Annotated in this window: 52 protein-coding genes and 4 pseudogenes; 28 read left to right on the forward strand and 28 right to left on the reverse strand. The window is 62.2% G+C overall.

The features are described 5' to 3' along the window. Together AC6CIG_RS21270 and AC6CIG_RS21275 are read left to right on the forward strand one after the other, a co-directional pair. A pseudogene (locus tag AC6CIG_RS21270) lies at nucleotides 1–175 on the forward strand (ISNCY family transposase); the annotation flags it as partial. 19 nt (nucleotides 176–194) lie between these two features. Next, nucleotides 195–772, forward strand: a pseudogene (locus AC6CIG_RS21275) (ISNCY family transposase); the annotation flags it as partial. A 335-nt stretch (nucleotides 773–1,107) separates the two neighbouring features. Here the strand turns inward: AC6CIG_RS21275 and AC6CIG_RS21280 are convergent. The 9 genes and pseudogenes from AC6CIG_RS21280 to aztA form a co-directional block, all read right to left on the reverse strand. After that, entirely contained in the window at nucleotides 1,108–2,523 is a 1,416-nt protein-coding gene (locus AC6CIG_RS21280) for an ABC transporter ATP-binding protein (RefSeq protein WP_437411599.1), read from the reverse strand. Beyond that, nucleotides 2,520–3,341, reverse strand: coding sequence for an ABC transporter permease (locus tag AC6CIG_RS21285; protein WP_498323714.1), 822 nt, complete (start codon nucleotides 3,339–3,341; stop codon nucleotides 2,520–2,522). Before AC6CIG_RS21285 ends, AC6CIG_RS21280 begins: the two co-directional genes overlap by 4 nt. Next, complete coding sequence (locus AC6CIG_RS21290) at nucleotides 3,338–4,276, reverse strand: ABC transporter permease (RefSeq protein WP_437408708.1); 939 nt, start codon at nucleotides 4,274–4,276, stop codon at nucleotides 3,338–3,340. The genes AC6CIG_RS21285 and AC6CIG_RS21290 overlap by 4 nt, the downstream gene beginning before the upstream one ends. Before the next feature lie 11 nt (nucleotides 4,277–4,287). Beyond that, nucleotides 4,288–5,808 carry an ABC transporter substrate-binding protein gene (locus AC6CIG_RS21295; RefSeq protein WP_018099186.1) on the reverse strand — a complete coding sequence of 507 codons (1,521 nt, stop codon included), beginning with the start codon at nucleotides 5,806–5,808 and terminating at the stop codon, nucleotides 4,288–4,290. Nucleotides 5,809–5,845: 37 nt separating this feature from the next. Then, nucleotides 5,846–6,130, reverse strand: coding sequence for a hypothetical protein (locus AC6CIG_RS21300; protein WP_102764496.1), 285 nt, complete (start codon nucleotides 6,128–6,130; stop codon nucleotides 5,846–5,848). A gap of 50 nt (nucleotides 6,131–6,180) precedes the next feature. Further along, nucleotides 6,181–6,279, reverse strand: a pseudogene (locus tag AC6CIG_RS21305) (GTP-binding protein); the annotation flags it as partial. Nucleotides 6,280–6,410: 131 nt separating this feature from the next. Continuing rightward, nucleotides 6,411–7,406, reverse strand: coding sequence for a zinc ABC transporter substrate-binding protein AztC (gene aztC, locus AC6CIG_RS21310; RefSeq protein WP_498323716.1), 996 nt, complete (start codon nucleotides 7,404–7,406; stop codon nucleotides 6,411–6,413). A gap of 19 nt (nucleotides 7,407–7,425) precedes the next feature. Continuing rightward, on the reverse strand, nucleotides 7,426–8,292 hold the full coding sequence (gene aztB / locus AC6CIG_RS21315) for a zinc ABC transporter permease AztB (protein ID WP_498323718.1): 867 nt from the start codon (nucleotides 8,290–8,292) through the stop codon (nucleotides 7,426–7,428). After that, the gene (gene aztA / locus AC6CIG_RS21320; protein WP_018099182.1) at nucleotides 8,285–9,073 is read right to left on the reverse strand and encodes a zinc ABC transporter ATP-binding protein AztA; all 789 of its coding nucleotides are present in this window, start codon (nucleotides 9,071–9,073) and stop codon (nucleotides 8,285–8,287) included. Before aztA ends, aztB begins: the two co-directional genes overlap by 8 nt. Nucleotides 9,074–9,333: 260 nt before the next feature. Here aztA and AC6CIG_RS21325 point away from each other — a divergent pair, with 260 nt between their 5' ends. Together AC6CIG_RS21325 and AC6CIG_RS21330 are read left to right on the forward strand one after the other, a co-directional pair. Then, entirely contained in the window at nucleotides 9,334–9,561 is a 228-nt protein-coding gene (locus tag AC6CIG_RS21325) for a CopG family transcriptional regulator (RefSeq protein ID WP_080636789.1), read from the forward strand. Continuing rightward, on the forward strand, nucleotides 9,558–10,004 hold the full coding sequence (locus tag AC6CIG_RS21330) for a TA system VapC family ribonuclease toxin (protein WP_018099180.1): 447 nt from the start codon (nucleotides 9,558–9,560) through the stop codon (nucleotides 10,002–10,004). The genes AC6CIG_RS21325 and AC6CIG_RS21330 overlap by 4 nt, the downstream gene beginning before the upstream one ends. A gap of 20 nt (nucleotides 10,005–10,024) precedes the next feature. Here the strand turns inward: AC6CIG_RS21330 and AC6CIG_RS21335 are convergent, their stop codons facing one another. Then, a complete protein-coding gene (locus tag AC6CIG_RS21335; RefSeq protein ID WP_498323720.1) occupies nucleotides 10,025–10,906 on the reverse strand; it encodes a LysR family transcriptional regulator in 882 nt (293 codons plus the stop codon). Nucleotides 10,907–11,000: 94 nt separating this feature from the next. Here AC6CIG_RS21335 and AC6CIG_RS21340 point away from each other — a divergent pair, with 94 nt between their 5' ends. From AC6CIG_RS21340 to AC6CIG_RS21355, 4 genes are all read left to right on the forward strand, one after another. Further along, the gene (locus AC6CIG_RS21340) at nucleotides 11,001–11,330 is read left to right on the forward strand and encodes a nuclear transport factor 2 family protein (protein WP_498323722.1); all 330 of its coding nucleotides are present in this window, start codon (nucleotides 11,001–11,003) and stop codon (nucleotides 11,328–11,330) included. Further along, entirely contained in the window at nucleotides 11,327–12,115 is a 789-nt protein-coding gene (locus tag AC6CIG_RS21345; protein ID WP_018099177.1) for an SDR family oxidoreductase, read from the forward strand. The genes AC6CIG_RS21340 and AC6CIG_RS21345 overlap by 4 nt, the downstream gene beginning before the upstream one ends. A 309-nt stretch (nucleotides 12,116–12,424) precedes the next feature. Next, entirely contained in the window at nucleotides 12,425–12,553 is a 129-nt protein-coding gene (locus tag AC6CIG_RS21350) for a hypothetical protein (RefSeq protein WP_498323724.1), read from the forward strand. Between the two features lie 32 nt (nucleotides 12,554–12,585). Next, nucleotides 12,586–14,367 (forward strand): monovalent cation:proton antiporter-2 (CPA2) family protein, encoded by a 1,782-nt coding sequence (locus tag AC6CIG_RS21355; protein WP_102763414.1) that lies wholly within the window; start codon nucleotides 12,586–12,588, stop codon nucleotides 14,365–14,367. Nucleotides 14,368–14,448: 81 nt separating this feature from the next. Here AC6CIG_RS21355 and AC6CIG_RS21360 read toward each other — a convergent pair whose 3' ends face one another. The 8 genes and pseudogenes from AC6CIG_RS21360 to AC6CIG_RS21395 form a co-directional block, all read right to left on the reverse strand. Continuing rightward, the gene (locus AC6CIG_RS21360) at nucleotides 14,449–16,674 is read right to left on the reverse strand and encodes a xanthine dehydrogenase family protein molybdopterin-binding subunit (RefSeq protein ID WP_102763397.1); all 2,226 of its coding nucleotides are present in this window, start codon (nucleotides 16,672–16,674) and stop codon (nucleotides 14,449–14,451) included. After that, a pseudogene (locus AC6CIG_RS21365) lies at nucleotides 16,671–17,647 on the reverse strand (FAD binding domain-containing protein). The gene AC6CIG_RS21360 and the pseudogene AC6CIG_RS21365 overlap by 4 nt, the downstream one beginning before the upstream one ends. Beyond that, nucleotides 17,644–18,267 carry a (2Fe-2S)-binding protein gene (locus tag AC6CIG_RS21370; protein WP_018099172.1) on the reverse strand — a complete coding sequence of 208 codons (624 nt, stop codon included), beginning with the start codon at nucleotides 18,265–18,267 and terminating at the stop codon, nucleotides 17,644–17,646. The pseudogene AC6CIG_RS21365 and the gene AC6CIG_RS21370 overlap by 4 nt, the downstream one beginning before the upstream one ends. Nucleotides 18,268–18,461: 194 nt before the next feature. Then, nucleotides 18,462–19,352: a helix-turn-helix domain-containing protein gene (locus AC6CIG_RS21375; RefSeq protein WP_018099171.1), complete on the reverse strand. Its 891-nt coding sequence runs from the start codon at nucleotides 19,350–19,352 to the stop codon at nucleotides 18,462–18,464. Between the two features lie 216 nt (nucleotides 19,353–19,568). Then, nucleotides 19,569–20,828 carry a sensor histidine kinase gene (locus AC6CIG_RS21380; RefSeq protein WP_498323725.1) on the reverse strand — a complete coding sequence of 420 codons (1,260 nt, stop codon included), beginning with the start codon at nucleotides 20,826–20,828 and terminating at the stop codon, nucleotides 19,569–19,571. 4 nt (nucleotides 20,829–20,832) lie between these two features. Further along, a complete protein-coding gene (locus AC6CIG_RS21385) occupies nucleotides 20,833–21,531 on the reverse strand; it encodes a response regulator (RefSeq protein ID WP_018099169.1) in 699 nt (232 codons plus the stop codon). Nucleotides 21,532–21,567: 36 nt separating this feature from the next. Beyond that, entirely contained in the window at nucleotides 21,568–22,119 is a 552-nt protein-coding gene (locus AC6CIG_RS21390) for a Spy/CpxP family protein refolding chaperone (RefSeq protein WP_437408657.1), read from the reverse strand. A 134-nt stretch (nucleotides 22,120–22,253) separates the two neighbouring features. Next, nucleotides 22,254–22,790, reverse strand: a complete 537-nt coding sequence (locus AC6CIG_RS21395; protein WP_018099167.1) for a 3'-5' exonuclease — start codon at nucleotides 22,788–22,790, stop codon at nucleotides 22,254–22,256. 271 nt (nucleotides 22,791–23,061) lie between these two features. Here AC6CIG_RS21395 and AC6CIG_RS21400 point away from each other — a divergent pair, with 271 nt between their 5' ends. Next, nucleotides 23,062–23,808: a DUF899 domain-containing protein gene (locus AC6CIG_RS21400; RefSeq protein ID WP_498323727.1), complete on the forward strand. Its 747-nt coding sequence runs from the start codon at nucleotides 23,062–23,064 to the stop codon at nucleotides 23,806–23,808. A 198-nt stretch (nucleotides 23,809–24,006) separates the two neighbouring features. Here AC6CIG_RS21400 and groL read toward each other — a convergent pair whose 3' ends face one another. Both groL and groES read right to left on the reverse strand, forming a co-directional pair. Next, on the reverse strand, nucleotides 24,007–25,635 hold the full coding sequence (gene groL, locus AC6CIG_RS21405; RefSeq protein ID WP_102764476.1) for a chaperonin GroEL: 1,629 nt from the start codon (nucleotides 25,633–25,635) through the stop codon (nucleotides 24,007–24,009). Nucleotides 25,636–25,681: 46 nt separating this feature from the next. Beyond that, a complete protein-coding gene (gene groES, locus AC6CIG_RS21410; RefSeq protein ID WP_026169069.1) occupies nucleotides 25,682–25,996 on the reverse strand; it encodes a co-chaperone GroES in 315 nt (104 codons plus the stop codon). 278 nt (nucleotides 25,997–26,274) lie between these two features. Between groES and AC6CIG_RS21415 the strand changes: the two genes are divergently transcribed. Continuing rightward, complete coding sequence (locus AC6CIG_RS21415) at nucleotides 26,275–26,547, forward strand: usg protein (RefSeq protein ID WP_018099163.1); 273 nt, start codon at nucleotides 26,275–26,277, stop codon at nucleotides 26,545–26,547. A 240-nt stretch (nucleotides 26,548–26,787) separates the two neighbouring features. Here AC6CIG_RS21415 and AC6CIG_RS21420 read toward each other — a convergent pair whose 3' ends face one another. Further along, on the reverse strand, nucleotides 26,788–28,824 hold the full coding sequence (locus AC6CIG_RS21420; RefSeq protein WP_498323729.1) for an oxidoreductase: 2,037 nt from the start codon (nucleotides 28,822–28,824) through the stop codon (nucleotides 26,788–26,790). 143 nt (nucleotides 28,825–28,967) lie between these two features. On the opposite strand from AC6CIG_RS21420, the gene AC6CIG_RS21425 reads away from it, so the two are divergent. The 3 genes from AC6CIG_RS21425 (at nucleotide 28,968) to AC6CIG_RS21435 (ending at nucleotide 31,775) form a co-directional block, all read left to right on the forward strand. Beyond that, nucleotides 28,968–29,594, forward strand: a complete 627-nt coding sequence (locus tag AC6CIG_RS21425; protein ID WP_018099161.1) for a TetR/AcrR family transcriptional regulator — start codon at nucleotides 28,968–28,970, stop codon at nucleotides 29,592–29,594. 97 nt (nucleotides 29,595–29,691) lie between these two features. Beyond that, a complete protein-coding gene (locus tag AC6CIG_RS21430; RefSeq protein ID WP_411922454.1) occupies nucleotides 29,692–30,693 on the forward strand; it encodes an ABC transporter substrate-binding protein in 1,002 nt (333 codons plus the stop codon). 98 nt (nucleotides 30,694–30,791) lie between these two features. Then, the gene (locus tag AC6CIG_RS21435; RefSeq protein WP_498323731.1) at nucleotides 30,792–31,775 is read left to right on the forward strand and encodes a L,D-transpeptidase family protein; all 984 of its coding nucleotides are present in this window, start codon (nucleotides 30,792–30,794) and stop codon (nucleotides 31,773–31,775) included. A 39-nt stretch (nucleotides 31,776–31,814) separates the two neighbouring features. On the opposite strand, the gene arsK is transcribed toward AC6CIG_RS21435, so the two are convergent. Then, the gene (arsK, locus tag AC6CIG_RS21440) at nucleotides 31,815–33,020 is read right to left on the reverse strand and encodes an arsenite efflux MFS transporter ArsK (RefSeq protein ID WP_102764473.1); all 1,206 of its coding nucleotides are present in this window, start codon (nucleotides 33,018–33,020) and stop codon (nucleotides 31,815–31,817) included. Nucleotide 33,021: 1 nt separating this feature from the next. Further along, entirely contained in the window at nucleotides 33,022–33,387 is a 366-nt protein-coding gene (locus AC6CIG_RS21445; RefSeq protein WP_018099157.1) for an ArsR/SmtB family transcription factor, read from the reverse strand. A gap of 174 nt (nucleotides 33,388–33,561) precedes the next feature. On the opposite strand from AC6CIG_RS21445, the gene AC6CIG_RS21450 reads away from it, so the two are divergent. From AC6CIG_RS21450 to AC6CIG_RS21470, 5 genes are all read left to right on the forward strand, one after another. Continuing rightward, nucleotides 33,562–33,885, forward strand: coding sequence for a hypothetical protein (locus tag AC6CIG_RS21450; RefSeq protein WP_018099156.1), 324 nt, complete (start codon nucleotides 33,562–33,564; stop codon nucleotides 33,883–33,885). 263 nt (nucleotides 33,886–34,148) lie between these two features. Next, nucleotides 34,149–34,370: a heavy-metal-associated domain-containing protein gene (locus AC6CIG_RS21455; protein ID WP_018099155.1), complete on the forward strand. Its 222-nt coding sequence runs from the start codon at nucleotides 34,149–34,151 to the stop codon at nucleotides 34,368–34,370. A 200-nt stretch (nucleotides 34,371–34,570) separates the two neighbouring features. Further along, entirely contained in the window at nucleotides 34,571–37,054 is a 2,484-nt protein-coding gene (locus tag AC6CIG_RS21460) for a heavy metal translocating P-type ATPase (RefSeq protein WP_498323734.1), read from the forward strand. Nucleotides 37,055–37,116: 62 nt separating this feature from the next. Further along, a complete protein-coding gene (gene cueR / locus AC6CIG_RS21465; RefSeq protein WP_026169068.1) occupies nucleotides 37,117–37,560 on the forward strand; it encodes a Cu(I)-responsive transcriptional regulator in 444 nt (147 codons plus the stop codon). 25 nt (nucleotides 37,561–37,585) lie between these two features. Continuing rightward, nucleotides 37,586–39,805 (forward strand): copper-transporting P-type ATPase, encoded by a 2,220-nt coding sequence (locus tag AC6CIG_RS21470; protein ID WP_498323735.1) that lies wholly within the window; start codon nucleotides 37,586–37,588, stop codon nucleotides 39,803–39,805. A 13-nt stretch (nucleotides 39,806–39,818) separates the two neighbouring features. Here the strand turns inward: AC6CIG_RS21470 and AC6CIG_RS21475 are convergent, their stop codons facing one another. Beyond that, a complete protein-coding gene (locus tag AC6CIG_RS21475; protein WP_498323737.1) occupies nucleotides 39,819–40,265 on the reverse strand; it encodes a YqaA family protein in 447 nt (148 codons plus the stop codon). 272 nt (nucleotides 40,266–40,537) lie between these two features. Here AC6CIG_RS21475 and AC6CIG_RS21480 point away from each other — a divergent pair, with 272 nt between their 5' ends. From AC6CIG_RS21480 to AC6CIG_RS21525, 10 genes are all read left to right on the forward strand, one after another. Next, entirely contained in the window at nucleotides 40,538–41,629 is a 1,092-nt protein-coding gene (locus AC6CIG_RS21480) for a glycosyltransferase family 4 protein (RefSeq protein ID WP_498323739.1), read from the forward strand. 364 nt (nucleotides 41,630–41,993) lie between these two features. Continuing rightward, nucleotides 41,994–42,206, forward strand: coding sequence for a hypothetical protein (locus tag AC6CIG_RS21485; RefSeq protein ID WP_018099148.1), 213 nt, complete (start codon nucleotides 41,994–41,996; stop codon nucleotides 42,204–42,206). Nucleotides 42,207–42,245: 39 nt separating this feature from the next. Further along, on the forward strand, nucleotides 42,246–43,103 hold the full coding sequence (locus AC6CIG_RS21490; protein WP_498323741.1) for an N-formylglutamate amidohydrolase: 858 nt from the start codon (nucleotides 42,246–42,248) through the stop codon (nucleotides 43,101–43,103). Next, entirely contained in the window at nucleotides 43,100–44,989 is a 1,890-nt protein-coding gene (locus tag AC6CIG_RS21495) for a flavohemoglobin expression-modulating QEGLA motif protein (RefSeq protein ID WP_498323742.1), read from the forward strand. Before AC6CIG_RS21490 ends, AC6CIG_RS21495 begins: the two co-directional genes overlap by 4 nt. A gap of 11 nt (nucleotides 44,990–45,000) precedes the next feature. Then, nucleotides 45,001–46,047, forward strand: coding sequence for a glutathione synthase (locus tag AC6CIG_RS21500; RefSeq protein ID WP_018099145.1), 1,047 nt, complete (start codon nucleotides 45,001–45,003; stop codon nucleotides 46,045–46,047). A 160-nt stretch (nucleotides 46,048–46,207) separates the two neighbouring features. Further along, entirely contained in the window at nucleotides 46,208–47,170 is a 963-nt protein-coding gene (gene ytfQ / locus AC6CIG_RS21505) for a galactofuranose ABC transporter, galactofuranose-binding protein YtfQ (RefSeq protein ID WP_018099144.1), read from the forward strand. A 141-nt stretch (nucleotides 47,171–47,311) separates the two neighbouring features. After that, a complete protein-coding gene (gene ytfR / locus AC6CIG_RS21510; protein ID WP_498323744.1) occupies nucleotides 47,312–48,829 on the forward strand; it encodes a galactofuranose ABC transporter, ATP-binding protein YtfR in 1,518 nt (505 codons plus the stop codon). An 8-nt stretch (nucleotides 48,830–48,837) separates the two neighbouring features. After that, a complete protein-coding gene (locus AC6CIG_RS21515) occupies nucleotides 48,838–49,851 on the forward strand; it encodes an ABC transporter permease (RefSeq protein ID WP_411933570.1) in 1,014 nt (337 codons plus the stop codon). Then, a complete protein-coding gene (gene yjfF, locus AC6CIG_RS21520; protein WP_018099141.1) occupies nucleotides 49,848–50,816 on the forward strand; it encodes a galactofuranose ABC transporter, permease protein YjfF in 969 nt (322 codons plus the stop codon). The genes AC6CIG_RS21515 and yjfF overlap by 4 nt, the downstream gene beginning before the upstream one ends. Nucleotides 50,817–50,834: 18 nt before the next feature. Beyond that, complete coding sequence (locus AC6CIG_RS21525; protein WP_018099140.1) at nucleotides 50,835–51,569, forward strand: FadR/GntR family transcriptional regulator; 735 nt, start codon at nucleotides 50,835–50,837, stop codon at nucleotides 51,567–51,569. 136 nt (nucleotides 51,570–51,705) lie between these two features. Here the strand turns inward: AC6CIG_RS21525 and AC6CIG_RS21530 are convergent, their stop codons facing one another. The 4 genes from AC6CIG_RS21530 to AC6CIG_RS21545 all read right to left on the reverse strand — a co-directional run bounded on the left by AC6CIG_RS21530 (nucleotide 51,706) and on the right by AC6CIG_RS21545 (nucleotide 55,928). After that, nucleotides 51,706–52,857: an ABC transporter ATP-binding protein gene (locus AC6CIG_RS21530; RefSeq protein ID WP_498323745.1), complete on the reverse strand. Its 1,152-nt coding sequence runs from the start codon at nucleotides 52,855–52,857 to the stop codon at nucleotides 51,706–51,708. Continuing rightward, nucleotides 52,854–53,681: a carbohydrate ABC transporter permease gene (locus tag AC6CIG_RS21535; protein ID WP_004434577.1), complete on the reverse strand. Its 828-nt coding sequence runs from the start codon at nucleotides 53,679–53,681 to the stop codon at nucleotides 52,854–52,856. The genes AC6CIG_RS21530 and AC6CIG_RS21535 overlap by 4 nt, the downstream gene beginning before the upstream one ends. Continuing rightward, nucleotides 53,678–54,580: a carbohydrate ABC transporter permease gene (locus AC6CIG_RS21540; RefSeq protein WP_018096977.1), complete on the reverse strand. Its 903-nt coding sequence runs from the start codon at nucleotides 54,578–54,580 to the stop codon at nucleotides 53,678–53,680. The genes AC6CIG_RS21535 and AC6CIG_RS21540 overlap by 4 nt, the downstream gene beginning before the upstream one ends. 115 nt (nucleotides 54,581–54,695) lie before the next feature. Continuing rightward, complete coding sequence (locus AC6CIG_RS21545; RefSeq protein ID WP_498323747.1) at nucleotides 54,696–55,928, reverse strand: ABC transporter substrate-binding protein; 1,233 nt, start codon at nucleotides 55,926–55,928, stop codon at nucleotides 54,696–54,698. Between the last annotated feature and the right edge of the window lie 10 nt (nucleotides 55,929–55,938).

Consider the following 55,938-nt stretch of genomic DNA (forward strand, 5'->3'; position numbering starts at 1 on the left):
TTATGCGGGCTTTGGTCCGAGCTTGGCAGCCGAGAAGCTTGCTGAGCGCGATGGTTTGCGGGTGTCGCGCGAGACGCTGCGCAGCTGGATGGCGGATGCCGGACTTTGGCTGTCGCGCAAGCAGCGGCGGACGTTTCATCAGCCACGATTGCGACGCGAGGCCTATGGCGAACTGGCCATGCCTATGCGCCGGATTCATGGCCGACTTCAATCGTCGCTTCGGCAAGGCGCCGCGCAATCCGAAGGACATGCGCCGGCCGTTTGCCGCGCATGAGAACCTCGATGGCGCCATGTGCCGCGAGGAGATCCGCAAGCTGTCGCTGTCGCTGTCGCTGCGCTATGACAAGGTGATGTTCATCCTCGATCCGACCGACCTCGCCACGGCGCTCGCCGGCAAGAAGGTCATTGTCTGCGACTATCCCGATGGTCGCCTCGAGGTCACCCATGAGCGGACGTCCCTGCCCTACAGAACCTTCGACACGCTGCGCTCGGTGCACCGCTCCGAGGTGGTTGAGAACAAGCGCCTTGATGACGTGCTGGCGCTTGTGGCCGAGATGCAGGCCGGGCGAGAGCAACAGCACAGCAAGGGCGGGCCGCGCCGCACCGGCCAGACGGACCATATGTTCGGCATTCCCGATGGCAGCCAGAGCAATGGCTATCAAAAGCGCGGCACGAAGCCTGGCCGGAAGCCGGATTTTACCAAGGATCCGCTGGTCATCGCCGGCGGCAGCAGTCGCTGGCAAGACTGAAGGCGGTCGAGCGTCCGACGTAGCGGATATAATCCCGACATGCTAAAGCGCCTGCATGGGGAACGCTGGCGCTTAATGATAGCCTGTTTGAGTACCAGTGGGCCTCAGACGTCGAGTTCGATGGTATTCGGTTGGAAGTGCTCGCCGAGGATGGCGAAACGCTTTTCGACATCAGCGTGCCCGAGCATGGTCCCACTATGGTCAACACCTTCGCGCGAGAAGTCGAAGCAGACCTAATCGTAGCAGCTCTAGCAATTGCTCAGCAGCGCAAATAGGGGAACCGTCGCGGCAGTTAGATGGAGAAGCCGGGGAATGGTCAAGGTTCAGCCTGGGGGCACCGCGGACAACTTCAAGCGGTTTACCGATGAGCGCCTCCCAACTCTATGAGCCGCGTCGAGACCTTTTCTGCCAGATCGCGGTCATGCGTGACCAGAAGAACCGCCAGACCGGTCTCCCTGACGATCTCATGGAGCAACGTGATAACGTCCTGCTGGCTCACCGGGTCAAGTCGAGACGTCGCCTCGTCGGCAAAGAGGAAGGCTGGATCGAGCAGAAGCGCACGCGCCAGGGCAAACCGCTGCAACTCGCCACCGGAAACCTGCCCCGGCAGTCGATCGAGCAAGGCGCTCTGCAAACGCAGTCGGTCGCACAGGACTTCGATCTCCGTCCAGTCTTTACCATGGAGACGAGCGAGATCTTTCAAACCCTTGCGGACCGTCTGATGCGGCGCGAAGGCAGCCGGTGGATCCTGGTAGAGCTTCTGGAACCTAAGTGGCGACAGCTCGGCATCTCTCACGACCGCACCTGCATCGGGCCTGGTCAGGCCGAGCAGAATATTGCCGATCGTCGTCTTGCCGCAGCCGCTCGGACCGACGACAGACACGATCTCGCCTGCGGCAATCTCGATATCAAAGCCGGAAAACAGCACCCTGTCGCCATAACGCTTCTCCAGCCCCTGCGCTGTAACAACGGTCTTGCCGGGCGTTGCCCTTGTCTTGCGCGCCCATTGCGAAGGTTCAGCGGCAAGAAGTGCCTTGGTGTAGGCATGCTGCGGTTCCGCAAACAGCGTTTCGGCAGGCCCGTACTCAACCAGTCGGCCCCCAAGCATGACGCCGACAGTGCCGCCGAGCGCCCTGGCAACCGCAACATCATGCGTGATGGTCAGAAGCAATCGGCCCGTCTCCACCTCATGTTTGAGCCGTGCCGCCACCGAGTCCCGCAGCTCCGCATCGAGACCTTTTGTCGGCTCGTCGGCGATCAACAATTCGGTGTCGCCGGCATGGGCCATCGCGATTGCCGCGCGCTGGCCCATGCCGCCCGAAATCTGAAACGGAAAGAGAGCCTCGGCCGATGAAAGGGAGACCTCAGCTAGATTTTGTCTGGTCGCTGCCCCGCTATCGGTGGCCGTCATGCCTTTGACGTAGCGGTGAATCTCGCCGACCTGCGGGCCGACGCGCATCGTCGGGTCCAGCGCCAGCCATGGCTCCTGCGGCAGGAGGCCGATGCTTCGGCCCCAGCGGCGGCGCCGTTCCGCAGCCGGTTCAGCAAGGAGATCCCGACCCTTGAAGAGCACGCGCCCCGAGGCACGCACACCCGCCGGCAGATTGCCCATGATCGCCTGGGCGACCAGGGACTTGCCCGAACCGCTTTCTCCAAGCAGGGTCAGTGGCCGGCCCTTGCCGAGCGAAAGCGAGACGTCTGAAACGATCGGTCCGTCAACTGTGTCGATCGACAGGTCGTGAACCGCAAGATCATTCATCATCTGGACGTTCATGCGCGCTCTCCCTGAGCGAAAAGTTGAAGGCCGAGAACGAGCAGGAAGATCAGGGCAGCGGGAAGCAGCACATGCACCGGCGCCTCGGCAAAGTAGGGCAGAAGTTCAACGATCATGCCGCCGAGCTCGGCTGTGGGTGGTTGCAGTCCGACGCTGATCGCGCTCAATGTCGAGACCGCGATGATGGCCGTTGCCATGGCGAAAGCGGCAAGCGTCGAGATCATCGGTGCGATGACCGGCAGCACGTAATGCACAAGGATGTAGCGCGAACCGAAACCAAGCATACGCGCCGCCTCGACATGCGGCTGGGACAAGATGGTTTTCGTGGTCGCCTTCGTCACCCGGTAGAACTCGACCCAGAGCGTCAGGGCCAGGCCGAGAAAGAGCGGGCCGTAGTCGCCCGGCGAGAAGGCGAGCAACAGCAGGACCAGCATCAGGCCGGGCAATGCCAGAACGATGGTTGCCACGAATTCGAGCCCGCGTTCCGTCCAACCGCCTCTCCAGGCGGCGACGAGACCGAACAGGACACCGGGTATCGCGGCAGCCAGCATGGTGAGGAAGGCCATTCCGAACGACAGCCGTGCGCCATGGGCAAGCCGCGCCAGCAGACTGCGGCCGTAGTGATCGGCGCCCAGCAGGTAATCGCCACCGATCGGGGCAAGACTGGCGCCAAAATCCTGGGCCGCCGGATCGACCGGAATGACCGCCGGCCCGATGATGGCGAAACCGCCGAGCAGGATCAGCAGGCCTGCGCCGGCCAGACGCGTGGCTCCGGGTCCGCTTTTTGGCGGCTGATATGTCTGGTCAATGGTCGTCATGCGACTTTCCTCATCCGCGGGTCGAGCCAAAGCGTCAGAAGGTCCACGATGGCGGCTATGGCGACGAACATAAGGCCCATGGTCAGCGCCGTGCCCTGCACCATCGGCACGTCGCGCTCGACGATCGCGTGCACCAGCGCGTGACCGATGCCGGGATAGGCAAAAAGGGATTCGACGACCACGACCCCCTCGATCAGATAGATCGCCTGAAGGCCGAGATAGGACACGACGGGAATGGCGGCGTTCCGCAGCCCATGGCGGCGCACGACCACCGCCTCGGCGAGCCCCTTGTAGCGGGCGAAGGCGAAATAGGGCGCCCGCGCCACCGTCGCCACGGCATTGCGTGTGACACGGCTCGACATCGCCGCCAGGCCGAGCGCCAGGGTCAGCGCCGGGAGCAGAATTTCCCGCGGCGAACCGAAGCCCGCCGGCGGCAGCCAGCCGAGCTGACGCGAAAAGATCAGCATCAGGATGAGGCCCAGAACGAAGGGCGGAATGGCCCGGAAGGTCACCGCGCCCATGAGGCCGACGCGGTCCGCGGTTCCACCCGGCTTGAGGCCGCCGAAGAGGCCGACGATCGGGCCGATCAGCAGCGACAGCGCAAGCGCCGCCGCCGCCAGCCAGACCGAGGCGCCAAGCTGGACCTGAAGCTCATGGGCCACCGCACGGCCGGTAACCAGCGAATGACCGAGATCGAAGCGCGCGAGACTGCCGAGCCATTCGATGAACTGCACGGCAATCGGACGGTCGAGCCCGAGTTCCAGACGTACCTTTTCCGCCGCATCGGCAATGCGCGCGTCCGGCCCATAGCGGCCGGCGGCGATGCGCATCGCTGCATCGCCCGGCAGCACGCGCATCAGGACGAAGCACAGGGCTCCGACCACGATCGCGACGATGCCTGCCTGCAGCAGGCGCGCCAGAAGAAAATTCCTGATCGCCATGTCCGTCATTCCGCCCAGCGGATGGAGGAGAGGCCGTAGTTCACCTCGAGCGGATCGACCTCCACCCCGGCGATGCGTTTGCTGGACACGATGGCCAGTTCCGACCACGTGACCGGAATGCTCGGCAGTTCCTCCTGCAGGATTTCGACGGCCCGTTTCTGGAGTGGCGCGCGAACGGCGGGATCGCTTGTCGCCGCCAGTTGATCGACGATGGCCTGCATCTCCTTGTTGTCCCAGCCCATCGAGCCCCAATCGCTTCCACCCGGACCGTAGTCCTGGAGCAGCGTGCCGACGGGGTCGGGCACGATCGAATAGAGCCTCGAGATCAGCCCCATCTCCAGCGTGCCGTCCTGGTGGCGCGCAGGGATCTCCGAGCTGTTGCCGACGGAAACCCTGACGTCGATGCCGACCTGCCGAAGCTGGGCCTGAAGGGCGGTCGCGAGCGGCGGCAGTTCCGGCCAGCTTGCATAGGTCAGCATCGTCACGCTGAAGCGCTCGCCGTCCTTCTCCAGAATACCGTCGCTTCCCGGTACCCACCCGGCTGCCTTGAGCAATTCCTTCGCCTTGTCGAGGTCCTTCTCCAGCGGCTGGACGTCAGGCGAGTTCCAGCCCTTCATTGCGGGCGGGAAGAGCTGCGTCGCGGCGAGATCCGTGTTGCGCAAGATCACCCTGGTGGTCCCGATGCGGTCAATCGCGGCGCTGATCGCCTGCCGCTCCTCAACCTGATCGAAGAAGGGCGAGGCCGCATTGACCTTCAACAGCCGGGTGCGCGGGATGGTCGCGATCTGCACATCCAGCTTCGGATTGGCCTTCAGCCGGTCCACGGAGACAGGAAGCATGGAGAAGACAAGATCGGCCTCGCCGCTCTCGGCCATCAGGGCTCGCGTTTCCCCCTGCCCTACGGCCAAATAGGTCACATCGGCAATGCCTGGCTCGCCGCCCCACCACGCGCCGGAGCCTTCCAGCTCCAGGCGCGCCGGCGGCGTGAGGGCCTTCACCTTGTAGGGACCGGTACCGACGATCTGCGTGGCCTTGCCGGCCACATCGAAGGACGACGGCGCGAGCACGATGGTACTGAAATGCACGAGATAGGCGGGCAATGCCGAAAACGGCTTGGCCAGTCGTATCACGACATCGCTGCCTTCGACCTCGATACCGCCAATAGGTGCCTGCGACAGGACGCCCACACCCGCCAGCGCCCGCTGAAGGCTGGCGACCGTCGCCTCGGCCGTAACCGGTGTCCCGTCATGGAAGACGGCGTTGCCGCGCAGCTTGAAGGTCCAGACGAGCCCATCCTCCGAGACCGTCCAGCTCTCGGCAAGACCCGGAACAAGCGCGCCCTCCTTGTCCGTGGTCACGAGCGTCTCCGCGACCTGGAGACGACTGAAGACATAGCCCGTCTGTGCCGGTTCGATGCCGGTAATTTCCCATGGGCCAGCGACCTTCAGGGGTTCGGCCCGAGCAAAACCTGCCGGCAACGATGAGCCCAGCAAGAGTGTGAGGAAAAGCGCTTTCGCAACGCGCATGGATTTCTCTCCGTTTTCAGTTTGATGATCTGCAAAATCAGGGGGGATCAAAGGCAGCGGAAAACGCATGGGCCACGTCGTCTTCCGTCACGTCCTCCATTGCCTTGTGAACCGCGGCCTGGACCGTTTCGCTGCCCCGCATCACCAGGATCACGATCTCCTTCGGGGGGCAGCCCGGCACGTGACAGGCGAGTTCGCTGACCGACACGACGGCATCGTCCGATAGTGCGAGCAGTTCGCGCACCCAGGATTTGATCGCGCGGGCGCTGTTGATGACAACGGGACCATTGCGTGCCAGCGGGTTGACGAAGGGCGGGCTCATGCAGCACCGCGCCTGGCTCTCGCCGTGTGAGGCGCCAGTCCTCGAACAGATCCCGGATCGGCCAGGATGTCGTTCAGCAGCGTTGTCTTGCCCGAACCAAGAAAGCCGGTCAGAAGCGTGACCGGCACGGAATCGTAGAGCCGTCTCACATCCTCCTCCGTGGAGCCGGGTGGGTTGCGCCACCGCTTGAACAGGCCGCCAATCATGCTGCAGGGAATCCATGTGGGTTGATTTTTTCAGGTCGGAGGCTTGCCCCGCGTGAGCGGGGTAAGCCGTGCGATCAGCTGCCGAGGATCGCGGCCTTCATCGTGTTCACGTTGTAGCGGAACATATCGATATAGGTAGCTGCGGGGCCGTCGCTCTTGGACAGGGCGTCCGAGTACAGCGTGCCGCCGATCTTGATGCCGGTTTCCGTCGAGATCTGCTCGATGAGACGCGGATTGGTGATGTTCTCGAGGAAGATCGCCGAAGCCTTGTCGTGCTTCACCTGATCGATCAACTTTGCCACGTCCGCTGCGGAAGCCTCCGCTTCGGTCGAGATGCCCTCAGGGGCAATGAAGTGGAGGCCGTATTCATGTTCGAAATAGCCAAAAGCGTCATGGGACGTGATCACCGTGCGCTTGTCCGCGGGAACGGCTTCGATGGCGGCCTTCACCTCGGCCTCAAGCTCGCCGAGCTTTGCAACGTAAGCCTCCGAGTTGGCCCTGTATGTCGCGCAACCGGCCTTGTCGGCCTCGCAGAAGGCATCGGCGATATTCTTCACATAGATTTCGGCATTGTGGATCGACTGCCAGGCATGCGGATCGAACTCGCCGTGATGATGACCCTCATGGCCATGGTCATGGCCGGCTTCGGCCTTTTCCCCGCCGGCGCGATCATGCTCTGACTCCGCGTGGGCCTCGTCCTCGTGATGGTGTTCCTCTTCCGCAGTTTTCAAGGGCTCGATGCCCTTGCTTACCTCGACCACCGAAGCTTTTGTGCCGCTGGCTTCGATCAAACGTGACATGAAGCCTTCGAATTGAAGACCATTGACGAGAACGACATCCGCTCCTTCCAGAGCAGCGGCATCCGCAGGCCGGGGTTCATAGACGTGAGCGTCGCCATCGGGCCCCACCAGCGTCGAAATCTCCACCAGATCGCCGCCGACGTTCCTGGCAAAGTCGGCGATGATCGAAAAGCTGGCGACCACTTTCAGATCGGCAGCGGATGCGCTGGAGGCAAAGCCGCCAAGCGTGATCAGACTGGCATAGGTGGCAAGGCGTAGAGTGTTCAACATGGAGATCTCCTACAGTTGATCAGGCGGTTTTGTGGCGGCGGGACGTGAGGGCACTCGGAAGCATTCCCCGCGTCCCCACCAGGGCGGACACGGCGTAGATGATGCCCGCCGTCAGAATGATGGCGGGACCGGAAGGCAAGGACCCGTGGTAGGACAGCAGCAATCCACTGACCGAAGAGATCGCTGCGATGACGGTCGCAATGGCGCACATCGCACGCACCTCGTTGGTCCAGAAGCGGGCGGCAGCGGCCGGCAGCATCATCAGGCCCACCGACAAAAGCGTGCCGAGCGCCTGGAACCCACCGATTAGGTTGAGGACGACCAGCGTCAGGAAGATGAGGTGAACCGGCGTTCCGATGCGACTGACGGACCGCAGAAAAAGCGGGTCGAGACATTCAGCGACGAGCGCCCGCCAAAAAGTGGCGAGCGCCGCAAATGTGATGACCGCGACGCCGACAATCAGCGTAAGCGCCGCGTTATTGAGAGCCAGCACCGAGCCGAACAGGACGTGCATGAGATCGACGCTCGATCCCTTCCACGACACCAGCAGCACCCCGACCGCAAGCGAGATCAGGTAGAAGGCGGCGAGCGAAGCGTCCTCCTTCTGAACGGTGAAGCGCGAGACAATGCCTGAGCCGAGCGCCACCAGCAGTCCGACGACCAGACCACCGATCGTCATCGGGACGATCCGGAGCCCGAAGAGCACAAAGCCGACGGCGGCCCCGGGGAGAATGGCATGCGCCATCGCATCCCCGGTCAGGCTCATGCGCCGCAACATCAAAAAGACGCCGACAGGCGCACAGCTAACGGACAACACGAGCGATCCGAAGAGAGCGCGCTGCATGAAGCCATAGCGCAGGAATGGGCCTATGAGATCCTCATACATGACCGGCAACCTTATGATCGTGTGGGAGATGAGTGCGGCGTCCCTGCCGTGCATCATCTTCACACCAGCCAGCCTGCTCGTCCCAGGCCTCCTGAAAGCTGCGCGCTCTGCCCAAGTTCTCTGATGTCATGACGTCGGAGGTGGCACCCCATGCCACCGGCCTGCGGGCGATCAGCAACGTCTCGGGAAAATGCTCGCGCACCAGCGCGTGGTCGTGCAGCACACACAGAACCGTTCGTCCTTCGGACACCCAGGATTTGATAACGAGAATGAGGTCCGCAATGGTGCGGGCATCGACCGCATTGAACGGCTCATCCAGCAGGATCAGGTCCGCATCCTGAAGCATGGTGCGCGCAAAAAGCGCGCGCTGCATCTGCCCGCCGGACAGGCTGTCGAGGGGGCGCTTCTCAAAACCGGTCAATCCAACCGCGTCAAGGCAAGTGGAAAGCCTGATCTTGTCGGCGGCCGTGAGGCGCCCAAGCAAGCCGCGCTTCTGCCAGTGACCGAGGGACACGAGATCGATCACACGCGCCGGAAACGTCCGGTCGAGTTCTGATTGCTGCGCCAGATAAGCAAGGCGCCGAAACCCTGGAGCGCAGGCACCGCTGATCGGCTTCAAAATCCCGGCTATGCCTTTCAGCAGGGTGGATTTGCCTGACCCGTTGGCGCCAACGATTGCGGTGAGCGAACCCTGCTTCACACCACCGCTCAGGTGATGCACGGCCGCGTGGCCACGGTAGCCAAGCGTCAGGTTCCTGAATTCCAGACAAGTGTTGTTCATCGCGTCCTCGGGGATTGACAGCGACTGCATAGGTAATGTTATTACGTTCGTCAATCTGAAATGTAACGTAATAACATATTCGCCGACCGCCGGGAGCGCTGCCTCACGCGGAGACCCGTGTTTCGCGCAGAGAGGTGAGACTGTGATTTTTTCCGCCGTGAGCGGATCGGACCGATGACTGCGTCCCTTCGCATCCACCTTGAGAAGGCCGACCTCGTCCTTTATATGATGCGTGATGACTGATGCGCAACGAGGCCGGTATGAGAACGACCCTGGCAATCGACGACGATGTACTGATCGCCGCAAAGGCGATGGCAGCCCAGCAGCACCGGAGCGTCGGCGAAGTCATTTCCGAACTGGCTAGACGTTCTTTGCGCAGACCGCGCAGCAGCGGCGAGCGCAATGGAATTCCTCTCCTATCACCTCAGCCGGATGCTCCGCCAGTGACGCTCGAGATCGTCAACGCCTTGCGTGACGAACTGCCGTGACTTTCCTGCTCGACGTCAATGTGCTGATTGCCTTAATCGATCCGGGCCATGTAGCCCATGACGATGCGCACGAATGGTTCGCAGCGACGGGTCAGACCGCGTGGGCTACCTGCCCCATTACCGAAAACGGCGTCATCCGGATTGTCGGCAATCCCAAATATCCGAATTCTCCCGGTTCACCGTCACTCGTGATGGAGATCGTCGGCAAAATGCGGTCGCTCCCCGGTCACAGTTTTTGGCCGGACGATGTGAGCCTTGTCGGCTCAGGTGATATCGCTCCCACGAAAATCCTAACTTCGGGGCAGGTAACTGACACCTATCTCCTTGCGCTCGCCAAGGCGCGTGGGGGGCAACTGGCGACATTCGATCGCAAGCTCTCTGCAGCGGCGGTCACGAGGGGTAATTCTGCCTTGCACGTGATCACTGCAACTCGGGTTCGTTAATCACTATCTTGCCGCGCAAGCTAACGAGCGAGTTCCAGAAAAGCTCTAACACCTGCCGAAAGATTCCGCCTTCCGGGGTAGTACAAGCAGAGACCCGGGTACGGCGGTGTCCAGTCTTCCAGCACTCGCATGACCCGCCCCGTCTTGATCTCCGGAAGAATGTCCTGTTCGAACAGGTAGCCGATGCCCGTACCCGCGAGCACAGCAGCCCGCGTGAGGCTGGCTTCATCGAGCGAGATCTGTCCCTCGACGTCGATCTGAACCTGCTCGCCGTCCTTCTCGAACCGCCAACGGTACGTCGAGCCGTCAGGTAGCCGGACGCGGATGCACTTGTGGGTAAGGAGATCCGGCGGCACCACAGGGACACAGTGCCTCTCGAAATATGCAGGAGACCCTACGACAGCGTGCCGTTGAGGCCGACCGAGGGAAACGGCGATCATGTCGCTGGGAACAAGTCCTGCGACTCTGATCCCCAGGTCGAACCCGTCCCGGACGATGTCGATCATCCTACCCTCCGTGACGATGTCAACGTTCATGTCGGGATATCGGCGCAGGAACTCGAGCACGAGCGGCGAGATGATCGCGCGCGCGGCGAACGGTGCCGCGTTGATCCTGATCGTTCCGGAAGGTGTTTCGCGCTGCTCGCGCACGGTTTCCAGTGCGGCGTGGAGATCCTGCAACGACGGAGCGACATGTTGAATGAACAGGCGCCCCGCATCCGTCAACGAAACGCTCCGCGTGGTGCGGTTGAACAACCTGACTCCCAGTGCCGACTCCAGCCTGCCGATCGTATGGCTCAGCGCGGTGGTCGAGATACCGAGATCGATCGAAGCGGCGCGGAACGTCCCGCGCCGGGCGATGGCGACCGCAGCTTCCAGTTCCTTCAGGCTGGCCTGCTCCATTGTCCCGATCCCGTCATCAGTGCATGCAAGTTAATCCCACTTATGTGACCAATATCTGAGTGCTAGATTTTCTGCAAGCAAAGGAGAGACACTCATGATGATCCCGCCATTACCCAGACCCATCGCGGACTATGTCAAAGCCAACGCACTTCTCGACGTTGACGGCATGCTGATGCCATTCAGCGCGGATACGGTCGTGCTGGACAACGGACGTCGTTACGAAGGCCATGCCGAACTGCGGAACCTGCTCGTCGAGGCTGCAGGTGTGAAGGCGATCTTCACTCCGGACAGTGTGCGTCATGAAAACCTTCAGGTCGTGGTTGAAGGACCCGTCCACGGCGACTTCGAAGGCAGCCCTATCCGTTTCACCTATCGGTTTTCCCTCGAGAACGACGCGATAAAGGCTTTGGAGATCACGGCATGAACAGCAAAGTGGATCCAACCGAGTTTGCGGGGAAGCGTGTGCTGGTCAGCGGAGGCACCAAGGGCGCGGGCCGCGCCACTGTTGACCGCTTCCTGGCAGGAGGCGCCCGCGTGATTACCTCAGCCCGTGGAACACCAGAGTCCGTCGACAGCGTCGAGTTCGTCCGGGCAGACCTGAAGACGTCCGAGGGGGCAGCAACCTTGGCCAAGGCCGCCCTTGAGCGCTTTGGCGGCATCGACGTCCTGGCTCATGTTCTTGGTGGATCGTCGACACCAGGCGGAGGCTTCACTGCCCTTACAGACGACCACTGGCTGTCCGAACTGAACCTCAACCTCTTGGCGGCCGTCCGCCTTGATCGTTTTCTGATCCCGCAGATGATCGAACGCGGCAGCGGCGCGGTGGTTCACGTTACCTCCATCCAGTCGGTGCTTCCCCTGCCCGATGCCACCACCGCCTACGCTTCCGCCAAGGCGGCGCTCAGGACCTACAGCAAGTCCATCTCCAAGGAGCTTGGTCCCAAGGGGGTTCGGGTCAATGTCGTCTCCCCCGGCTGGATCATGACGGAGTCCTCCGTCGACCTGCTGAAACGTCTACAGGCGGCCAATGGTGGTACGATCGAAGAAGCACGGCAGCTAGTCCTCGACAGCCTTGGCGGGATCCCGATCGGTCGTCCGGCCGACCCCCACGAAGTCGCCGATCTCATCGCCTATCTGGCCTCGGACCGTGCGGCCGCGATCCACGGCGCCGAGTTCGTCATCGACGGAGGCACCGTTCCGACCGTCTGAGGTGATCGTGCCGACGTCCGAATTCAAGGCGGACGTCGGCTGTGAACGGTGACAGAGCTTGCAGATGTAAGGCCCCACGCGCACCATCGAACCCCGGTAAGCGCTTGTCGCGCATTCGATTGTAATTACAAAGATCTGCGGGATCCAGGATTGTGATCCAGGCAGTCAATTTTGATCGACTGTCGGATACAGAATTTCTCAAAGAAAACAGTATTTGCGAGTCCAGGACTATCTGGCGAAGCTCATGTCCTGTCTCTGCAAAGTAAGAATGTCACGGTCCCGGCGTTTTGACGGCGTGGGAGATTGCGCATGGGATTGATTGCGATGAGCGAGCGTGACCTGCAAGTTGAGGATTTGTCGAAAGTGTTCGCGCTTGATTCAAACCTGGTTGAGTGGAAGGATGTCCCGGCCTCAACGGTCGCTGGTGCCGCTCTATGAGGCGCCCGTCATCTGGAAATTCGGAGCGAAATATGGCTGCTGAGTCCCACGGCATAGACCTGCTGCCGGTTATCGCCCTGCTTGGAGCGGCCGTCGTCGCGGCTCCGCTGTTCAAGCGTATCGGGCTCGGCTCTGTTCTCGGTTATCTCGCCGCCGGGATTGCCATCGGCCCCTTCGGCCTTCGGCTGCTCCAGGAGCCGTCATCCATTCTTCACGTCGCCGAATTGGGCGTGGTGATGTTCCTCTTCATCATCGGACTGGAGATGCGGCCCTCTCGCCTCTGGGGGCTTCGCCGCGAGATTTTCGGGCTCGGCATCGTACAGGTCGCCCTTTGCGCGATACTTCTGACGGGCGTCGGCGTTCTGACCGGCTTTCCGGTGGCCCCCTCCTTCGTCGCCGGCGCCGGCTTCGTGCTCACCTCGACTGCGATCGTCATGCAGTTGCTGGAGGAACGCCGAGAGATGGCGGCCCCGAAGGGACAACGCATCGTGTCGATTCTCCTCGTGGAGGATATGGCCATCGTGCCCTTGCTTGCGCTGGTCGCGTTCCTCGCGCCGATCGTGCCCGGAAGCGTTGCCGCGTCCGGGGGGATCGATTGGCTTTCCATCGCGATCGGACTTGCATCGATTGCAGGCCTGGTCCTCGCCGGGCGTTATCTGCTCAATCCGCTTTTCGGCCTCATTGCAAGCGTCGAGGCCAGGGAGGTGATGACGGCGGCAGCGCTGATGGTTGTGCTCGGGTCGGCCTATGTCATGCAGCTCGGCGGTCTCTCCATGGCGATGGGCGCGTTCCTCGCCGGTGTCCTGCTGTCGGAGTCGACGTTCAGGCATCAGCTCGAGGCTGATGTGGAACCGTTCCGGGGCATTCTGCTCGGCCTCTTCTTTCTTGCGGTCGGGATGTCGCTCGATCTTAGCGTCATCGCTCGCAGCTGGGCGATGATCCTCTTCTACGTGGCCGCCTACATGGTCGTAAAGGCCATCGTCATCTACCTTGTGGCACGGCTCTTCAGGGCGTCCAACTGGGAGGCGATCGAGCGTGCGGTTTTCATGGCGCAGGGCGGCGAGTTCGCCTTCGTGCTCTATGCCGCGGCCCTCGGCACCGGCATCATCAGCGGCGAAGAGAACGCCATACTGACGGCGATCATCATCGTATCGATGATGGTGACGCCGTTGCTGATCGCGGCGCTGCGTCTCGTGGAGAGGAACATTCCGCTGTCGACGGATGGCGTCGAGCGGCCCGAGGACCTCAGCGGCAATGTCCTGATCATCGGTTTCGGCCGTGTCGGCCAGATCGTGAGCCAGGTCCTTCTGACACGAGGTCACGTCATCTCCATCATCGATACCGACGTGGAGATGATCAACACAGCCCGCGAATTCGATTTCAAAGTCTATTACGGTGATGGCAAGCGCCTCGACATCCTCCATGCGGCGGGCGCCGAGCGCGCCAATGCGATCGTGGTCTGCGTGGACAAGGCGGACGACGCCACGAAAATCGTCGAGCTCATCAAGGCCGAGTTCCCTCTCGTCCCGGTTCTCGCGCGTGCCTCGGACCGGCGGCACGCGCTGGATCTTATCGGCGCGGGCGCCGATTTCCACATTCGTGAGACATTCGAATCCTCGCTGGTTCTCGGGCAGAAAACACTGGAGGCCTTGGGAGCGGATCTTCCCGAGGTCGCCGAAATCATCGAGAAGGTTCGGCAGCGGGACGAGAAGCGGCTCGAGCTCGAATTGGTCGGCGGTCTCTATGCCGGGCGGCCGCTCTTCAGCGGCAAATTGGAGCCGGTGGAAGTGGTGCCGCCTGGTGGTTCGGCGTGAAGGAAGCAAGAGACAGCGCCGAAGCGGCGACCCTCATTCCTGTGACGCGCACAGGAATGAGGAGAGGAAAGCGGCTACATTCTACAGCAGGCTCTCGATCATGATCGGCAGTTCATGCACGCGCCTTCCGGTTGCGTGATGAATGGCGTTCGAAACCGCCGCCGACATTCCCACAAGCGCGATTTCACCGAGCCCCTTTACCCCCAGCGGGTTGACGATCGTGTCTTCCTCATCGACGAAGTGGGCTTCGATGTGCGGCGTATCGAGGTTCACCGGCACGAGATAATCGGCCATGTGCGCATTGATCGGACGCCCGTTGCGCCTGTCGAGCACCGTTCGTTCCATGATGGCCATGCCGATGCCGCCGATCATGCCTCCGATACACTGGCTCGTCGCAAGCTTCGGGTTGACGACCCGGCCCACTCCGTAGGCGCCAAGGGCTCGCCTGACCTTGATCGTCTTCACGTCGGGATCGATGGCAACTTCGGCGAAGACCGCGCCGAATGAATGCATGGAATATTTCTGTCCGGTTTCGCCGTCACGGGCGGCAGTCCCCTCCCCGACGAGCGGGCTCTCCCCGCCATAGGACACGAGCTCGGCATAGGTGACGCCTCGATCGGACCGGCCTTTCACGAACAGCATGCCATCGCGCCATTCCAGCGCTTCCGGCGATTGCCCGGCAAGCCCCGCATTGCCTCCGCCTTTTGCGGCAAGCACGGCCGCCTTCGCCTGAAGATCGAGGCATGCGGCTCTGATTGCGGAGCCGACAGACGCCATGGTCATCGACCCACCATGGGGCGGCGTCGCCGGAAAATCAGAGCGGCCAAGAGAAAACCTGATTCGCTCGATGGGAATTCCCAGATATTCCGCGGCGACCTGCGTCATCGAGGTGTAGGTGCCCGGCCCCATGTCGCTTGCCGCCGCCTCCACCTCCACCGTCCCGTCGGGGAGAAGTCTTACTCGGGCGTTTGCCGGGGCAAACAGGCATGGATAAGAGGCGTTGGCCATTCCATAACCGATCAGAAGACGCCCGTCCCGCATCGAGCCCGGCTTGGGCGTCCGGCGACTCCAGCCAAAGCGCTCGGCTCCGAGATCGTAGCATTTCAGCATCGATCGGCTGGAGAACGGAACCTGCCGCCCTTCGTCGATCTGCGGCTCGTTGATCCGTCGCAAGTCGATCGGATCCATCTGAAGCTTGTAGGCCAGTTCGTCGATCGCACATTCGAGCGCGTGGATACCGCTCGCCTCGCCTGGGCCCCGCATATAGGTCGGTGTGCTGGCGTCCAGGGGAATGAGACGATAGCTCGTGCGCACGTTCGGGCAGGAATACATGAAGCTCGTCACGGACGTGAGCGCCTCCATGAACTCCTCGTAACGACTCGTCTCCCCTGCCCCTTCGTGGACGATACCGATGAGCTTGCCGTCGGCCTGCGCCCCCAGGGCGATGCGCTGTAGCGTGTAAGGCCGATGCCCCGTTGCGAAGAACATCTGTTTGCGGGTGAGCACGAGCTTTACCGGACGGTTGACGTGCCGCGCGGCCAGAGCCGCCAGGGTGACGTGCGGCCAGGTTCTCAGGCTGGTGCCGAACGCGCCGCCGATGAACGGACAGTTCACCTGCACGTTTTCCGGCGGAAGCCCGAAAATGGCGGCGATCTCCGCCTGCTCGTTGACGACGAACTGGCTTTTGCTCCACAGCGTCAGGTTGTCGCCGTTCCAGGCGGCGATCGTCGCGTGCGGCTCCATCGGGTTGTGGTTCTCACGCGCGATGACATATTCCGCCTCGACCTTCACGGCCGCGGTTTCGAGCGCCTTGTCGGCATCTCCGCGGGCGAGATCGGCTTCGGCCCGGGCACCCGGCCGGCGCGCGACGGCCGGGATGACCCGCTCGCCGGCATGTGCATCGACCTGCGGCTGGCGGGCGGAGTAGGTGACCTTGAGGGCGTTGGCCGCATGCTCCGCCTGATCGAGCGTTTCGGCGACGACGATGGCGACCGGCTCTCCGAAGAAGCGTACCTCGGAGCCCTGCAACACGTGAAGCCGTTCTCCCGCCGGCGGGTCGATAGGCCCTCGGTGTTCGTTGTAGGCAAGCCGCTGCGCGTTGATGTGGCTTATGACAGCCACGACGCCCGGCATTTTCTCGACTGCTGCGCTGTCAATCGATTCTATTCGGCCGAGCCCGACAGTACTGCCCACGATGACCGCGTGGGCTTGGCCTTCCTGGTTGAACTCGGCCGCGTATGTGGCCTGGCCAGTGACCTTCAGGCGGCCGTCGATGCGCGACAAGGATTTACCGATAGCCGTCGTCATGCCACATCTCCTGCCATTTCGAGTGCTCGTACGATCGTTGCGGGAAGGAGTTTCACCTTGAACCCGTTGTGGGAGAGAGGACGCGTCTCCTCGGTCGAAACCGCCGCCGCGATCTCGTAGCTGGCGCGAGCGGCGGGTTTTCCCACCAGCGCCTGCTCGACAGCGTTCATGCGCCACGGGCGGGTGCCCACGCCCCCTGCAGCGATGCGGACCTCTTGGATTGTTCCGTTCTCCACATGAAGAGCCGCCGCCGTCGATACGAGGGCAAACTCGTAGGAGGATCGGTCCCTGACCTTCAGGTAGCGCGCCTTTCTCGCATAGGGGCCGTTTGGGATCTGGACCTCCACGATGAGTTCGCCTGGTTCCAGCGTGTGCTCGAGATGAGGCGTCGACTCCGGAAGCCGGAGAGCTCCTCTACCGGAATGGTTCGCTCGCCGGCCGGCCCCTTCAAGGAGAGCGTCGCGCCCAGCGCGACGAGAGAAACGGCCAGATCGGATGGGTGTGTGGCGACGCAGTGCTCGCTGGTGCCGAGAATTGCATGGCCGGCGTTCAGGCCGTCGATTGCCGAGCATCCCGAGCCCGGTACGCGCTTGTTGCAAGGCGCGTCCAGCATTCGGAAATAGGGACAGCGGACCCGCTGCAGCAGATTGCCGCCGATCGACGCCACGTTGCGGAGCTGCGGCGATGCACCCTCGGTCAACGTTTCCGAAATGAGCGGCTGCAATCTGCGCACGTCCTGATTGGCGGCGACCTCGGACATTCGCGCCAGCGCGCCGATGACGATCGCCTCATCCGTAGCCCGGATGTAATTCAGCGGCAGCCTGTTGATGTCCACGATCTTTTCCGGCGTCTCCACCTCCTCGCGCATCAGGTCGACGAGGGTCGTCCCGCCGGCAAGATATCTGGCTCCGGCAGCGGCTGCGGCGATCGCTTCGGACTCGCTGGCCGCCCGTTGAAATTCAAAGGGTCTCATGTACGATCCTCCTTGGCAGCCTGGGCGACGGCCGCCACGATCCCGGGATAGGCGCCGCAGCGACAGATGTTGCCGCTCATCCAGTAGCTGATCTCCTCGGCCGAGGACGCATGACCCTCGCTGATGCAGCCGAGCCCCGACATGATTTGTCCCGATGTGCAATAGCCGCATTGAAAGGCGTCATGCTCGATGAAGGCCTCCTGCAGCGGATGCAGCGCCTCTCCTTCCGCGACGCCCTCGATGGTCGTGATCTTCGCGCCGTCATGCATGACGGCGAGCGCCAGGCAGGCATTGACGCGCCGGCCGTCTATCAGCACCGTGCAGGCCCCGCACGCACCCTGGTTGCACCCTTTTTTGGTCCCGGTCAGAGAGAGCCTCTCCCTCAGCATATCCAGAACCGACAAGCGGGGATCGACGACCAGCTGATGGACGCGACCGTTCACGGTCACTTCCAACGGCAGCGTGTGGGTGGGAAGCGCGGGCGTTGCCGTTGAATCCGCTGCTGCCCCGGCTGGGAGCGGCAGCGCCGCAAAGGCCACGGCCCCGGCGGTTGCCTGAAGCGCTTCTCGGCGTGACATGGTAAGACCTGGCGGATGCGATTCTGCTGTTTCGTCAGTCATGAAAGGTCCCCTTCAGCTCAGTAGTGGCGATAGAGGATAGGACGTCCGCCGCGGCTTCACTGTTCCGGTCTTTCGGAATTGTTCCGATGTTGCTGTGACGATCAAGGACTGCGGCGTGAGTCAGCCATCAGCCGTCAAGCTGCCGTAATACAGGCATCGCTGAAGCATTTCGCCGATGAGCCCGGCGCAAGATGTCAGAGCCGACGGCGAAACTCGGTCGGTGTGATCCCTACCGCTTTTCGAAAGCTAGCGGCAAAAGCGGATTGTGTTTCATAGCCCACGGCCAGAGCGATATCGTTGACACGCAGCTTCATATCTCTCAGCAGCGTCTTGGCGTAGGCGATGCGCTGGCGGGTCAACCATCCGTATGGCGTCTGTCCGGTGGCCATACGGAAGGCCGTACAGAAGTGGAATCGGCTCAAGTTTACCAGGTCCGCCAGTTCCTGAATGCGGATATCCTCCGCCATATTCTCGCGCATATAGCCGGTGACGCGCTTGACCTGCCAACCCGAAAGACCACGCTGCGGTCCAGGCGAGATAGGCATTGAAGTTGCGGAATGAGCCCTGAGGAGCTGAAGACAGACGAGGTCGAGGAGCTGATCGATGTACAAGTGGGAGATCGCGTCTCCCGAATTTATCTCGTCGTTGATCAAAGCCATGATGGTGAACAGTTTGGGATCGTTGAAGTTGACGCGGTCAAGCAGCTCGGGCTCCCGGCCATTTCCCACCTGATCCGCGCTGGCCAGAAGGCGCTTGTGACCCAGGAAAATGTTCGAGACCTCGACAGGGCCGTCGGCACGCCAAAATCCACCGTGGCCTCTTGGTGCCAACGTGATCGTCCCCACCGCCGCGGGAGCGGAAATCGTCTGACCGCCGATCTTCACCGAGGCCATGCCCTGCCCGGAGTATTTCGCAGAGAGCACATGATCCTTCAGCGGCGGCAGATCATACTCGAACGGTTTGTTCCACCACCGGCCGACCAGTCGCGTATCATCCGAAAACACCTCCGGAACAAGGGGTGGCGACAAGCCCCGCTGCAAACGACGAATGTGGGCCGCCGTGTCCGCAAGCGCTTTCCCGCCCATGGCTGTCCCCTCTTCTTTAATCTACAGCTGACCCAAGCTTCGGGAACGCTAGCATTGCTCGAATATTTGCAAAATATACAGTTTGGTGAAGTGACGGCTTGTATTGGCGGTAGCGCGTACTTGCACGAGGCGGTCAACGGCTCAGCGTGACGCCACTTTGCCGCATTCCAACTGCCGCGTCGAGGTACGCGGATCTTTCGAAAAGAGTCCGGCGCCTTACCGATCCCTCGCAGGCCTGCTTTGCACCGGCAGCGTCACGACGAAGCAGGCGCCGCCGTCCGGCGGAGCTTCGTAGCGGACGGCGCCGCCGTGACGTTCGGCGATCTGGCGCACCAGCGCCAGTCCCAAACCCCAGCCGCCCGCAGCCTCGCTCCGTCCCGAAGGGCGGTAGAATGGCTCGAAAACGCGGTGCCTCTCGCTATCCGCTATGCCGGGCCCGTGATCGCGGACCCTGAGGATCGCAGCACCGTCCGCCGGCGCGACAGCGGCTGTGACAGGTGGACCGCCGTGGTGCAGCGCGTTCTGCAGAAGGTTGCGCACGAGCCTGCGAAGCAGGCGAGCATCGCCTGCGACGATCGCAGGCATTCCGGAAACCTCGACGTCGTTGCGCGCGCCCTCTTCCGAGACGAGAGCCAGAAGGTCGACGGACTCCAGCGCATCGAGCTTCTCGACGTGGTCCAGTCTGCTGGCCAGCAGGATCTCCTCGATCAGCGTGTCCAGCTCGGAAAGATTACGGATGATTTCCTGCTTACGATCCTCATTCGGCGCCTGCTCGTAGAGGTCGATCGCCATGCGCAGGCGCGCAAGCGGCGAGCGCAATTCATGGCTCGCATTTGCGAGCAACGCCCGGTGCGACTTGATCAGCCGCTCGACATGGTCGGCGGCTCTGTTGAAGCTCTTGGCCACCGCCGCCACCTCGTCGCTGCCGTCTTCCGGCACGCGAGCCACTAGATCGCCCTTGCCCCAGGCATCCACGCCCACGCGCAGCCGCTCCAGCCGGCGAGTCAGGTGACGCACCATCGGATAGGCGGCCAGCCCGATGACACCGGCGATCAAAACGAGGTAGGCGAGCGGATTGCGGCTGGAGGGACGCAAGGGCCGTTCCAGGCGCGCAGCCACGGTACGGCCGTCGGGCAGTTCGGTGACCATGGTGTGAAAATTGCCCGGGCCGCGCCAAGTCTGGTCGAGAACGTCGCGCGGTAGCGGGCTGCCGGCACTTGCGATCAGCCCGCCGCGCGGGTCGAATACGGCAATGTCGGCATTGAAGGCGCGTGAAAACCGCTCAATGGTCGCCTCGACGGTCCGGTTGTCCATGTCCGGCGGAATGAGCGCGGCGACGAACCGGGCGCGCTGGCTTTGCCAACCGGATTCCTCCTCGCCCTGCCCGAGCCATACGAATGCGGCGCTGGCGACGGCAACCGCAGCAAGGCTCGCGAGCAGTGTCAGGTAGATTTTCAGGAACAGCCGGCTGCGCATCGCTTTATCTCATATCGTCCTGATAGCGGGCGAAGACATAGCCGGCGCCGCGCACTGTTATGATGCGCTTCGGATGTTTCGGATCGCTCTCGATGGCCGCCCTGATGCGCGAGATGTGAACGTCGATCGAGCGGTCGAAAGCATCCAGCTCCTCGCCCTTGACCGCATCCATCAACTGTTCGCGCGAGAGCGTGCGGCCGGGATTTTCGGCGAGCGCTACAAGCAGGTCGAACTGGTAGCTCGTCAGCGTACACTCGCGGTCGTCGATCCTGACGGAGCGAGAACCGGGATCGATCTCCAGCCGTCCGAAGCGAAGGGACCGCGCAACCACGGCGCTGCCGTTTCGGCGGCGCAGAATAGCCTTCAGCCGTGCCAGAAGCTCGCGCGGATTGAAGGGCTTGGGCAGATAATCGTCAGCCCCGAGCTCCAGCCCGACGATGCGATCCGTCTCCTCGCCTTTGGCCGTGAGCATCAGGATGGGGACGTCCGATACCGCGCGTATGCGTCGGCAGGTCTCGAAGCCGTCGAAATCCGGCAGCATGACGTCGAGGATGACGACGTCAGGGTTGCGGCGCCCGAGCTCGGCGATGCCCGCCGTGGCGGTCGCCGCGGTATCGACGGTGTAGCCGTTTCCGGAGAGATAGTCGGAGAGCATGGCGGACAGGCGCGTGTCGTCGTCAACAATCAAGACCCGTTCCGCCATCCCTGCGCTCCGCTCAATCTTCTGCCCGACTCATACTTACCACCTGCCGTGGCCCCTGCGCTCTTTCAAATGCTTGACGAGCTTGACGCGCTGCTCCGGCGTCAGCACTTCGGCCGCGTCGAGTAGAGCGGTCGTCATCTTACGTGAGGCCTCGTCAATGGCTGCAATGCGTTCGCTGCGAAGTTTCTCGGCGGCGGCCCGATCGATGCCCGGCGCGCCGAGGAGCTCGATAACCTCCTCGCGCGTCTCGCGGAAGTCCCGGAAAGTCGGCCTGATCTCGGCGCGGGCATTATCGATGATGTCCCAAAGCCTGTCTTCCTGTTCGGGTGTCGCATCGAGCTCGTCGAGCATGGTGCCGATCCGGTGTTCCATAAAGCCGCCACCTCCCATATGCGCCTGCATTACATGGCCGCCCATGCCGAAACGGCCCATGCCGAAGCCGAAATCGTCGCTGCGCGCCGCTGCAAATCCCACCGCGCTGACGGCCGCGACGGCCGCGAGGCCGCCGATCGCCGCGTGCCGTCCCCATCCTTTCGAAACGGCTTTGCCGGCGCCCAGGCCCGACAGGTCCTTTTCTTCGTTGTCCATTGCCAGTCTCCTTTGCTCCGCAGCACCTGCTGCGATGGAGAAAAGCTAACTCGACAACGTTTCGACCGTTCTGGGCGAATGTGAAGAAATGTAAAGCCGCCGCTGCGCCGTAAACTGGAGGACGCGAGCACGAGCTACACCGATCCGGCACGCTCCGCCGCCGCCTCGGCGACCAGCCTCAATCGATCCAGCTCGAGGCGCGCATCGGGAAGCGCTCTATGGACGGGCGACGGCCCGGTTGCGCCGATGACGCCGAGGACCAGGTCCGATATCTCCTTATCCGAAAACCTCTCGCCCATCTTGCGCCGTGCCGCATCGAAGAAGGCCTCGTCGGACCTTTTCAGCCGTAGAGCGTGCCTTGGCAGCCCGGCGGCTCTCAACAGCACGCTCAGCCATTTGCCGTCCCAGGAGGGTGCGCTGGCATAGAGCTGGTGTCCGGCGAGCTCACGGATCATTTCTTCGGCGATGAACGCGACGGGGAGCCCCTCCGCCCGAAGCAGTTCCCTCGATATGCCATGGACTTCCTCGGCTTCGTCGGACCAGTCGATCCATTCCGGAGCCGGCCGTATCAGATAGGAACGCGAGCGGCCGTCCTGGAAGACCCAGGCGACCTCTATGGGGAAGCTTTTCTTGTTCAGAGACGATGCTTCGAAATCCAGGAATACGATCATTCGCGGCCACGTTCTTCCAATGCACCAACGTAATCTAGGTCAGTCCCGCTCGATCGACATGTCCAGGGAATCTCACGCGATATGTCGGAATGCCACGCGGCCGCCAGCAGCTCCAATGGAATGGCGCCACACTTGTTACTCCCACCACCGGCGTCCCGGTGCCAAACTACTTCAAGCCCGACAGCCAGGCCATGGCGCGGTCGGGATCGCGCCTCCGAGAGGCGCCAATGCGTACAGATTGCCAAAGCGCACAAACTGGAGGTGCCGAGCCATGACGAAACCAATGCACACGCCACCCGTCGTCCCGCCGCAGGCCTGGGAGGCTGCGCGCGAGCAGCTCCTCGTCAAGGAAAAGGCACTGACCCGGGCGCGCGACGCGCTGGCCGCCGGGCGCCGGCGGATGCCATGGATGGCTGTAGAGAAGGAATATGCGTTCGAAGGCCCTGCGGGGAAGGTCAGCCTCGTCGACCTGTTCGACGGTCGCCGTCAGCTGATCGTCTACCGCGCCTTCTTCGAACCGGGCGTTTTCGGCTGGCCCGACCACGCCTGCAGAGGCTGCTCCATGGTGGCCGATCAGGTGGCGCACCTCGCCCACCTGAACGCCCGTGACACAACCCTCGTCTTCGTCTCGCGGGCACCCCAGGCGGACATCGCCCGGCTGAAGGCGAGCATGGGGTGGCAAATCCCGTGGTTTACCGTGACAGACAGCTTCGACGCCGATTTCGGGGTGGACGAGTGGCACGGCACGAACGTGTTCTATCGCGACGGCGACCGCGTTTTCCGTACCTACTTCATCAATAATCGCGGCGACGAGCAGATGGGCAGCACGTGGAACTACCTCGACATCACGCCGCTCGGCCGGCAGGAAGTCTGGGAGGATTCGCCCGAGGGCTATCCGCAGACCCCGACCTACAAATGGTGGAACTGGCACGACAGCTACGTCAAAGACGCCGAGCCGGACAAGAAGTGGGTCGAGGTGTCGGACGCCGGAGAGGCGGCGTTCCGGAACCAGGACTAGATCGGGGCGACCCTGGGCCGAAAGAACGCTTCCCGCGCCGCAGCGTTGGCGCGGCTCTCATCTCCGTGACAAGCACAGAGAGATGAAGAAGAGGAGAAATTGCAGTCCTCCGATACGTTCGAGCGGTATGAGGGAAAGTATGTTTCCGCCCGGAAGGGAGGCCCGCCCCCGAAGGCAAGGGCGGGCCTGACCGATCGCTTAGAAGTCCATGCCGCCGCCCGCCGGAAGCGCCGGTGCGGCTTCTTTCTTGGGCTTTTCTGCGATCATGGCTTCGGTCGTAACGAGAAGACCGGCGACCGACGCTGCGTCCTGAAGCGCGGTGCGGACGACCTTGGCCGGGTCGATGACGCCCATGGCATAGAGATCGCCATATTCGTTGGTCTGGGCATTCCAGCCATAGGAGAACTCCGCCTTCTCGCGCAGCTTGCCGACGATGATAGAGCCCTCGGCTCCGGCGTTTTCCGCAATCTGGCGAACGGGGGCTTCGATAGCGCGGCGCACGAGATCGACCCCGACGCGCTGATCGTTGTTGGCGGTCTCAAGGCCGTCGAGAGCCTTGACCGCCCGCAGCAATGCGACGCCACCGCCGGGCAGGATCCCTTCCTCGACTGCCGCCCGCGTCGCATGCAAGGCGTCGTCGACGCGGTCCTTCTTTTCCTTTACCTCGACTTCGGTAGAGCCGCCTACGCGGATCACCGCGACGCCGCCGGCGAGCTTGGCAAGGCGCTCCTGCAGCTTCTCGCGATCGTAGTCGGAGGTCGTTTCCTCGATCTGGGCGCGGATCTGCGTGGTACGGCCCTCGATCTCGGTCTTCGAACCCGCACCGTCGACGATGGTGGTGTTCTCCTTTTCGATCGAGACTTTCTTGGCCCGGCCGAGCATGTTTAGCGTGACGCTTTCAAGCTTGATGCCGAGGTCTTCCGAGACGACGGTGCCGCCGGTCAGGATGGCGATGTCTTCCAGCATGGCCTTGCGGCGGTCGCCGAAGCCGGGCGCCTTGACGGCCGCAACCTTGAGGCCGCCGCGCAGCTTGTTGACCACGAGGGTGGCGAGCGCCTCGCCTTCCACATCCTCGGCGATGATAAGGAGCGGTTTGCCGGACTGGACGACGGCTTCGAGCACCGGCAGCATGGCCTGCAGGTTGGAAAGCTTCTTTTCGTGGATGAGGATATAGGGATCCTCCAGTTCCACGCGCATCTTGTCCTGATTGGTAATGAAATAGGGCGAGAGATAGCCGCGGTCGAACTGCATGCCCTCGACGACCTCGAGTTCAGTCTCGGCCGTCTTGGCCTCCTCGACCGTGATCACCCCTTCATTGCCGACCTTTTCCATGGCCTCGGCGAGATAGCGTCCGATCTCAGTGTCGCCGTTGGCGGAAATGGTGCCGACCTGGGCGATCTCGGAATTCTTGGAGATCTTCCTGGCGTTGTTCTTCAATTCCTTCACGACCGCATCGACTGCGAGATCGATGCCGCGCTTCAAGTCCATCGGGTTCATGCCGGAGGCGACGGCCTTGGCACCTTCCCGGACGATTGCCTGTGCGAGCACGGTTGCAGTCGTCGTTCCGTCCCCGGCAAGGTCGTTGGTCTTGGATGCGACTTCGCGCAGCATCTGCGCGCCCATATTCTCGAACTTGTCCTCGAGTTCGATTTCCTTGGCGACGGAGACGCCGTCCTTGGTGATCCGCGGCGCACCGAACGACTTGTCGATGACGACATTACGGCCCTTCGGGCCGAGGGTTACCTTTACGGCATTGGCCAGCACATCGACACCACGCAGCATGCGCTCGCGTGCGTCGGTCTGAAATTTGACTTCCTTCGCAGCCATTTCTTCACTCCTCAATAGGCAGCTTGTTGACTGTATCTTCGCATTTTCAGGCGGCTATCTTCTCGGCGGCCTGGGCCTCGATGATTCCCATGACATCGCTTTCCTTCATGATCAGCAGATCTTCGCCATCTATCTTGATCTCGGTGCCGGACCACTTGCCGAACAGGATGCGGTCGCCCACCTTGACGTCGAGCGGCTGGATCTGACCCTGTTCGCTGCGCGCGCCAGGACCTACAGCGATGACTTCGCCTTCCTGGGGCTTTTCCTTGGCAGTGTCGGGGATAATGATGCCGCCTTTGGTCTTCTCTTCGGACTCGACGCGGCGGACGAGAATACGATCATGAAGCGGTCGAAACGCCATGTTTTCCTCCATGGACAAACATTGATGATCTTGTTCCCCATCCCGGACCGGATGACCAATCCGGACGGGTGCGAAGCCTCGTTCGAGCACTTCGCGCGGGTTGATCTGGTTGGGCAAAAAATGGATTTCAAGGGGCCTCTGCAAAAAAATCAGCAGCGCTTCGACGCGGCTGCTAACAGACTGGAGAGGAACCTGAATTTCGCTGTGACGTTAAGGTCATGCCGGGGCCTCGCAGGATCGGCCGGGAGCCGGCGAATGATATGTAACGGAGATGAAGTATGCGATTTTCATCGGATCTCGAGCGCCAGCTCAACGGTTACGGTCTCACGACCGCGCATATCCTCTACCGCATTCCCGATTTCGAATCCGTCCTGCAGACCTATGTCTGGCAGGATTACGACGTCGCACCGGAATTTCCCCAGATGCGAAAGTTCCTCGATTTCTGGCAGACCAATCTGGACGGGCCGCTCCACTCCGTGCGGTTCACCCACAAACGGTTGATCGGCCCGAACGAGTGGCGGCAGGTGGATGGCGAATTCAACATTCACTGATTTCCGGCGTTGAAAGGGCACTTGCGTCTCCCGCTCGACGCCTATTGAGATTCGGGCCACCCGCGGCGGCTTGTTGATTTCGTCATTCCTGTGCTCGTCACAGGAATGCAATCGGACCAAGTCCTCGGGCTGAAAGAACGCTTCCCGCGCCGCAGACGCGGCGCTGCCGGATCCGTGTGACGAGCACAGATTCCAGCCCCCGCCTCAAGGTGGGGAACACGGCGGCGGATCTGCCTGGCGTCAGATATCCTTGAGAAGGCGGAGGGCGTCGTAGATCGCGGCGTGGGTGGTGCGCGCCGCGACCGCATCGCCGATCCGGAAGAGCTGGAACTTGCCCTCCGCGTTGCGGACGACCGATTGCGGTTCCCCGGCGATCAGCTGGTCGTGCGCGATCTCGCCCAGATTGCTGGAGGAGGGCTTCAGCTCGAAGTACAGATCGTCGAGCGGGATGGTTCCGTGATTGACGACCACCTGGTCGAAGGTCCGCTGTTTGGAGATACCCCCGTAGTCGCTGCCGACATGGGCGACCAGTTGATTGCCGCTCTTTTCGACCGCTTCCAGACGGTAGGTGACGGTAAAGGTCACATCGAGCTTCTGCAGGGAACGCATGTAAGGCACGAGGTTCATCGCCATGACCTCCGGCGCGAAGGAGCGGTCGGGCGTCATGATCTCGACCCTTGCGCCGGCATTGGCGAGAAATTCGGCGGCCTGCAGAGCGGCGTGGTCGCCGGCGTCATCGAAAATCAGGACGTTGGTGCCCGGCTTCACATCGCCGGAAATAATGTCCCACGCCGACACGACCAGCTCGTTGCCTCTCGACAGCACCTCCGTATGCGGAAGCCCGCCGGTGGCGATGATGACGACATCAGGATTTTCCGCCTGAATGGCCTCCGCTTCCGCCCAGGTATTGAAATGGAAGGTGACGCCGAGTTTTTCGCACTGGCTCATGCGCCAGTCGATGATGCTGATCATTTCCCGCCGGCGCGGGCTCTGCGCAGTCAGGCGGACCTGGCCGCCGGGGTCGCTTGCCGCCTCGAACACAACCACCTCGTGGCCACGCTCCCCCGCCACGCGTGCCGCCTCGAGACCGGCCGGTCCGGTCCCGACGACGACCACTTTCCTGCGACAGTGTGCCTTCGCGATGCTGTGCGGCATCGTCAGCTCGCGTCCGGTCGCAGCATTGTGGATGCAATAGGCGGCGCCCCCCTGGTAGATGCGGTCCAGACAGTAGTTCGCGCCTACGCAGGGGCGAATGTCGTCCTCCCGCTTCTCGATGATCTTACGGACGATGTGCGGGTCGGTCATGTGGGCGCGGGTCATCCCGACCATGTCGAGCTTGCCGGACGCAATCGCGTGGCGCGCGGTCGCGACGTCGGGGATTTTAGCCGCATGGAAGGTCGGGAAATTCGTCGCTGCGCGGATCTCGCCGGCGAAGTCCAGATGCGGCGAGTTGGCCATGCCCTGAATAGGGATCACATCGGTCAGTCCGGGGTCGGTATCGATATGGCCGCGAATGATGTTCAGGTAGTCGATCAGTCCGCTTTCCTTGAGACGTTTCGAGATCTCAAGACCTTCCGCCTTGTCCGTCCCCCCGGGAAGGCATTCATCGGCCGTGTATCGCACGCCCAGGATGAACTCGTCTCCGACACGTGCCCGGATCGACTTCAGAACGTCGAAACAGAAGCGCATGCGGTTGTCGAGCGAGCCGCCGTAAGGACCATCGAGTTCGTTCGTCAATGGCGAGGCGAACTGGTCGATGAGGTGACCGTAGGCCTCGAGTTCGACGCCGTCCATACCGCCGGCCTTCATGCGCTCGGCCGCATCGGCAAAATCCTTGATTATCCTGTCGATGTCCCAGTCTTCGATCTTCTTGGGAAAGGCGCGATGCGCCGCTTCGCGATGATGCGAGGGAGCGACGACCGGGAGCCAGTCTCCCTTGTCCCACCGCGTGCGCCGGCCGAGATGAGTGAGCTGGATCATGATCGCCGCCCCCTCCTCGTGCACGGCGTCGGTCATCTCCCTGATCCACGGCACGATCTCGTCCTTGTAGGCAAGCAGATTGTTGAAGACCGGCGGGCTGTCCTTCGAGACGGCCGCCGAACCGGCGGTCATCGTCATCGCCACGCCGCCCCGCGCGCGCTCCACCGTATAGGCGCGATAGCGCTCCTTCGGCATGCCGTTCTCCGGATAGGCCGGCTCGTGCGCCGTTACGATGATGCGATTGCGCAGCGTCAGGTGCTTCAGCTGGTACGGTTGAAGGAGGGGATCGTTCGGCATTTGCGGGGCTCCGGCTTGGACGTGGCGGCAGCGTAAGTGAAAATGTACACATGTGTCAACAAATCAGGCATTGAAGTCAGGGCCGGAGACACTGATGTACATTTTTCTTGCGGGGGTACCCGTCGATCTGCTAAATAGCGACGATGGAGCACATCACGAGCGACAGCGGCTGGCGCGGTTCCCCGGATGTCTGGCTTGGAGCAGCCTACGAATCCCTGCTCGATGCCGGCATTGATGCGGTGAAGATCCAGCCGCTTGCGAAGAAGCTCAATCTGTCGCGGACGAGCTTTTACTGGTTTTTCAAGGACCGCGAGGAACTGCTCGACAGGCTCGTCTCGCGCTGGCGCGAAAAGAATACGGGCAATCTGGTAAGACAGTCCGAGGCCTATGCCGAGACGATTGCCGAAGCGATGCTCAACGTTTTCGACTGCTGGCTTGATGGCGGTCTCTTCGATTCTCAGTTCGAGTTCGCGGTGCGAAGCTGGGCCCTGCAGTCGCCTGAAATTCTTGCGGAAGTCCAAAGCGCCGATCAGCAGCGACTCGACGCGCTCACGCGCATGTTCCTGCGGTTCGGGCATGGCGAGGCGCGGGCCGATGTGCGTGCGCGCACGATCTATCTCGTGCAGATCGGCTACATCTCGATGCAGACGAAGGAAGACGTATCCGTGCGGATGAAGCGCATTCCGGAATATGTGGAGATCTTCACCGGACAAGCTCCGGAGCAGAGAGAGCTTGACCGCTTCTTCGCCCGGCACGGCTACTCCGGATAGCGACAGAGGGCGATAAAGAACGAGCGAGGCAGGAGCGGGTAGACGCGGCACCCTGCTCTTCCGATAAGACGCCGCAAAAAGAAGAGGGAACAGTGTAATGAAAAAGCTGCTTGCGTCGACATGTCTGATGCTTGGCCTCATCGCAGGAGCATCGGCGTCGAATGCCGCCGAGTGCGGGAGCGTCACCATTGCCAGTATGAACTGGCAGAGTGCCGAGGTCCTCTCCAACCTGGACAAGTTCATTCTCAATGAAGGCTACGGCTGCAGTGCCGAGATCACGATCGGCGACACCGTGCCCACGATCACCTCCATGGCCGAAAAGGGCCAGCCCGATATCGCGCCGGAGGCGTGGATCGACCTCCTGCCCGATGTCGTCAAGAAAGGCCAGGACGACGGTCGTATCATCACAGTCGGCTCACCGCTGCCGGACGGCGGCGTCCAGGGATGGTGGATCCCCCAATACCTCGCCGACGCACACCCCGACATCAAGACGATCGGCGACGCGCTGAAGCACCCCGAGCTCTTTCCGGCCCCCGAGGACCCCAGCAAGGGCGCGATCCTGAACGGACCGCAAGGCTGGGGCGGCACGGTGGTGACGACGCAGCTTTTCAGCGCGTTCGACGGCGAGAAGGCGGGCTTCACCCTGGTCGACACCGGCTCTGCTGCCGGCCTGGACGGGGCCATCGCCAAGGCCTATGAACGCAGGGAGGGTCTTCTTACCTATTACTGGTCTCCTACCGCCCTGCTCGGCAAATACAAGATGGTCAAGCTGGACCCCGGCGTGCCCCATGACGCGGCCGAATGGAAGCGCTGCAACACCGTAGCGGATTGCCCCGACCCCAAGCCGAATGCATGGCCGGTCGACACGATCGTGACGCTGGTTGCCAAGCCCTTCTCCGAGCGGGTCGGTCCCGAGGTCATGGACTATCTGACCAAGCGCTCCTGGAGCAACGATACCGTCAGCCAGCTCATGGCCTGGATGACCGACAATCAGGCCAGCGGTGAAGAAGGTGCGAAGCGCTTCCTCGAAGAGAACGAAGACATGTGGTCGAAGTGGGTCTCGGCTGAAGCCGCCGAGAAGATCAAAGCGGCGCTCTGACGGCCTTGCGCCCGTGCGGCGTGCGAGACGCACGCCGCATCCACTGCCGAGGGCAAGGAAATCAGCGGGCGGAACAAGTCGGGCCGGCTGGCCATTTGATGTTCATGAAGAACATCATCCTTGTCGCAACCGCCCTGTCATTGGGCCTCCATTTCACCGCCAGCGCTGAAGACCTTCAGCCGGAAGCCGTCAACAACGCGCCGATTGCCGGGATCGCGCCGGAAAGGCCGCCGAAAGAGCCGCCTCACCCGGATCCCGCCATCGTCCATCTCCAGATCCTCTTGGATCGCGCGGGGGCCTCTCCCGGGGTAATCGACGGCTACTACGGCGAGAATGTAACCAAGGCCGTTGCGGGATTCGAGGCCATGCAACGTCTTCCCGTCGATGGAAGGCTGGACCCCGAAGTCGTCAGCCGGCTTTCGCAGGATCAGCCTGTCATTCAGTCCTATGTCATCACGAAAGAGGATGCCAAGGATCTCGTCGATGAGATTCCCGACGACTATTCCAAGCAGGCCAAGATGGATCACCTCGGCTATACGAGCGTCGAGGAGAGGTTGTCCGAACGGTTTCACATGGACGTCGACCTTCTGAAGGCGCTGAATCCAGGTGCGTCGTTTACCGTCGGGGAGACGGTCTGGGTTGCAAAGCCCGGCGCCGCGAAGGAAGGCGCGGTCAAAAGGATAGAAGTGCGCAAACGTACAGGGCAAGTTCTGGCATTCGCCGAAGATGGTTCGCCGCTCGCTGCCTATCCTGCCTCCATCGGCAGCGAAGGGACCCCCTCCCCCACGGGCATCCACAAGGTCAAGGGGGTCGCGCGAATGCCCCCTTACGAATACGACCCCGATGTCAACTTCAAGCAGGGCGACAACAACAAGCCCCTGACCCTTCCCAAAGGCCCCAACAATCCGGTGGGAACCGTCTGGATCGATCTGACGGAGCCCACCTATGGAATCCACGGCACGCCCGAACCGTCCTTGATCGATAAAGCCCAGTCACACGGGTGCGTTCGTCTGACGAACTGGGACGCCGAGGAACTGGCGGCGATGGTCAAGCCGGGGGTGGTCGCCGAGTTCACCGACTGAACCTCAGTCGACTCCGGACCAGGCTGAGGCAACGCAGCGTCAAAGAGTGAGAGCATCCGGCCGACGCTTGGCGGCCGATGCCACCGCCACGAAGGCGCCCATGCCGACCGCGCCGAGGCCGGCATTGGCCAACAAGGCGACATCAGTGCCGAAACGTTCCATCAGGACGGAGAAGACAAAGGGTGCCATCGCGCCCGCCGCCAGCCGTGCGGCGGCCATTCTTCCCGTTATCGCACCGTAACCGGCCGATCCGAACAGCCAGAGCGGAAGCGATCCCTGCGCGATGCTGTTGATGCCCGATCCGAGACCGAGACAGATCGCGAAGACCACAGCCCCGGGCAGCCAGGTTCCGGAAAGACCGAGGATGACGACACCCGCTACGATGAGCGTGGCGGACAGGGTCGCGAGCATGGGCGGCAGCAAGTTTGCGCCGAATGTCATGTTGATGAGCCTGCTCAGAACCTGTGACGGTCCGAAGAGCGAGCCGATCATCACGGCTGCCGCCCCGAAGCCGATCGTTCCCAGCATCGGAACCATATGCGTCAGTATCGCGGAAAGTGTGAATCCCTGTAGGGCAAAGGCTAACGATACGAGAAGCATGCCACGCCGTCTGGCCTGTGCCGGAAGCGCGCCGGCAATCGCTTCCCGGTCCAGGCCGGCGGATTCGATCGCTGCAGACGTCCGGCTTCGCATGATCCAGCGATGCAGCGGGAGGCAGACGAGCAGGTTCAACGCCGCATAAGCGATGTAGATTTCGCGCCACGAGAGAAACTCTCCAAGGGTTGCGGCAATCGGCCAGAAGATCGTCGAAGCGAAGCCTCCGATCAACGTCAGATAGGTGATGCTGCGTGAAGCCGCCTTGGGACGAATTTCCACAAGTGCCGCAAAGGCCGCCTGATATTGCACCATGCCGGAGGCCACTTCCAGGAGGACTATGGCAATGGCGAACACGGCCGTCGAGGGAGACCAGGCGCACAGCAAAAGAGCCAGTGCGGAGACGGCCGAGCCGGAAGTCATAATCGTCGCAGCGCCGAACCGATCCATCCATCCCCCAACGAGAGGAGCCGAAAGGCCGCCCACCAGCAGCGAAGCGGAAAACACGCCGAACACTTGCTCGACGGTCAGGCCGAGGTCGCGTGCCATTCCGGGCGCTAGAATGCTGAAGCTGTAATAGAGCGTGCCATAGCCGATGATCTGGGTGAGGCCGAGTGCGGCGACGATGCCCGCGGGGATCCCGGACTTCATATCAGCCGTTCCCGCCTTCGGTCGGCCCGGAGGATGCCACGCTACACGGTTTGGGCCCGTTCAAGGATGCACGTACGCTGGCGTGTCCGACACAACAGTCCTCCATCAGGAACTTCACAAGATCGGCAAGGGTTTCGTAGCTGGCGCTGTAGACGATCGAGCGTGATTCGCGCCTCTGCGCGATCAATCCGGTCCGTTCCAGTTCCTTCAGGTGGAAGGAGACGTTCGAGGGCGAGACGCCCATCCTTTCTGCTATCGCGCCCGCAGCCATGCCCCCCGGCCCCGCAACGACGAGTGTTCTCACAATGCCCAGGCGCGTCTCCTGCGACAGGGCGGCGAAGGACGATCGGGCTTGTCGCTCTTCCATATTTCAATCTTCCTACAATAATCGAATTGATGCGTAGCCGACCTGACGCGGATCGGCAAGTCCGAAGTGAGATCACGCTTCCTGAGCTTTAAATCCCTGGTCCGCGCAAGCGATGGAACGATCGGCCTGCCGATTGGTTTTCACACATCTGCTTCCGAGATAAAGGAGATTACAATGAAGGTACTCGCTACGATCCTTACAGCAATTTCGATTGCGGGCCTCGCATCCGGTACAGCCACAGCCGCCTGCAAAGATGGTACTTCGGCGGACACCACCGCCTCCATCAATGCCGAAAAGCCGGGGATAGCAAAGGACGGAACCAAAGCCCCGCTGGAAACCGGGAACAATGCTGCGAGCAAGGACGGTCAGACGATGCCTCTGGCTAACCAACAGGGCGGAGGAGACGAGAACCTCGCCACGTCGCAGCAGGATGCCGAAGCTCAGCAGTCAGGCGAGCAGACAGCCGCCGCGAAGGCTGACGATTGCGTCGTCGAATGAAGCCAGCGGCCATTCGGGGCGGCCCGGATGATAAGGGCTGCGCGCAAGTTCGATGTCAGCACCCCGGCTGGCTTGCCGCTGTCGCAGATGAATGCCGGCCAGCCGACCCTTGCATGGAGGGCAACGGCTGGCGGGAAGCGGCAACACCGCTGAAGTGGCGGTGAATGGGCCGCAGTGCCCGAAAATAAAGTCCGGGCGCTCCCTTGACCCTGACATCGTTGGAAGATGCATGCTGTGGCGGTTTCGTGAAGCAAGGGTGTTCCATGTACGATATCAGCATATCCGATATGACCTGCAGCCACTGCGCCGGCACCGTCGAGAAGGCGGTGAAATCAGTCGATCCGAACGCCAAGGTCACCGTTGATCTCCGGGCGAAAATCGCATCGATCGAGTCCGACATTGGTCCCGCTGCCTTTGTCGCCGCTATTGAGGATGCCGGTTACAAGGCGTCCATTGGCAACGCCTGCTGCAGCCAAGGCATCTGAATGCCCCGTAAGGCTGGAGCTTGGAGCGGTTCGGTGTTTCACCGAACCGCTCCAAGTATTTGATACGGCGTCCTTCCGAGCCGAAGACCCTACGCACTTCCCGCTGCTGCTTGCCGTGGAGGGAAGAAAACACGCAAAGGTGCTTGACCTTCCCATTATTGGAAGGATTATGAAGGGTGCAGTTTGGAAAGGACCTTCCGATGACTGCACTGAAAAAGATCGAAAAATCCACGCCGATTCCGATTCCCACCGACTTCGGCATTGAGGGCATGACGTGTGCCTCCTGCGTCCGACGCGTCGAAGAGGCGATCACCGCCGTGCCGGGCGTGGCCTCTGCGAATGTCAACCTGGCGACGGAAAGGGCAACGGTTCGGTTCGATGGAGAGCCGGACACGCCTGCGGTGCTCCGCGCGATCGAGAAAGCCGGCTACGCGCCGAGGATCGCCGCCGAGGAGCTCCAGATCGAAGGCATGACCTGCGCCTCCTGTGTTTCTCGCGTGGAGAAGGCGTTGAAGGCCGTCCCCGGCGTTGCGGATGCGGCTGTTAATCTTGCGACGGAGAAGGCGACCGTGCGCCTGCTTTCCGGAACCGTCGACACGTCCGCTCTCGAAGCTGCTGTCCGCGGTGCCGGATACGAGCTTCGCAAGACGAAGGCCGGCGAGGCTTCGGCAGGCGAAGAGGATCACCGCGCCACCGAGCTCCGCTCTCTCAAATACGCCGTGACGATCTCGGCGCTGATGACCCTTCCGCTTTTCCTGGTCGAAATGGGGTCACACTTCATTCCAGGCGTCCATGAGCTGATCATGGGTACGATCGGCATGCGAAACAATCTGTACCTTCAGTTTGCACTCGCCACGTTCGTCCTCTTCGGACCGGGGCTGCGGTTCTTCCGGAAGGGCGTGCCGAACCTTCTGCGCTGGACGCCCGACATGAACTCGCTGGTCGTCCTCGGGACCACCGCCGCATGGGGCTATTCGGTCGTGGCGACCTTCAGCCCCGGCGTTCTGCCTTCGGGAACGGCGAATGTCTATTACGAGGCCGCTGCCGTGATCGTCACCCTGATCCTCCTCGGCCGCTATCTCGAAGCACGGGCGAAGGGTCGCACGAGTCAGGCGATCAAGCGGCTCGTCGGCCTGCAGCCGAAAACGGCTTTCGTGCTGCGCGGCGGCGAATTCGTCGAGGCGCAAATCAGCGAGGTCGTGGCCGGTGACGTCATCCGCATTAGGCCCGGTGAGAAGATCCCCGTGGACGGCATGGTCATCGACGGCAGCTCCTATGTCGACGAGTCGATGATCACCGGTGAACCCCTTCCCATCCAGAAGACGGCCGACAGCGTGGTGGTCGGCGGCACGATCAACAAGACCGGGTCCATCACCTTCAAGGCCACCAAGGTCGGCAACGACACGCTGCTTGCGCAGATCATCAAACTGGTCGAAGCCGCCCAAGGCTCGAAGCTGCCGATCCAGGCCCTGGTCGACAGGGTTACCGGATGGTTCGTTCCGGCCGTGATTCTCGCAGCCGTGCTGACTTTTGCCGCCTGGTACGCCTTCGGCCCCTCGCCTGCGCTCTCATTCGCCCTCGTGAATGCTGTCGCGGTCCTGATCATCGCCTGCCCCTGTGCGATGGGCCTGGCGACCCCGACCTCGATCATGGTCGGTACCGGCCGCGCCGCCGAACTCGGCATCCTGTTCCGCAAGGGAGAGGCTCTCCAGAGCCTGCGCGACGCCGACGTGGTCGCGCTCGACAAGACCGGAACTTTGACGAAGGGCCGCCCGGAACTGACCGACCTCGTCGCTGCAGAGGGCTTCGAGGCCGACGAAGTGCTCTTCCTCGTCGCGAGTCTCGAAGCGCTTTCCGAGCACCCGATCGCGGAGGCCATCGTGTCGGCGGCAAAGTCCCAGGGGATCGCGACGGCCGCGGTCGCCGGCTTCGAAGCGACCCCCGGTTTTGGCGTAAGCGGATCGGTGTCCGGGCGGCAGGTGCTGGTCGGCGCGGACCGCGCGCTCGCCACGAAAGGGATCGACGTTTCCAGTTTCTCGACCGAGGCCGAGCGGCTCGGCGCCAGTGGCAAGTCGCCGCTCTATGCGGCCATCGACGGGCGGCTGGCGGCGATCATCGCAGTGTCGGATCCCGTCAAGGAAACGACGCCTCAGGCGATCAAGTCCCTGCATGAGCTCGGCCTCAAAGTGGCGATGATCACCGGGGACAACCGCCGCACTGCCGAGGCGATCGCCAGAAAGCTCGGCATTGACGAAGTCGTCGCCGAGGTCTTGCCGGAAGGCAAGGTCGAGGCGATCACGAAGCTTCGACAGGACGGCCGGTCGGTGGCGTTCATCGGCGACGGCATCAATGATGCGCCGGCTCTCGCCGAAGCGGATGTCGGCATCGCCGTCGGGACGGGAACCGACATCGCGATAGAAAGCGCCGACGTCGTGCTGATGTCCGGCGACTTGAACGGCGTTGCGAAGGCGATCGCGCTCAGCAAGGCGACGATCCTGAACATCAAGCAGAATCTGTTCTGGGCATTCGCCTATAACGTCAGTCTCATACCGGTCGCAGCCGGCGTGCTTTACCCGGTGAATGGCATCCTGCTTTCGCCGATTTTCGCGGCAGCGGCCATGGCGATGTCGAGCGTTTTCGTCCTCGGCAATGCGTTGCGGCTGAAATCGGTCAACCCGGCATGAAGGGCAGGTGCGCGAGGGCGACCGGCCGGCCGCAATCGACGCTCGCAGAAAAGGAGAAACACATGAATATCGGCGAAGCCTCCAAGGCCAGCGGCGTCTCCTCCAAAATGATCCGCTACTACGAGCAGATCGGGCTTATCAGTCCCGCCCTTCGAACCGCGTCCAGCTATCGGACTTACGGCGACAACGACGTCCATACGCTTCGCTTCGTGCGCCGGGCACGCGATCTGGGGTTTTCGGTGGAGCAGATCAAGGAACTGCTTGCCCTCTGGCGCGACCGGTCCAGGGCGAGTTCCGACGTCAAGGCGGTCGCCCTGGAACACATCGCGGAACTGGAACGCAAGATAGCCGCCATCCAGGAAATGACGCGGACGCTCAAGCATCTCGCGGGCCATTGTCACGGCGACGATCGGCCGGACTGCCCGATCATCGAAGAAATCGCGAACGGGTCCGCCCGGGTGAATACCGAGGTCAATCCCCGCTTCGGCGTCGCGTCGCTGAAATAGCGTCCAACTCGGAACGGAGGCTTCGATGGCAGATCAAAAAGATCATGGGGATCGACACCACCATCACCGCCATAATGCGCAAGGCGAGAACCAGGCCCGCACGCAAAAGCGCGCGGTCGCCGCTCAGCCAGAGGACGCGATCTACACCTGCCCCATGCATCCGCAGGTAAGACAGGTCGGCCCCGGGAACTGCCCGATCTGCGGCATGGCGCTGGAGCCGGAAATCGCGACTAACGAAACAGAACCGAGCCCGGAACTCGCCGACATGCGTCGGCGGTTCTGGATCAGTCTCGTCCTGGCAATGCCTGTGCTGATACTGGAGATGGGCGGCCATCTCGTCGATCTACACATGCTCCTCACGCCGCAAATGTCGAACTGGCTGCAGCTCGTCCTTGCCACGCCGGTGGTCCTGTGGGGTGGCTGGCCGTTCTTCGAAAGGGCGTGGCGGTCCATCATCGCGCGGCACCTGAACATGTTCACGCTGATCGCCATGGGCACGGGAGCTGCCTGGGTCTACAGTGTCGTTGCGACAGCAGCGCCGGGCCTGTTTCCGGCAACGTACCGTTCCGACGGCGGAGCGGTTGCGGTCTATTTCGAAGCGGCTGCCGTGATCACGGTACTGGTCCTGCTCGGCCAGGTTCTGGAGCTGCGCGCCCGGGAACAGACGGGCGGCGCCATAAGAGCGTTGCTCGACCTTGCGCCCAAGACCGCTCGCCGCATCGAAGGTGAGGGTAACGAAGTGGACGTACCCCTGGAAGCCGTGGCCGTCGGTGACTGGCTGCGCGTACGGCCGGGCGAGAAAGTGCCTGTAGACGGCAAGCTCATCGAAGGCCGCAGTTCGGTGGACGAGTCGATGATCACCGGCGAATCCATGCCGGTCACCAAGGAAGCCGGCGCTCACCTCATAGGCGGCACCGTGAACAAGACGGGTGGCTTCGTCATGGAGGCGGGCAAGGTGGGACGCGATACCATGCTGTCGCGGATCGTGCGGATGGTAGGCGAAGCGCAGCGCTCGCGCGCCCCTATCCAGCGTCTGGCCGACGAGGTCTCCGGCTGGTTCGTTCCCGCCGTCATCGCGACCGCCGTCGCCGCCTTCGCCACCTGGATGTGGCTCGGACCGGAGCCGCGATTCATTCACGGCCTTGTCGCTGCTGTCGCGGTGCTCATCATCGCCTGCCCCTGCGCCCTCGGTCTCGCCACACCGATGTCGATCATGGTCGGCGTAGGGCGCGGCGCGCGCTTGGGCGTGCTCATAAAGAATGCCGAGGCACTGGAGCGGTTCGAGAAAGTAGATACGCTGGTGGTCGACAAGACAGGAACGCTCACCGAGGGCAAGCCCAGGCTGACGTCGATCGTCGCGACCGAAGGGCTGGGCGAGAATGAGCTTCTCCAATTGGCCGCAAGCCTAGAAAGGGGGAGTGAGCACCCGCTGGCAGACGCAATCGTCGACGCCGCGGCGGCGCGCGGTCTAACCGTCGGCAAGGCGGAGGATTTCGACAGCCCGGTCGGCAAAGGCGTCACGGGTTCGGTCGATGGCCGGAAGCTGATCATCGGCAGCCACCGGATCATGGAAGAAGAAAGCGTCGATGTGTCAGCCCTTGCGAAAGAAGCCGAACGTCTTCGCGGCGAAGGAGCAACCGTCATTTTCGTGGCCATCGACGGCCGCGTCGGCGGTCTCTTCGCGATTTCCGATCCCATCAAGGCGACAACCCCCGATGCCATGCGAACGTTGATGAATGAGGGCATCCGTGTCGTCATGCTTACCGGGGACAACAAGACCACTGCCAAAGCCGTCGCACGCAAACTGGGGATCGAAGAAGTCGAGGCCGAAGTGCTCCCGGATCACAAAAGCGAAATCGTCGCGCGCCTGCGCCAGCACGGACGTATCGTCGCCATGGCTGGAGACGGTGTCAATGACGCCCCCGCGCTCGCCGCGGCCGATGTCGGCATTGCCATGGGCACCGGGACGGACGTGGCAATCGAGAGCGCAGGCGTGACCCTGATCAAAGGCGACCTTCAGGGAATCGCCCGGGCACGGCAGTTGAGCCATGCGACGATGAAGAACATCCGCCAGAACCTGTTTTTCGCCTTCATCTACAACGCTGCGGGAGTCCCCGTCGCCGCAGGCATTCTCTATCCTACCTTCGGCCTCCTGCTCTCACCGATCATCGCAGCGGCGGCAATGGCGCTTTCCTCGGTCAGCGTAATCGCCAATTCGCTGAGACTGAGAGGCGTCCGGATATAGCGAATGCAGCGCCTCAAAAACCGAGAACGGCTTTGGCGCCGAGAGTGGCCGCGGCAAGGAAGACGTATCGGCCCGTCTTGGCGATGGCGACGAGGATCAGGAAGGACCAGAGCGGCTCGCGCAACACGCCGGCGATCACGGTAAAGGCGTCGCCGAAAACGGGCATCCAGGAGAGAAGCAGGGTCCAGCGGCCGTAACGCCGGTACCATCCGCCTGCCCTTTCAAGCGACGCCTCCTTCACCGGGAACCATGGTCTGTCGTGAAAACGATTGATGAACCTCCCGAGGAACCAATTGCATACTGCTCCGAGGATATTGCCGAGGCTAGCCACGACGATAAGTGCCACGAGCGAAAACTTGCCTGAAGCGAGCAGCCCCACCAGCAACGGCTCGGACTGGAACGGCAGGACGGTGGCTGCCCCGAAGGCGACGAGGAAGAGGCCGGCGTAAGCTGCGGTCATGGGTTCTCAGGTCTCTTCACTGGTCGACATCATCATAAAACCATTGGTTGTTATTGTTACGCCATCGCTACCAAAAGTGGCGCGCACAGCTTCCCTGCGGCTGTAAGGCGGACGGCCATGCAGCCGCAGGTGCGTGCGCGCGGTCCAACTCTGCAAACACAGCCGGCACTCCGGAACAAGAGCGGCTCTCCGACAATTGTGCAGGGGTGAGAACATCCTTTTTATCGCCGAGGTACGTCCTGCCGACGCCCCTCGATATCAGGAGTTGAGCGATGAAAATTGCGCAGATCGCACCCCTTGCAGAACGCGTCCCGCCGAAGCTTTACGGAGGCACGGAGCGAATCGTCCATTGCCTGACCGAAGAACTCGTAAGGCTGGGCCATGACGTGACCCTTTTTGCCAGCGGCGATTCGCTTACAAGTGCCGAGCTGGTGCCCTGTTGCGATGTCGCGCTCAGGCTCAATCCGAAAGTTCAAGATTTCCTTCCCCATCACATCGCAATGCTGGAAGAGGTCCGCCGCCGCGCGCCTCAGTTCGACGTTCTGCATTTCCATATCGAATTCCTGCATTTCCCCCTGATCAGAGATTTCGCCGACAGGACGGTGACGACACTTCATACACGCCTCGATCTGCCCGATCTGCAACCCTTCTATCTCGCCTTCCCCGATATCCCCCTGGTTTCGATATCGCAGCACCAGCGAGCGCCGATGCCGCCGGTCAACTGGAGGGGCACTGTGCTGCATGGACTGGACCCGACGGTGTTGGCGCTGCGGGAAAGACGATCTGACGCGTATCTGGCATTCCTCGGGCGCATTGCACCGGAGAAGGGTCCCGACCGCGCGATCGAAATCGCCGCACGGACCGGCATGCCTCTGAAGATCGCTGCGAAGATCGACGCCCAGGATCGCGCCTATTGGGAAGCAGTCGTCGAACCTCTCGTCGCAAGCCATTCCAACGTCGAATACATCGGCGAGATAGACGAAAACCAGAAGGCGGACTTCCTCGGCAATGCGGCAGCACTCCTTTTTCCGATAAACTGGCCGGAACCTTTCGGCCTCGTGATGATCGAGGCGATGGCCTGCGGCACTCCGGTGCTTGCCTTCCGCTATGGCTCGGCGCCGGAGGTGATCGACGACGGCGTGTCGGGGATCCTGGTCGACACGGTCGACGAAGCGATCGAAAGCCTCGAACGGGTGCTGGAACTCGACAGGCGTAAGGTTCGCGAAAGCTTCGAGAGACGGTTCACTACCGAACGGATGACATGCGATTATCTCGACATTTACCAGAACCTTCCGGGTGTCCTGAGGCAGACCGCCCCCACCCCGCAAGGCGAGCCCAAGAAAGTCGGCCTCGAGGCGGCATGAGGAATGCATCGGACAACGGATAAGATTTTTCTGCGGCCTTTGACGAAAGACGCCTGACGCGAAGGATGCCATCGCGTCAGGCGTTATCCGTTCATGAAGGGCTCGCTCCTGTTGCTCCGAAACGGGTTCCTCGTGGCGCTCGGCTTTGCTGCAAGTTTCGCCGTCGCCTATCTGGCCTACCGGCTTCTGACGTCATGAGACTGATGGCTTAGTCGTTGGCGTCAAACCGGATTTTGCCTCCGGACCGGTAGAATCGGGAGCAGGATCAAAGTCGCAATGGACCGGGAACGTCCAGAAGCCCGGAGCGTTTTCGAATATGTGGCAGCCGGCTGGCGTCGCGAAACTCAAGACCTGGAGTAGAGCCATGGAACTGACGAACGCGCGTAAACTTGCGACCGAGTACCTGCGCCTCGGCGGCCATCGCCGGGTGGTCATCGACGATAACCAGACATCGGTCAGGAATTGGGAGAACGAGCCCAAGGAGGCGGAAGACTTCTGGAGGACGAACATCGAGACGCTGTCGCCGCAGATGCAGCGCGAAGTGGAACTCCTCCTTCCGACGATCAATCGTGCCTGAGGCGCCTGGAACCGAAATCGCGATCCGGAATTTTAATCCGTGAACGCGCCCGCGGAAGCGACGGACATGAATCTTGCCTCTGAACAGTTGCTGGATCTGACGCCATCCGCCACATCCGCCTGGTGGACCCAGCACCGTGGCGCAACGCCTGTCGTCGCGACCGCCATTCACGACGGCCATGCCACGCGTGCCGCGGTGCGGCGCATGTTCGCGATTTCCGAAGAAGAACGTCTGCGGGAGGAGGATCCCTTCACCGAGTTCCTGATCCGCGACTTCGCCAATCGGATCATCGTCCATCGTTCGCGGTTCGAGGTCGACATCAATCGTCCCCGCGGCGGCGCAGTCTACCTGCGGCCGGAACAGGCCTGGGGCCTGGAAGTGTGGGCGGAAGAACCGCCGCAGACCCTCGTCGATGCATCCCTTTCCATGCACGACGAGTATTATGCGATGCTGACATCGTTCCTTGCCGGTATCGAACGCTGCCACGGACGCTTTGTCGTCATCGACGTCCACAGCTACAATCATCGCCGTGCCGGACCGGAAGCGGAGCCGACGCTTTCGACCGATGCGCCGGACATCAATATCGGCACCATCTCGATGGACCGCCGAAAATGGGCGCACGTGGTCGACAGCTTCATGGCGGCGCTTCGCTCCTTCGATTTTCCCGGCCGACCACTGGACGTGCGCGAAAACATCGCCTTTCAGGGGCGGGGCGAACAGACGCGCTTCATCCATGAGCACTTCCCCGACACGGGCTGTGCCATCGCCGTCGAATTCAAGAAGGTCTTCATGGAGGAGTGGACGGGCGAGCCGCGCCCCGAAGTGCTCGCAGCGCTCAGAAGATTGCTCGCCTCGACGCTGCCGGCACTCAACGACGCTTTGGAGCAGGGTCGATGAAGCTTGCGCGCATACCCATCGAGGCCGGGGTCGATCCTCCCGATTGGCTGGCGGAGGCGCTGGCCGCAATCGAGGCAGGCAGGGCCGTGCGCAAGGAGTTCGAAGGCGGCGGACGCCTCCACATCGACCGCGCCCTGCCCTTTCTCTGCGTGCACTTGGCCGGCAGCGACGGGGCACCCGTTGCGCGCGAAGTGGTCCGCGCGAACGCCTCCCACCTGCTCGCCCCGGATGCTGCCACGGCGAAACCTATCGTCGCCGCAATCGGAAAACTGCTCGAGCGTCGCTTCGGCGCCTTCATGGTGCTCGAAATGGACGAACTCGCGCAGGATGAGCTCCTGACCGACCATGCGCCTTTGCTGCCGCCCTTCAAGGTCGAAGTGATGGCCGGGGCCGAGGCAAATATCCGAGCCGCAGCAATGGCTTTCGTCGACGCCGTCGAAGCGATCCCCGCGAAGTTCCGAACGCCGCGGGTCGAGCTCCATGAACGGCCGCAGGATTCCGCACTGGAGGGAGAGACGCTCGATCTGCCATTCCCCTCGATGCGGGTTCGTTTCGCTCCGGTCTACCGGCAGCGCAATTCCGGCCGGATCTTCCCGGAAGTGCGCGAGCGGCTGATCGCGAGCATCTTCGATGCCGCCCTGCACGCCTTCGCCGCCTTCGCCCGGTCGACGCGCAGCCTCGAATTCCCGACCCATCGCGCCCTCGGGAGAAAGGCATTCATCGATGCGGTGGAGCGTACCGACCGCAGCATCGACGAAGTCGCCTCGAGCTTCGATTTTCTTCTCGCCGTCACGCCGATAAACGCGGAAGCCGCCTGGAGCGAATTCGCGGCGAGCGATTTCGCGCGCGCGCCGCGTTTCCTCTACCGGCCTTTGATCATCGAGATCGAAGCCGCAAAGAAGACGCTGTTCTCGATTCCCTTCGATCACCTCGAAGACCCGGTGCTCTATCAGCTCTACCGTGAAAAGCAGCAGGAAGTCGATCTGCAGCTGACGATGCTCTCCGCCCGTGAAACGAAGAAGTTCATCGAGTTCGGCCGTGCACTGTACGGTCCGGTCGAGCCGGACCTTCTGCGCGCGGCCGAAGAGATCCTCGCCCGCACCCGGAAAATCGCCGCGCACCCGAAAGCACCCGCCGAACGCCGTGCCGACAGCCGTTTCGTCGAAATGCGGGCGGGCGAGATGATCGCCGCATATGCCCGGCAGTATGCGGGCTTCGAAGCGCTCGTGGAGGTGCGGGACGATCTTCCCGCCGGGTTGCTGGTTTCGGGAAGGCGGCTTTTGATCGCGCGCAGCACGGTCATGGAGCCCGGTCGTGTCGATCCGATCCTCAGCCACGAAATCGGCGTTCACCTCCTGACCTATTTCAATGGATCGGCGCAGGGGCTTCGCCTGTTTCGCTCCGGTCTTGCCGGGTATGAAGGAATGCAGGAGGGCCTTGCGGTCTTCGCGGAATATCTTTCGGGGGGAATGACCGGCGAGCGGCTGCGTTTCCTCGCCGCCCGTGTGGTCGCCTGCGCCGCGATGATCGATGGCGCGTCCTTGCCGGAGGTGTACCGCCTGCTCGTCAAGGAACACGGATTCCAGAGAGCTGACGCCTTCAACGTCGTTCTGCGGGTATATCGCGGCGGTGGTCTCGTCAAGGACGCGATCTACCTGCGGGGACTTCTGGAACTCCTCGATCATCTCGCAGCCGGGGGCGCGCTCGAGCCCTTCTGGATGGGCAAGATCGCCGCCTCCCATTTTGCCGTCATGCAGGAACTTCATGCCCGTGGTCTGCTCGGCGGTCCTTCGGTTCGACCCATGTTTCTGGATGGTCCGGAAGCGCCGTCGCGGCTTGCCAAAGCGCGCGAGCGGATGGCTCCACTCGATATGCTGCGGCAATAGGAGCGGCTCACATGCGCATCGCTTTTTTCGTCAACTCCATCGAAGGCGAAGCCCCCTATTACACGACGACATGGCTGGCGCTCGCGGCGCTCGCACGCGGTCACGAGGTCTGCTACGTCACGCCGGGCGATTTCGTGCTGCGCCCCGACGACAGTCTACTGATACGCGCAACGACGCTGAAAGGCACGAAGCCGAAGAAGCCGGAGACGCTGCTCACAGCGCTCAAGGGCGAGCAGGCGCAAATCACCACCCTCGACCTCCGTGAGGTTCAGGTGCTTTTCCTGCGGAACGACCCTTCCGAAGACGCGGACACGCGGCCCTGGGCAGTCTATGTCGGCACGAATTTCGGGCGGCTCGCCGCCGCGCGCGGCATTCTGGTCGTAAACGACCCGGACGGGTTGTCGCTCGCGCAGAACAAGCTCTATTTTCAGGGATTCCCCGAGATCATCCGGCCAACCAGCCTGATCTCGAGAAGCATCGAGGAAATCCGCAGCTTCATCGAGGATCACCCGGGCGGGGCTATCCTGAAACCCTTGCAAGGCTCCGGTGGCAAGAACGTCTTCAAGATCAACTCCAAGGACGAAGCCAATCTCAACCAGATCTTCGAGGTCGCCAGCGGCGGCGGCTACCTGATCGCGCAGAACTACATTCCCGACGCGGTCGCCGGCGACATTCGTCTGTTCCTGTTGAATGGCAGGCCGCTCGAGCGCGACGGCGTCTACGCCGCCTTCCGGCGCGTCCCTGCCGAGGGCGACGTCCGCTCGAACATGCATGTGAGCGGCAAGCCGGAAGCCGCGACCGTTACGCCTCAGATCCTCGAGATCGCGGAACGGCTTCGCCCCAAGCTCATCGAAGACGGCATGTTCCTGGTCGGGCTCGATATAGTCGGTGACAAGGTGCTGGAAGCCAATGTCTTCACGCCGGGCGGTCTTCCCGAGATTGCAGCGCTCTGCGGTGTGGACTTCAGCGAAGAGATCATCATCGCGCTGGAAAACAAACTGCGAATCCACGAACTCTACCGCGGGACCATTCCGAACCGCACGTTAGCGGTCCTTTGACCGCGCGCCGGCATGCACTTCCGGTCTCGCGCACTGCACGATCTGTGGGCGAATCCACCGGCGCGTCCCGTCGTCAGCAAAAGTGAGTTTACAAAAGTAATATAGTATGATTTTTTCTCGATCAGCTGCATGGAAGAGCAGCTTTCTTTGGGAGGAAATCATGAAAATCGTGAAGGCACTTGCGAGTGCAACGATCCTTGCTGCCTGCACTTTCGGCAGCGCTTCGGCCGCCGAACTGGTCGTCGGCTTTTCTCAGATCGGATCGGAATCCGGCTGGCGTGCAGCCGAAACGACCCTGACGAAGCAGCAGGCGGAAGAGCGCGGCATCGACCTCAAATTCGCCGACGCGCAGCAGAAGCAGGAAAACCAGATCAAGGCGATCCGTTCTTTCATCGCGCAAGGGGTGAATGCCATCCTTCTCGCTCCGGTCGTCGCCACCGGCTGGGATGAAGTCCTGGCGGAGGCCAAGGACGCGGAGATCCCGGTCATCCTGCTCGATCGCACCGTCGACGCCTCCGACGATCTCTATCTGACGGCGGTCACCTCCGATCTCGTCCACGAAGGCAACGTGGCCGGCAAATGGCTTGTCGATACCGTCGCGGGCAAGCCGTGCAACGTCGTCGAACTTCAGGGCACCACCGGCTCCTCGCCGGCGATCGACCGCAAGAAGGGATTCGAGCAGGCGCTTTCCGGCAACGACAATCTGAAGATCGTCCGCAGCCAGACCGGCGACTTCACTCGAACCAAGGGCAAGGAAGTGATGGAAAGCTTCCTGAAGGCCGAGGACGGTGGCAAGAACATCTGTGCGCTCTACGCCCATAACGACGACATGGCGGTGGGCGCGATTCAGGCGATCAAGGAAGCCGGTCTGAAGCCCGGCAAGGACATCCTCGTCGTCTCGATCGACGCTGTTCCGGACATCTTCCAGGCGATGGCTGCCGGCGAAGCCAATGCGACGGTCGAGCTCACGCCGAACATGGCAGGCCCCGCCTTCGACGCGCTTGCCGCCTTCCTCAAGGACGGCAAAGAGCCTCCGAAATGGATCCAGACGGAATCGAAGCTCTACACGCAGGCCGATGATCCGATGAAGGTCTACGAAGAAAAGAAGGGCCTCGGCTACTGATCCCGCCAGTGCTCGGCCCGAAAAATCGGCACCGATGATCGGGCCGAGCGCACTGAGCTAGAACCCGCGGCAGCCGCCGCGGGCCATCCCATCGAACGGACGCCCGCTCGTTCGTCAGGCGGCATTCCAGAGACGGCAGCCATGCAGACCAGCAGCGACAATATCCTTTCGGCCACAAGGATCGAAAAGGGCTTTCCCGGCACGAAGGCGCTGGACAAGGTGGATTTTCATTTGCGGCGCGGCGAGGTTCACGCGCTCCTCGGGGAGAACGGCGCCGGCAAGTCGACGCTCATCAAATGCCTGACCGGCGCCTATCGCCGGGATGGCGGCAGCATGCTGCTCGACGGAACCGAGGCCGACCCGCGCGACACGTTCGATGCCCAGAGGCTGGGCATCGGGACCGTTTACCAGGAGGTCAACCTGCTGGGGAACCTCACCGTTGCCGAGAACCTCTTTCTCGGACGGCAGCCCCGCCGCTTCGGCATGGTGGACACGCGCACCATGAACCGCAAGGCGCGGGAACTGCTTGCGGAATACGAACTGGACATCGACGTCACCCGTGATCTTGCGAGCTATTCCGTAGCGATACAGCAGGTCGTGGCCATCGCCCGGGCCGTGGATCTTTCCGGCAAGGTTCTGATCTTGGACGAGCCGACCGCGAGCCTCGACGCACACGAGGTGGAGATGCTCTTCCGCATCGTACGGCGCCTCAAGGGACGCGGGCTCGGCATCATTTTCATCACCCACTTCCTGGAGCAGGTCTACGCCATCTCCGATCGCATCACCGTTCTGCGGAACGGGCAGTTGGTCGGCACGCGCAACGCGGCCGAACTCGACCGGCGCGAGCTGATCGCAATGATGATCGGTCGGGAACTGGCGACGGAGATCCATTCCGCCCATTCCGACGCGGTCGCGGGTGAGCCACGCTACCGCTTTCGAAACTTTGGCCGCCGCGGAAAGATCGACCCCTTCGATCTCGATGTCCGCGCCGGCGAAGTCGTCGGCCTGGCGGGCCTGCTCGGCTCGGGGCGGACGGAAACCGCAGAAATCCTCTTCGGCGCCCACCGTGCCGATAGCGGTACCGCCGAGATCGAAGGCCGGACCGTCGATCTTTCCTCGCCGCGTGCTGCAATCCGGCAGAAGTTCGGCTTCTGCCCGGAGGACCGCAAGACCGCGGGCATCGTCGGCGATCTGTCCGTGCGCGAGAATATCGTGCTCGCCCTTCAGGCAAGGCGCGGCTGGACCCGCCCGATCCCCCGCGCGGAGCAGAACCGTCTCGCGGACCACTACATCCGGGCACTCGATATCCGCACCGCAGATCGCGAGAAACCGATCAGGCTGCTTTCCGGCGGCAATCAGCAAAAGGCCATTCTGGCGCGCTGGCTCGCGACCGAACCGGAACTGCTCATCCTCGACGAGCCGACGCGCGGCATCGACGTCGGGGCGCATGCGGAAATCATCAGGCTCATCGAGAGCCTGCGCGAGAAGGGCATGTCGCTCATCGTCATCTCCTCTGAAATAGAAGAACTCGTCGCCTACAGCACGCGGGTGGTCGTCCTTCGCGACCACGCCCACGTCGCCGAACTCGGTGGCGCTCAATTGACTGCACATCGGATCGTCGAAGCGATCGCTGCGACCAACGGGAGGGAAGCGTCGTGATTCCGATTATGCGGACCTACGCCGGCCGCCTGCTGCCGCAGCTCATCGCGTTGACGGCAATTGTCATAGCGATTTCAATTGTCTTTCCCGGTTTTCTAAACCTACAGATCCAGAATGGCCGTCTGTACGGAAGCATGATCGACATCCTCAACCGCGGCGCGCCCGTCGTTCTTCTGGCGATCGGAATGACCGTGGTCATCGCCACCAAGGGGATCGATCTTTCCGTCGGCGCTGTGATGGCGATCTGCGGCGCGGTTGCCGCCTCGCTGATCACGTCCGGGCATTCGCTTGCAGAGACCCTGCTCGCGACGCTCGCGGTAGGCATCATCTGCGGCATCTGGAACGGGGTTCTGGTCGCCTTCCTCGACATCCAACCGATCATCGCGACACTCGTGCTGATGGTGGCTGGGCGCGGTATAGCCCAACTCATCACCGAGGGGACTATTCTCACTTTCAACCACCCCGGCCTGATCTTCATCGGTAGCGGTTCCTTTGCGGGCCTGCCCATGCCGATCGTCATCTGGCTGGTTTTCGGCCTCATCGTTGCGCTCCTCGTTCGACGGACGGCACTCGGCATGCTTGTCGAGGCGATCGGCATCAACCGCCAGGCAAGCACGCTGTCGGGCGTGCTCACGCCCGTCCTCCTGGTGGCCGCTTACGTGCTCTCGGGCCTTTGCGCCGCGATCGCCGGCATCATCGCCGCCGCCGACATCCGGGGTGCCGATGCCAACAATGCCGGGCTCTGGCTGGAACTCGACGCCATCCTTGCGGTGGTCGTCGGCGGCACGTCACTGCTCGGCGGCCGCTTCAGCATTGCGGCGTCTGTGCTGGGCGCCGTAATCATCCAGGCGATCAATACCGGCATTCTCCTGTCCGGCTTCCCGCCCGAGTTCAACCTCATCATCAAGGCAGCGATCATCATCTTCATCCTGGTGCTCCAGTCACCGCGCTTCCGCACGGGGATCTCGTTTCTGAGTATCCCGAAGGCAGCCGGCAAGCCGACCGAGCGAGAAGCGAAATGAAGCAGAAATATCTACCACTTACGGCAACGATCTTGATCTTTGTCTTAAGTTACGCGCTCTGCGTCGCGCAGTATCCGAACATGCTCTCGACCCGCGTGATCGGAAACCTTCTGACCGACAATGCCTTCCTCGGCATCGCCGCCGTCGGCATGACCTTCGTCATCCTTTCGGGCGGCATCGATCTGTCGATCGGCGCTGTGATCGCATTTGCCGGTGTCTTTCTGGCCGTCGTACTGGAGCAAGGCGGCATGCATCCACTCGTCGCCTTCGCGTTGCTGCTGGCCATCACGACGCTGTTCGGAGCGCTGATGGGGGCGATCATCCATTATCTCGAAATGCCGGCATTCATCGTTACGCTCGCCGGCATGTTCCTCGCCCGCGGCATGGCTTTCGTACTGTCGATCGACTCCATTCCGATCAAGCATCCCTTTTACACGACCTTGAAGAGCCTCTATTTCAAGTTGCCCGGCGGCGGGCGCATCACCCTCATAGGCGGCCTGATGCTGTTCGTCTTCGCGGTCGGCATTCTCATCGCCCACCGGACCCGCTTCGGCACGAATATCTACGCGCTCGGCGGCGGCACGGCGACGGCGAAGCTCATGGGCGTTCCGGTCGCTGCCACCACGATCCGTATCTACGCGCTGTCCGGGTTGCTGGCCGGCCTGTCGGGGATCGTCTTCTCACTCTATACCTCCGCCGGATACTCGCTGGCCGCCGTCGGTGTCGAGCTGGACGCAATCACCGCCGTCGTTATCGGCGGGACGCTGCTCACCGGCGGATCCGGCTTCGTTGCCGGAACGCTGGTCGGCATCCTCATCCAGGGTCTCATCCAGACATACATCACGTTCGACGGCACGCTTTCGAGCTGGTGGACGAAGATCCTGATCGGGCTCCTGCTCTTTGCCTTCATCCTGCTGCAGAAGGGGATCATCCATCTGTCGCGCCCCGAACGGCAGCGGGCGTAGCCGCGGGGTCCGCGCGCCATGCCGGGAATCTTCGGAAGCCAACGGGGCAAACGCACGAGCCACAGGCTCGTCGTCGACGAACTCGGCCAGGCGGTGGTCAGCGGCGAGTTTTCCGTCGGCGACACGCTACCCGGCGACACCGATCTCGCTGCGCGCTTCAACGTATCGCGCACCGTGCTGCGCGAAGCGATGAAGACTCTCGCCGCCAAAGGCCTTGTCGTCGCCCGCGCCCGCATCGGCACCCGGGTGCTGCCCCGGACTCACTGGAACCTCTTCGACAGCGACGTGCTCACCTGGCATTTCGGTGCCGGTGTCGACGAGGATTTCCTGCGTCATGTGAGCGAGGTGCGGCTGGCCCTCGAACCCTATGCGGCGGCACTGGCAGCACGCCGCGCCAGCGACGCGGACATTGCGCGGATGATGCGGCTTGCCGTCGCGATGGGCGATGCCGGCCACAGCCCCCACACGCTGGCGCTCGCCGATCTCGAATTTCACCTCCGCCTCCTGGAGGCTTCGCTCAATCCGTTCATGCGAACGGTCGGCAGCCTGATCGAGGCGGCGCTGATGGGCGTTTTTCAGCTTACCAGCCCGACAGCCGATGAAACGGAGATCGACCGCGTCGCGATCGCGCATATCCGCATCGTCGAGGAAATCCGGCGCCGCGACGAGGAAGGCGCACGCAGCGCGATGGAGCATGTGATCCGCGTCGGTCAGGAGCGGTTGATCATGGATCTGAAGGGGCGGGAGAGTTAGCGACGCGATGGCCCCCAAATCCGGCCTGCCGGCCACCTTCTCCCCGCAGGCGGGGCGAAGGGGACTCGCGGAACCCTCCGCCTCACTTGCGACCCGCTGAGAGGATTGTGACGCAGCCGCTTGCCCCTTCTCCCCGTCAAGAAGGGGAGAAGGTCGCGGCAGCGGGATGAGGGGCGGCGCGAGGCGTAACTTGGGCGTCCAATTGCGCTCTTTTGGGTTCGAGGCGCTTGCCCGTTTCCGCATCGAAGAGATGCAATTGCTTCGGGTCTATAGCCAGACCGATAAGCTCCCCGCCCGATGCAGCGGAGCGTCCGGTCTCCACGACCATGAGTTCCGGCTGGGTCGCCGAAGTTATGTAGGTGGCCGAGCCGGTCGACTCCACGACGCCGACGGGAATGTCGAAGGCACCCTGCCCCGCGCCGACGATGCGGATGTGTTCGGGCCGAATGCCGACGGTGACCGCCGCCCCCGGCGGAACCGGGTCGATGAGCGAGAGCCTCGCTTTTGTTGCGCCGAGGTCCAGAGCCAGGTGGCCGCCGTCGTCCTGCACGACCGCGGGGATGAAGTTCATCGCCGGCGAGCCGATGAATCCGGCAACGAAGCGGTTGGCCGGCCTGTCGTAAAGATCGAGCGGGCGGCCCTGCTGCTCGATGACGCCGTCGCGCATGACGACGACATGGTCCGCCATGGTCATTGCCTCGATCTGATCGTGCGTCACATAGACTGAGGTCGCCCCCAGCCGGTCGTGCAGCGCCCGGATCTCCTTGCGCATATGCACGCGCAGCGCCGCATCGAGATTGGACAAGGGCTCGTCGAAGAGGAATGCCTTGGGATGACGGATGATGGCGCGGCTCATCGCGACCCGCTGGCGTTGCCCGCCCGAGAGTTCGCGGGGATAGCGCTTCATGAGATGGGAAAGGCCGGTGGTCGTCGCCACCTCGGCCGCCGCCTTCAATGCGTCGGCCTTTTTCACGCCGCGTATGCGCAGGCTGTAGGTCAGGTTCTCCTCCACCGTCATATGGGGGTAGAGCGCATAGGACTGGAAGACCATTGCGACGTCGCGCTTGCGCGGCGGAACGTCGTTCATCCGCGCCCCCGCGATCTTCATCTCACCGGCCGAAATCTTCTCGAGCCCGGCCAATGACCGCAGGAGCGTGGACTTGCCGCAGCCGGAAGGCCCGACAAGGGCGACGAAGGTCCCCTCCTCTATCGCGAGATCGATGTCCTTGAGTGCGTGGTAGGAACCGTAGAACTTGTTGACGCCGTTGAGCTCGATCTGAAGGGTCATTTGAGGGCTCCTGAAGTGAGGCCGGAAACGATGCGGCGCTGCAAGAGGATGAAAGCGGCAAGGATGGGCGTCACATAGATCGTGGCATAGGCCATGATATTGTTCCATTCATTGGTGTTCGGGCCCATGAAGGTGTTGAGGCCAACGCTTGCGGGCTGCAGCTCGACGGCCTGGATCATCGATTTCGAATAGACGAATTCGCCGAAGGCCTGCATGAAGATCAGGATCGCGCTGACGAGAATGCCGTTGCGGGCGAGCGGCAGCACGATGTTGAAGAAGGCGCCGATGCGCGAATTGCCGTCGACGAGCGCTGCCTCTTCGAGCTCCATCGGCACGCTCATGAAGGTTGCGCGGACGAGAACCACGAAGAAGGGCATGCTTTTGGCAGCGATCGCCAGGATCACGGCAAGACGCGGTGTATCGAGGAGGCCCACTTGCGAGAAGCCGACGAAAATCGGCGTCACCATCAGGGAAGCGGGCAACACCTGCAGCATCAGGATGAGGAACAGGCCGATGTCCACCCAGACGTTGCGATAGCGCGCGAGCACATAGGCACAGCCGACGCCGAGCACGGCGATCAGCGCCACCGAGCCGAAAGCGATGACGAGCGAATTCCAGAGATACCGCGCCATGTTGCGGCTCTCCCAGACGAAGGCGTAGATGCTCCATTGCGGCTCGCTCGGCCAGAATTTAGGCGGGGTCGCAAACATCGCCGAGCCGGTCTTCAGGGCGGTGATGTACATCCAGTAGAGCGGGAAAAGATAGATGGCGGCGAGCACGAGCGCGACAGCCAGCATCAACCGGTTGCGGAAAGTGTCACTCATCCTCTGACCTCATGACGCGTCGAGCGGACATAGACGACGGAGGCGAACATCACGAAGACGATCATGATGACCGAGATCGTCGCGCCCTTGGCGAAATCATACTGACGGAAGGAAAGGTCCCAGGCCCAGTATTGCGTGACATTGGACGTGTTGTTCGGTCCTCCGGACGTGATGGCGGCGAAGAGATCGAACTGCTGCAAAGTGAAGATGAGCCCCAGCGCGATAATGGCACCGATCGTCGAGCGCATCATCGGCAGAGTGATCGTCCAGAAGCGCTGGAACGCATTGGCACCGTCGAGCTCGGCCGCCTCGTAGAGGTCCTTCGGAATACCTGACAGGCCGACCGAAAGCAGGATCATGTTGAATGAGGTGCCGAGCCAGATATTGGCGATGATCACGGCCCAGAGCGAATAGTTCGGGTCCGAACGCCAGAAGATGTTGCCGGAAATCACGCCTGTTTCCCGCAGCAGAAAATTGAGGACGCCGAAATCGCCGGAGAGAATCCAGTTCCAGATGGCGCCGACAACGAGGCCCGGCATGACCCAGGAGACGAGGAAGAGACCGCGCAGCCACGACGCACCGGGGAAATTGACCCAGAAGAACAGCGCGAGACCGAAGCCTATGAGGAACTGTCCGGCGATCGAGGCGGTCACGAAGATGGCCGTGTTGAGGAGAATGGGCCAAGTTTCGGGTTGAGCGAAAAGGTCGATATAATTCTTGAAGCCCACGAACGGCCGCGTAAAGCTGCCGAGGCTGAACATGTCGACTTCCTGGAAGCTCATCACGACATTGTAGACAAGCGGCAGCCCGGAGAGGATGAACAGGAATGCGAGCGGCAAGCTCACAAGACCGATATCGAAGCCCCTGCCATCCGTTATGCTCGATAGAATTCTTTTCATTGGCGATTCACCTGTCCCTTGAGCCGAGTCTCGCGCGGCCTGTGCAGCGGCGACCCCGGCCGAAGCCGGGGATCGCCTCTCTCGGGAGAAAATCCTGGGCGGATCGTCGCGACAATCAGCCGAGAACCGCCTTTATCTTCTCGGCCGCCTGATCGAGCGCTTCCTTGGAACTCATCTGCCCGGTAAGCGCCGCCTGGATGGCGTCCTGAATGGCTTTGGAGATCTTCGGCCACGCGGGATGGGGGCCGCGGGGCTTCGCATATTTCAGCTGTTCCACGAAGACCTGGAGTGCCGCGTCCTTTTTCGGCTCGCCGGTCGCCGGAATGGCGATGTCGGAGCGCGGCGGCAGTTGTCCGAAGTCCTTGAACATCCGGTCGTCCTGAGAAACGAAATATTCGAGAACCTTGAAGGCTTCTTCCGGATGCTCGGTATTTGCGAAGACCGCCCAGTTGAAATCGCCCATGGCCGAAGAGCGTTCGGCGCCGGCTTCCGGTACGGGCAGCAGCGCCACGCCCCAATCGAACTTCGCTTCCTCGAGCATGCGATCGATTTCCCAGGGGCCGGAGATCGCCATGGCCGCGTTCCCGGAATTGAAAGTACCGGTGGCGTCCCATTGGCTACGCGTCAGCGTGTCCGGCGAGGCGAGCTTCTCGTCGATGATCGTTTTCCAGACGTCGAGCGCCTTGACCGCGCCCTCGGCGTTGATGTTGTCGTAACCGCCACCGGCCATCTGCGCCCAGGGCAGGAACTGGAATGTCCCCTCCTCGTTGGCTTTGGCTGAGAAGGTGATGCCGTAGACGTTCTGAGCCGGGTCGGTCAGCTTGCGCGCCGCCTCGACGAGCTCGTCCCACGTTTGCGGGGGCTTGTTCGGGTCTAGGCCCTTCGCCTTGAACATGTCCTTGTTGTAGTAAAGGGCGATCGTGTTGGTGGCCTTTGGAATGCCGTAATATTTGCCGTCCCAGGTCACCGAGGCGAGAGGCCCCTTGAAGTAGTTCTCCGGCTTGACGATTGAGGACTTCGCGATCATCTCGCTCAGATCGAGAAATGCACCGCGGGACGCAAAGAGCGCGTGTTCGGGATTGTCGACAGCGATGATGTCCGGCGCCTGCCCCGTCGAATAGGCCCGCATGGCTTCGCTGACCACGTCGTCGAACTGGATTTGACGATATTCCACTTTAATGCCGGTGTTCAGCTTGTTGAAATCCTTTATCAAGTTAGGCGCCGGTTGGATGTCCCGGTCGAGCGACCAGACGCTGATCGTGACGTCCTCGGCGCTTGCCGAAAACGCCGGCAGGGAAACACTGGCAAGGGCGAATGCGCCCAGCATTGCAAATTTACGGATACCCATGGACTCCTCC

It is taken from the genome of Sinorhizobium sp. GQ132 (assembly GCF_059758575.1).

Bases quoted from the DNA above. Each gene is read 5' to 3' on its own strand.
- AC6CIG_RS21480 (WP_498323739.1), top strand. From the start codon at position 40,538: ATGAAAATTGCGCAGATCGCACCCCTTGCAGAACGCGTCCCGCCGAAG.
- AC6CIG_RS21415 (WP_018099163.1), top strand. From the start codon at position 26,275: ATGCGATTTTCATCGGATCTCGAGCGCCAGCTCAACGGTTACGGTCTC.
- AC6CIG_RS21300 (WP_102764496.1), bottom strand. From the start codon at position 6,130: ATGAGCCCGCCCTTCGTCAACCCGCTGGCACGCAATGGTCCCGTTGTC.
- ytfR (WP_498323744.1), top strand. From the start codon at position 47,312: ATGCAGACCAGCAGCGACAATATCCTTTCGGCCACAAGGATCGAAAAG.
- aztA (WP_018099182.1), bottom strand. From the start codon at position 9,073: ATGAACAACACTTGTCTGGAATTCAGGAACCTGACGCTTGGCTACCGT.
- AC6CIG_RS21485 (WP_018099148.1), top strand. From the start codon at position 41,994: ATGGAACTGACGAACGCGCGTAAACTTGCGACCGAGTACCTGCGCCTC.
- AC6CIG_RS21530 (WP_498323745.1), bottom strand. From the start codon at position 52,857: ATGACCCTTCAGATCGAGCTCAACGGCGTCAACAAGTTCTACGGTTCC.
- AC6CIG_RS21525 (WP_018099140.1), top strand. From the start codon at position 50,835: ATGCCGGGAATCTTCGGAAGCCAACGGGGCAAACGCACGAGCCACAGG.
- groES (WP_026169069.1), bottom strand. From the start codon at position 25,996: ATGGCGTTTCGACCGCTTCATGATCGTATTCTCGTCCGCCGCGTCGAG.
- AC6CIG_RS21400 (WP_498323727.1), top strand. From the start codon at position 23,062: ATGACGAAACCAATGCACACGCCACCCGTCGTCCCGCCGCAGGCCTGG.
- AC6CIG_RS21455 (WP_018099155.1), top strand. From the start codon at position 34,149: ATGTACGATATCAGCATATCCGATATGACCTGCAGCCACTGCGCCGGC.
- AC6CIG_RS21435 (WP_498323731.1), top strand. From the start codon at position 30,792: ATGTTCATGAAGAACATCATCCTTGTCGCAACCGCCCTGTCATTGGGC.
- AC6CIG_RS21375 (WP_018099171.1), bottom strand. From the start codon at position 19,352: ATGGGCGGGAAAGCGCTTGCGGACACGGCGGCCCACATTCGTCGTTTG.
- AC6CIG_RS21540 (WP_018096977.1), bottom strand. From the start codon at position 54,580: ATGAAAAGAATTCTATCGAGCATAACGGATGGCAGGGGCTTCGATATC.
- AC6CIG_RS21355 (WP_102763414.1), top strand. From the start codon at position 12,586: ATGGCTGCTGAGTCCCACGGCATAGACCTGCTGCCGGTTATCGCCCTG.
- AC6CIG_RS21395 (WP_018099167.1), bottom strand. From the start codon at position 22,790: ATGATCGTATTCCTGGATTTCGAAGCATCGTCTCTGAACAAGAAAAGC.
- AC6CIG_RS21535 (WP_004434577.1), bottom strand. From the start codon at position 53,681: ATGAGTGACACTTTCCGCAACCGGTTGATGCTGGCTGTCGCGCTCGTG.
- AC6CIG_RS21425 (WP_018099161.1), top strand. From the start codon at position 28,968: ATGGAGCACATCACGAGCGACAGCGGCTGGCGCGGTTCCCCGGATGTC.
- AC6CIG_RS21370 (WP_018099172.1), bottom strand. From the start codon at position 18,267: ATGACTGACGAAACAGCAGAATCGCATCCGCCAGGTCTTACCATGTCA.
- AC6CIG_RS21325 (WP_080636789.1), top strand. From the start codon at position 9,334: ATGAGAACGACCCTGGCAATCGACGACGATGTACTGATCGCCGCAAAG.
- AC6CIG_RS21450 (WP_018099156.1), top strand. From the start codon at position 33,562: ATGAAGGTACTCGCTACGATCCTTACAGCAATTTCGATTGCGGGCCTC.
- arsK (WP_102764473.1), bottom strand. From the start codon at position 33,020: ATGAAGTCCGGGATCCCCGCGGGCATCGTCGCCGCACTCGGCCTCACC.
- AC6CIG_RS21420 (WP_498323729.1), bottom strand. From the start codon at position 28,824: ATGCCGAACGATCCCCTCCTTCAACCGTACCAGCTGAAGCACCTGACG.
- AC6CIG_RS21380 (WP_498323725.1), bottom strand. From the start codon at position 20,828: ATGCGCAGCCGGCTGTTCCTGAAAATCTACCTGACACTGCTCGCGAGC.
- AC6CIG_RS21495 (WP_498323742.1), top strand. From the start codon at position 43,100: ATGAAGCTTGCGCGCATACCCATCGAGGCCGGGGTCGATCCTCCCGAT.
- AC6CIG_RS21350 (WP_498323724.1), top strand. From the start codon at position 12,425: ATGGGATTGATTGCGATGAGCGAGCGTGACCTGCAAGTTGAGGATTTG.
- AC6CIG_RS21295 (WP_018099186.1), bottom strand. From the start codon at position 5,808: ATGCGCGTTGCGAAAGCGCTTTTCCTCACACTCTTGCTGGGCTCATCG.
- AC6CIG_RS21345 (WP_018099177.1), top strand. From the start codon at position 11,327: ATGAACAGCAAAGTGGATCCAACCGAGTTTGCGGGGAAGCGTGTGCTG.
- AC6CIG_RS21335 (WP_498323720.1), bottom strand. From the start codon at position 10,906: ATGGAGCAGGCCAGCCTGAAGGAACTGGAAGCTGCGGTCGCCATCGCC.
- AC6CIG_RS21515 (WP_411933570.1), top strand. From the start codon at position 48,838: ATGCGGACCTACGCCGGCCGCCTGCTGCCGCAGCTCATCGCGTTGACG.
- AC6CIG_RS21390 (WP_437408657.1), bottom strand. From the start codon at position 22,119: ATGGACAACGAAGAAAAGGACCTGTCGGGCCTGGGCGCCGGCAAAGCC.
- AC6CIG_RS21445 (WP_018099157.1), bottom strand. From the start codon at position 33,387: ATGGAAGAGCGACAAGCCCGATCGTCCTTCGCCGCCCTGTCGCAGGAG.
- AC6CIG_RS21475 (WP_498323737.1), bottom strand. From the start codon at position 40,265: ATGACCGCAGCTTACGCCGGCCTCTTCCTCGTCGCCTTCGGGGCAGCC.
- ytfQ (WP_018099144.1), top strand. From the start codon at position 46,208: ATGAAAATCGTGAAGGCACTTGCGAGTGCAACGATCCTTGCTGCCTGC.
- AC6CIG_RS21340 (WP_498323722.1), top strand. From the start codon at position 11,001: ATGATGATCCCGCCATTACCCAGACCCATCGCGGACTATGTCAAAGCC.
- AC6CIG_RS21430 (WP_411922454.1), top strand. From the start codon at position 29,692: ATGAAAAAGCTGCTTGCGTCGACATGTCTGATGCTTGGCCTCATCGCA.
- cueR (WP_026169068.1), top strand. From the start codon at position 37,117: ATGAATATCGGCGAAGCCTCCAAGGCCAGCGGCGTCTCCTCCAAAATG.
- yjfF (WP_018099141.1), top strand. From the start codon at position 49,848: ATGAAGCAGAAATATCTACCACTTACGGCAACGATCTTGATCTTTGTC.
- AC6CIG_RS21460 (WP_498323734.1), top strand. From the start codon at position 34,571: ATGACTGCACTGAAAAAGATCGAAAAATCCACGCCGATTCCGATTCCC.
- AC6CIG_RS21470 (WP_498323735.1), top strand. From the start codon at position 37,586: ATGGCAGATCAAAAAGATCATGGGGATCGACACCACCATCACCGCCAT.
- groL (WP_102764476.1), bottom strand. From the start codon at position 25,635: ATGGCTGCGAAGGAAGTCAAATTTCAGACCGACGCACGCGAGCGCATG.
- AC6CIG_RS21285 (WP_498323714.1), bottom strand. From the start codon at position 3,341: ATGACGACCATTGACCAGACATATCAGCCGCCAAAAAGCGGACCCGGA.
- AC6CIG_RS21500 (WP_018099145.1), top strand. From the start codon at position 45,001: ATGCGCATCGCTTTTTTCGTCAACTCCATCGAAGGCGAAGCCCCCTAT.
- AC6CIG_RS21280 (WP_437411599.1), bottom strand. From the start codon at position 2,523: ATGAACGTCCAGATGATGAATGATCTTGCGGTTCACGACCTGTCGATC.
- AC6CIG_RS21360 (WP_102763397.1), bottom strand. From the start codon at position 16,674: ATGACGACGGCTATCGGTAAATCCTTGTCGCGCATCGACGGCCGCCTG.
- aztC (WP_498323716.1), bottom strand. From the start codon at position 7,406: ATGTTGAACACTCTACGCCTTGCCACCTATGCCAGTCTGATCACGCTT.
- AC6CIG_RS21385 (WP_018099169.1), bottom strand. From the start codon at position 21,531: ATGGCGGAACGGGTCTTGATTGTTGACGACGACACGCGCCTGTCCGCC.
- AC6CIG_RS21545 (WP_498323747.1), bottom strand. From the start codon at position 55,928: ATGGGTATCCGTAAATTTGCAATGCTGGGCGCATTCGCCCTTGCCAGT.
- aztB (WP_498323718.1), bottom strand. From the start codon at position 8,292: ATGTATGAGGATCTCATAGGCCCATTCCTGCGCTATGGCTTCATGCAG.